We start from the raw sequence: 56274 nt of genomic DNA, 5'->3' as shown, positions 1-56274 counted from the left end.
GGCGTCAGCGCAGCGGTGGGTGACGTTGGCGTGGTCAAGTACTACATCAAACAGCACCCGGAAAAACAGTTCAAACTGGTACCGGACGCCAAATTTGAGCGCCAGTATTTTGGTATCGCGGTGGCGAAAGGGAACACCGAACTGCAGGCGAAAATCAACGACGGTCTGAAGAAAATCGTCGCCGATGGTACCTACGCTAAAATCTATAAAACCTGGTTTGACGATAACGTACCGACACTGCCGGCTGAGTAAGTTTTTGCTTTTTCTTCGTGCGGCTGTCGCAGGTGATGCGCCAGCCGCTTTTTACAGGGAAATTTTATGACGGGATTCCGTTGGGAAATCATTCAGGAATATGCGCCGCTGTTTATGGAAGGCGCCTGGATGACCATCAAATGTACCATCATCTGCGTGATCCTCGGGACGTTGTGGGGGTTAACCCTCGGCCTCGGGCGGATGGCGAAAGCCGAACACGGGCCGTGGAAGTATATCCTGCGCTATCTGGTGCAGTTCCCGGTGCGTTTTTACGTCAGCGCTTTTCGTGGTACGCCGCTGTTCGTACAGATCATGGTGGTGCACTTTGCACTGGTGCCGCTGTTTATTAATCCGCGCGACGGCCTGCTGGTCACCAGCGGCATCATGAGCGCCGATCTGGCGCGTGAGCTGCGCTCCAGCTATGGCGCTTTCCTGTCATGTATTGTGGCAATCACCCTCAACGCGGGGGCATACGTTTCTGAAATCTTCCGCGCCGGGATCCAGTCGATCGACAAAGGTCAGATGGAAGCCTCGCGCGCGCTGGGGATGCCGTGGTGGAAGACCATGCGCAAAGTGATCCTGCCGCAGGCGTTTCGCCGCATTCTGCCGCCACTGGGTAATAACGCGATTGCCATTGTTAAGGATTCGTCTCTCGCGTCGGCCATCGGTCTTGCGGATCTGGCCTACGCGGCGCGCACCGTGTCGGGTGCGTACGCGACCTACTGGGAACCCTACCTGACCATCTCGCTGGTCTACTGGGTGATCACCTTCCTGCTGGCGCAGCTGGTTAACCGTCTGGAAATGAGGTTTGGCAAAAGTGATTAATATTAAGAATCTGCATAAACACTTTGGCGACGCCCACGTTCTGCGCGGGATCGACTGCGAGATCAAACCGCAGGAAGTGGTCTGTATTATCGGCCCGTCAGGCTCCGGGAAAAGTACCTTTCTGCGTTGCATGAATGCGCTGGAATCGGTAACGGAAGGCGAGGTGATGGTGAACGGTTTTGCCGTACACGATCGCAAAACCGATCTCAACAAAATGCGGGAAAGCGTCGGCATGGTCTTTCAGCGCTTTAACTTGTTCCCGCACATGACCGTACTGGAAAACCTGATCATGGCACCGGTGATGCTGCAGGGTATGACGCGTGCAGCAGCGGTCGGGCGCGCCGAAGCGCTACTGCAAAAAGTCGGGCTGAGCGAGAAGCGTGACGCCTGGCCTTCCAGCCTGTCCGGCGGGCAGCAACAGCGGGTGGCGATTGCCCGCGCGCTGGCGATGGAGCCGTCCATCATGCTGTTTGATGAACCGACTTCCGCGCTGGATCCCGAACTGGTCGGTGACGTACTGGAAGTCATGAAAAACCTCGCCAACGATGGCATGACGATGGTGATCGTGACGCATGAAATGGGCTTTGCCCGGGAAGTGGCCGATCGGGTGATTTTCATCGATAACGGTATTATTCAGGAGCAGGGCACGCCTGAACACATCTTTACTTCACCATCGAACCCTCGCACTGCCAGTTTCCTCAGTAAAGTGCTGTAGCCGTAAGATCCCAACGGGTGATGAAAATATCACCCGTTGGGGTGCAAAAGCTGAGCAACGCCGTCGTTACTGCACAAAAACGGCGGTTAATTCTTTTGGCGTCCTCCTTTTTTATGTAATGTTTTAGTGCGTCGTAAGAATTGCCTTAGATGAAAAGACGCGCCAGGGGCGGCTACCGCCATGAACGGGAGCCGCAGACGTTTCTCACAGGATGTGGGGTCAACAATGACAAAATTACGCATGTTTGCTGCGGCGCTGGCCGCTCTCTCTCTTTCCACCGCTGTTGTTGCGGCGGGCAACGGCCTGTCAGGGGTCATCCATTTCCGCGGAAAAATTGTTGAAGGTGCCTGCAGCGTGGCGCGTGATGGCGCAGTACAGGCGACGTTTTCCTGTCTGCGGGCAGGTGTCAATCATGTCCGGGCGGTGGATCTCAGTCAGGACGACGTCACGCATTTGCCGAAGGCAATTGCCACGGTGCAGTCGCTCCCGGTGAACAAACACCCGGAATTGCAGTTGCTGGTGGTTTCGTATCGCTGACGAGGAATTAAGGGAGGCGATGAATCGGGTGATGTGCTATTAACAATGTCATGAATTACAGACCGTTTATCTGGCGGTGCCTAGTAATCTGGCTGGTGGGATGTCTGCTCGGTTGTGCCTTGTTGTACGCTGAGCAGATCCGCCGCCAGTACTGGCGCCTTGACAGGGATTTCAGCACGTTGTTTTCCGGTATCAGCGCCGCATTGACGCAGAACGAGTCAGTGATCCCGCTGCTGAACGGCGATGAATCTCTCAGCGAATTGCAGAAGAAATTTCCGCAGATCCGCCTGCTTGAAACCACGCAGCACCGCGCGCTGGACGCCGCCCGCGTCGAGCCGGTAAGTGCGTTTCGTTACTGGCTGTACAACCCGTACCGGCAAATTCGGGTGATGGTTGATCTCGAGCCTTACTTTGGCCCGGTATCGCGATTCACCCGGCTTTATCTGCGACTGAGCCCGGCGGAGACACCGGTGAAAATCGACGCTTTCTGGCACTGGCAGCGTACCTTCCCGCAACATTTTCAACCATTTTCGCTGGAGGCTGAGGCGCGTCCGGCGTGGCTGCAGGTACCGCTCCTGCCGTTTGTCGCGCTGTCTGTGGGCTGGGCGCTGCTGGTGGCGGCAGGCGGTTTGCTGGTATGGCAGAGGCGACAGCAACGCAATGCGGTGCAGCGTGCCGATTATTATCAGCATGCCCGGCTGAATACGCTTGGTGAGATCACCGCGGGTATTGTCCATGAGATCAATCAGCCGCTGACCGCCGTTCAGACGTGGATCCAGGGCGCGGAGCGGCAGCTTAAAAATCAGCAGCCCGATGCGGCGATGCAGGCGTTAAGCGCTGCACGGGTGCAGACTCAACGCATCAGCGATCTGTTAACCCGCTTCCGCGCCCATGTGGTGCAGGAGCCGGTGACGCTGACAACGGTTGATCTCGCGCAGAGCTGGCAGCGGGTCGGGAATTTGCTCGAACATGAGCACACGGCAGAGCATGTCGTCATCACCAGTCGCTTTGCCGACGATGCCCGCACGGTGCTGGCCGATAAACTGTGGCTGGAGCAGGTGCTGCATAATCTGCTCAGCAACGCTATTCAGGCGCAACAGGAGCGGCAGAACGCCTGGGTGCATATTCACAGCCATGCCGTCGGAGAAACCGTTGAGGTGGTGATCACCGACGGCGGGCCAGGATTCACGGCGGAGGCGCTGCAACAGGCACTAATGCCGTTTTACAGCGGCAGAGCTGGCGGCATTGGTCTCGGCATGACGCTGACGGAATCGCTGATGCTGCGCATGAATGGCAGCATCACACTGCATAACGCGCCCACAGGCGGGGCGGAAATCTGTCTGACACTGGCAAACGGGAGAACGACACGCCATGGATAACCGCATTTATCTGATTGATGACGATGAATCCATCCGGGAGTCGTTGACGTTTCTGTTTTCGACCCTGAACTGGCCAGTGGAGCCCTTCGCCAGCATTGAGGCGTTCACTCAACAGTATGACCGCGAGACCGCGCTGACCGGCTGTCTGCTGCTCGACATGCGGATGCCAGGAAAAGGGGGCCTGAGCTGGCTGGAAGAGGGCGTCTGGCCGTGGCCACTGTTGCCGGTGGTGATGATGACCGGACACGGCACTATCGACGCCTGTCGCCGGGCGTTTCATCATGGCGTGTTTGAGTTTTTCACCAAGCCGCTGGATGCCGATCGGCTGATTGAAACCGTGCAAAACGCCTTTGCGGAAAGTGAAACGCGCGCGGCGGGCTGGCTGGAGTTTGTTCGCGTCAGAACCTTGTTCAGCACGCTTTCTGTTCGGGAAACCGAAGTCTTACACGAACTGATGGCCGGGCTCAGCAACAAAGAGGTGGCGCAGCGGCTGAACCTGTCGCCGCGGACGGTAGAAGCACACCGGGCGGCGATTTTCAGCAAACTCGGCGTGACCAGCCTGGTGCAGGCCATTCGCGAACACGACAAACTGCAATACGTATAATTACCAGGTCAGTTGCGTAATGCACCGAATAACGTTTTCTCGCGCCGCCGGTTAGCATCATAACGTCAACAACGAAACGAGGACGTGCGATGAAAAAATTACTGGTATTAACGGCGCTGCTGGCAGGTACTGGCATGGCGCAGGCGGCGACGCTGACACAGAAAAACATCTCCCTGGAGCAGGCAAATCAGCTTGCCAGCGCCGCCGTGCAGGCCTGTATGGCGAAAAACTACCAGGTCAGCGTGACCGTTGTCGATCGTGCCGGGGTGGTGAAAGCGCTGCAGCGTACCGATAACGCCGGTCCGCATACGGTTAAAGCCAGCGAAATGAAAGCCTTCACCGCACTCAGCACCAAAAATGCCTCCGGCAAAGTAATGGACGCGGCGCAAAACAATGCCGGTGCGCAGAACATGCGTGATGTCCCGGGCTTCCTGCTGCTGGCGGGTGGTCTGCCGCTGAAAGCGGGTGATGAGGTCATCGGTGCGATTGGTATCGGCGGTGCGCCGGGCGGTAATCTGGACGAAGCCTGTGCGCAGCAGGCGATTGATAGCGTCAAACTGTAACCCGATTCCAGGTGCCTCTGCTGAGGCACCATATTGAAGAATATATCCTTTTCGTAAACTGGCAGAATAATCAATCGTGTCTGATAGTTATCATGCGTAATCATGCTAACAAGTTGAGGCACGAATGAAATTGAATAAGATAGTCTACGCATTTTTGTGTGCTGGATTATTCACCAGCATCTCTTTTCAATCACTCGCGCAAACGGAACCGAAAGACGCGACCTCTGCCACCAAAACGGCAAATGATGCTTTACTCAATCAACTGCCTTTCAATGACAATACCGATTTCACTAACGCCCATAAGGGATTTATTGCCGCACTGCCGCCGGACGTGATTCACGATGCGCAGGGCAAACTGGTCTGGGATCCGCAAAGATATGCTTTCATTAAAGAGGGCGAAAAAGCGCCGGACTCGGTTAACCCCAGTCTCTGGCGTCAGGCGCAGCTGATCAACATCAGCGGTCTGTTTGAAATTACCGACGGTGTTTACCAGATCCGCAACCTCGACCTGTCGAATATGACGATTATTGAGGGGAAAGAAGGCGTGACGGTGGTCGATCCGCTGGTGTCGGCGGAAACCGCCAAAGTCGGGATGGATCTTTATTTCAAACATCGGGGTAAAAAACCGGTCGTAGCGGTGATTTATACCCACAGCCATGTGGATCACTATGGCGGCGTACGCGGCGTAGTTGATGAAGCCGAGGTGAAAGCCGGGAAAGTAAAAATTTACGCGCCTGCCGGATTTATGGAAGAGGCGGTGTCCGAGAATATTATGGCGGGCAATGTGATGAGCCGTCGCGCCAGCTATATGTATGGCAACCTGCTGAAACCGGATGTTAAAGGGCAGGTCGGTGCCGGGCTGGGGACCACTACCTCCGCAGGGACCGTCACGCTGATTGCGCCGACCGACTACATCACCAGAACCGGGCAGAAAGAGACCATCGATGGTCTGACCTACGATTTCCTGATGGCGCCAGGCTCTGAAGCACCATCGGAAATGCTCTGGTACGTCGAAGAGAAGAAGATGATCGAAGCGTCCGAGGATGTGACGCATACGCTGCATAACACTTACTCGTTGCGCGGCGCGAAGATCCGTGATCCGCTGGCGTGGTCGAAATACATTAACGAAGCCGTACAGCGCTGGGGCGATAAAGCCGAGATTATTATGGCGCAGCACCACTGGCCCACCTGGGGCAACGATAATGTGGTTAAGCTGATGAAGAGCCAGCGCGATCTCTATCGTTATATCAACGATCAGACGCTGCGGATGGCGAATCAGGGGCAGACGCGTGATGAAATCGCCGCTGACTTCAAACTGCCGCCGACGCTGGCGAACACCTGGGCTAACCGCGGCTATTACGGCTCTGTGAGCCACGACGTGAAAGCGACTTACGTACTTTATCTCGGCTGGTTTGATGGTAACCCGGCCACGCTCGACGAGCTGCCGCCGGTGGAAGCCGCGAAGAAATATGTCGATTACATGGGTGGCGCGGATGCCATCATGACGAAGGCCAAAGAGGATTTCGCGCAAGGGAACTACCGCTGGGTGGCGCAGGTGGTGAGCAAAGTGGTCTTTGCCAACCCGGACAACAAAGCGGCAAGGGAGCTGGAAGCTGATGCGCTGGAACAGCTGGGTTATCAGGCGGAATCCGGGCCGTGGCGTAACTTCTACCTGACCGGTGCGCAGGAACTACGCAATGGCGTACAGAAGTTGCCAACACCAAACACCGCCAGCGGCGATACCGTGCGGGCGATGTCGCCGGAAATGTTCTTCGACTATCTCGCCGTGCATATCAACGGCGAAAAAGCGGCTGAGGCGAAAGCGGTCTTTAATGTCGATTTAGGCAACGATGGCGGGAAGTATCTGCTGGAACTGGAAAACGGTGTGCTAAATCACACAGCGAATGCGGAGGCGAAAAATGCTGATGCGACGATCACACTCAATCGTGCGACGCTGAATAAGATTATCCTGGGAGAAGAGACGCTGAAACAGGCGGAAGAGAAGGGCGAGGTGAAAATCACAGGCAATAGCGCGAAACTGAACGAAATGCTGAGCTATATGGACACGTTCGGGTTCTGGTTTAACATCGTCACGCCGTAATACGGCTAAAAACAACAAACCGGCATGGCAGCCGGTTTGTTGTTTCATCAGATTTTGCAGGCATCGCCACAGTCGTCGTCAGCGATGATCTCCTGAGCCTTTTTATCGGCATCTTCCAGTCGTTCAGCGTTACGTTCTTCGGCTTCTTCCAGCCCGCTAAATACCAGTTTATCGAGATCAATTTCCATCATTCACCCATTGTAGTTCAGAGTTGCGTTGCATCAGTATAGGGCAAAACAGCGGCTGGAGGTATTACCCGTCTGTGCTAGCGTTACTGTTATCCCTCGCTTTCAGAAGGAGTCACAATGACTATTTTGTGTAAAACCTGCGGCACCTCGTATGACGACAGCGACGAGATCATCGCACGCTGCAAAATCTGTGAAGACGAGCGGCAGTTCGTGCCCGCCAGCGGGCAGGCGTGGATAACCCCTGAGGCGGTCACTGCCACGCACAGCAATAAATGGCAACAGCATGAAGAAAATCTGTTAAGCATCAAAACGGTACCTGCGTTTGCTATCAACCAGCGGGCGTTTTTGCTGCGAACGCCACACGGCAACGTATTGTGGGACTGCATTGCCAGCCTTGATGCAGCTACAGAGTTGCTGATTAACGCCCTGGGCGGTCTTCGCGCCATCGCGATTTCGCATCCTCATTATTACACCACCATGCAGGACTGGGCGGAGACCTTCAGCGCACCCGTCTGGCTGCATGCCAGCGACAGGGAATGGATTATGCGCGACAGCACGGCGATTCGGTTGTGGGAGGGCGACAGTATGGAACTGCTGCCGTCGGTCCGGCTGTTACGACTGGGCGGTCATTTTGCCGGGGGGACGGTACTGCACTGGACGGAAGGCGACGGCGTGCTTCTCGCCGGAGATATTTTACAGGTTACCCCTGGGAAAGATGCGGTCTCGTTTATGTGGAGCTACCCGAACATGTTGCCGCTTCCGGCAGCGACGGTTGAAAACATTCTGCACCGACTGGCTGACGTCAATTTTGAACGACTGTACGGCGCGTTTGAAGGACAGAATATGACAAAACAGGCTCACGACGCGGTAATGCGATCAGGGCGAAAATATGTCGATTGTCTGAAACAGGAACGAGCGTGAGACGAAGAAGGGCACCATATCTCATTGAGAATATGGTGCGTCCGAGTGGACTCGAACCACCGACCCCCACCATGTCAAGGTGGTGCTCTAACCAACTGAGCTACGGACGCAGAATGGTGCGTTTAATTGGACTCGAACCAACGACCCCCACCATGTCAAGGTGGTGCTCTAACCAACTGAGCTATAAACGCAGAATGGTGCGTTCAATTGGACTCGAACCAACGACCCCCACCATGTCAAGGTGGTGCTCTAACCAACTGAGCTATGAACGCACAACGGGGACGAATATTAGCGGCAGGGATGGGCGGTTGCAAGAAGAAAGTCGCACATTTCGTTCTGTTATCACGCGATTGCGGAACAACTGTGCAAAATGGAGAGAAAGCAACCGCCTGCTGGCGGTTGCTTCGTCGTTACCGCGCGGCGCGGTGCAAAATCACACTCGACGGCTGGTGCTGCAGGAACCGCATACGCAGCATGATCATGATGGCCGCTGACGTCAGGCCGATGATAAAACCCCACCAGAATCCTGCTGGCCCCATGCGCGGCACCACCAGGTCGGTCAGCCCGAGAATATAGCCGCCCGGCAGCCCAAGCACCCAGTAAGCGGTAAAAGTAATAAAGAAAATGGAACGGGTGTCTTTATAACCACGCAGAATACCGCTGCCGATAACCTGAATAGAATCGGAAATCTGATACAGCGCCGCCAGCATCATCAATTGCGAGGCGAGCAGGACGACCGCCGGGTTATCGTTATAGAGCAGAGCGATGTGCGTGCGCAGGGTGACGGTAAAAATCGCCGTCAGCACCGCCATACACACCCCGACGCCGAGGCCCGTCCACGCCGAGACCTGCGCATCGAGCGTTGAGCCCTGGCCGAGACGAAAACCGACGCGAATGGTCACTGCCGCCGCGAGCGACATCGGCAATACGAACATCAGCGAACTGAAATTCAGGGCGATCTGGTGCCCGGCGACGTCAACAATCCCCAACGGCGAGACCAGCAGCGCCACCACGGCAAACAGCGTCACTTCGAAGAACAGCGCCAGCGCAATCGGCAGACCCAGTTGAATCAGGCGTTTCAGGACTTCGCTGTCCGGTTTCGCACTACCTTCCACAAGACGGATATCGCGCAGGGAACGGGCATTTCTGACAAAGGTCAGCATACAGAAGAACATGACCCAGTACACCGCCGCCGTCGCGACGCCACAGCCCACGCCGCCCAGTTCCGGCATGCCGAAATGACCATAAATAAAGATGTAGTTGACCGGAATGTTGACCAGCAAGCCGATAAACCCCATCACCATGCCGGGTTTGGTTTTTGCCAGCCCTTCGCACTGATTACGCGCCACCTGAAAACACAAATAACCCGGCGCACCCCACAGCAGGGCACGCAGATAACCGACGGCTTTGTCCGCCAGCGCCGGATCGATGTTATGCATGGAACGAATGATATAACCCGCATTCCACAACACGATCATAATCAAAATGGATACACCGCCCGCCAGCCAGAACCCCTGACGAACCTGATGCGCAATGCGATCACGGCGGCCAGAGCCGTTGAGCTGCGCGATAACCGGCGTCAGTGCCAGCAGCAACCCGTGGCCGAACAGAATGGCCGGTAACCAGATGGAGGTGCCGATGGCGACGGCGGCCATGTCGGTTGCGCTGTATCCACCGGCCATCACGGTATCAACAAACCCCATCGCGGTCTGGGCGATCTGCGCAAGGATTACGGGTATTGCCAGTGCTAATAACTGACGCGCTTCACTAACATACTTCTGCACGTGAACACCTATATATTGTTGTTATTTGAGGAACTAAAAAAAGCCGCCTTAACTGGCAGCAAGAAGAAATACTGGGGAAATAGTCAGTCTATTGTAGCGGGGAATCGCTATTAAGCCAGTCAAAATATAGCAGGGAGCACGTCGGGAGTGGCAACCTGTTTTTTCAACTGTTATTGTGCGTAGTATATCGCGCGGAAACCGAAGCGCCACGATGTAATACAGGAGCTTACTGCATGTTTACTGGTATTGTGCAGGGCACGGCGAAAGTTGTGTCTGTTGATGAAAAACCGAATTTTCGTACCCACGTTATTGAAATGCCTGAGTATATGCTTGAGGGTCTCGAAACCGGGGCATCCGTCGCGCACAACGGCTGCTGCCTGACCGTCACCGACATCGACGGTAATCGCATCAGTTTTGATTTAATGAAAGAGACGCTGCGCATCACCAACCTGGGACAGGTGAAAGAGGGCGATGTGGTGAACGTCGAGCGCGCCGCAAAATTCAGCGACGAAATTGGCGGTCATTTGATGTCCGGCCATATTATGACCACCGCTGATATCACCAAAATCCTCACCTCGGAAAATAACCGCCAGATTTGGTTTAAGCCGCAGGATCCGTCGCTGATGAAATATATCCTGTACAAAGGATTTATCGGCATTGACGGTATCAGCCTGACGGTAGGTGAAGTGACTGCCACGCGTTTTTGCGTGCATTTAATCCCGGAAACGCTGCAGCGCACCACGCTTGGCAAGAAAAAGATCGGCGGGCAGGTCAATATTGAGATAGATCCGCAGACGCAGGCGGTGGTGGATACCGTTGAACGCGTCCTCGCCGCCAAAGAGGCGGCGCTACAGATAGCGGCAGACGAATAAAAAAATCCCCGGCTTGCCGGGGATTTTTCTTTTAGCGGGCGACGCGCAGACCGTGGTCGATACCGCGTGAGAAAACCACCTGCCAGAGGTGAATATCACGGGCGCGGAACGCACCGGCGCAGGCATTCAGATAATAACTGAACATCCGCTTGAAGCGATCAGAGTAGTTATCGGCAATTTCTGGCCAGCTGGCAAGGAAACGCTCGTGCCAGGCCATCAGCGTGGTGTCGTAGTCGGCGCCAAAATTGTGCCAGTCTTCCATAATGAAATGCCGCTCGCTGGCGTCAGCAATCTGGCGGACGGAGGGCAGGCAACCGTTAGGGAAGATGTATTTGTTGATCCACGGGTCAACGTTATGATCCGTTTTCTTCGAGCCAATCGTGTGCAGCAGGAAAATACCGTCAGGCTTGAGGTTGCGGTCAGCCACCTCGAAGTAGGTGTCATAGTTTTTCGGACCGACGTGCTCAAACATGCCGACGGAAACAATGCGGTCAAACTGATCGTTCAGGTCGCGATAATCCTGCAGACGAATATCAACATCCAGCCCTTCGCAGCGCTGTTGTGCCAGTTTTTGCTGTTCCGCGGAGATCGTCACACCCACGACGCTGACGCCATAATTCTTCGCCATGTAATACGCCAGACCACCCCAGCCACAGCCGATATCCAGCACGCGCATGCCCGGTTTCAGTTGCAGTTTCTGGCAGATCAAATCGAGTTTGTCCTGCTGGGCTTCTTCCAGGGTGGTGGCTTTTTTCCAGTATGCACACGAGTACTGCATCAGCGGGTCGAGCATCCGGCTGAACAGATCGTTACCGAGATCGTAATGTTCTTTGCCGACTATCCAGGCTCTTTTTTTACTTTGCAGATTGAACAGGCGGGCGCTGGCGATACGCAGCGTATCTTTGAAATGGTGGGGGAGCTGGTTTTCCAGCCCGGCACGCAGCACTTTCTGGAAGAAAATATCCAGACGCTCGCAATCCCACCAGCCGTCCATATAACTCTCGCCTAATCCGAGCGAACCTTCCTGTAGAACGCGCTTAAAGAAGAGCGGGTTTTTGACCTGCACATCGGAGGGGGCAGACCCGTTAACTTCAATGCCAGCACGGCTTAACAACTCACTGGCGATGCGATACCACTCATCATTGGGTACGCTAACTTCTTCTATACACGATGAACTCATAGCTTCTCCATCACGCGCATGTGACCAGAACCTTAAAACAGCGTAGTCGCTTTTTTGGGTTTGTGAGAAATCTCACGGAACATTCCGTGAGCCTGCTATCCGACGTAGAAAAAGAGGAAGGGAGGTAACCCTTGCCGAAAGGCCTTCCGTGGTGAAACGGGCAACGTCCTGCGCCCGTTACTGCATAATATTAATCGTAATTATGTGATGCCTGACTCAGTATAGGCCGCTAAATCAGGTGATTCAATAAAAAGATGTTAGCAGGCTAATTACTGTTCTGTTACATAATTCTCCACGGTATTACGCGTGGCGTGGCTGCCCTGAAACTGCATGAAATAGCCAATAGCAGCAAGCACGACTGTCGCCAGCATCACGCTGGTGGTCGCCTGCAGCGGGGAGGCGATAAACGTCGATACCACCAGGCTTGCAAGAAAACACAGCCCCAGTTGCAGCGTGTTCTGCATGGCGGCGGCACGACCAGTCGCTTGCGGGAACGGACGCAGTGCCTGTGCCACGACGATCGGGTAAATCATGCCGTTAGCCATCGCCATAATGCAAAACGGAATCAGCAGCGCCGTCAGTGTGGCACTGGCAAACAGGCCCACTGCCCAGGTGGCAATCGTGCTCAGCGCGAAAACGATCATCGCCCACGGCAGCAACTGTTTTCCTTCCCACTTTTGCAGCGCGGCACGGCAACCATAGCCACCAATCAGAAAAGCGATAGTCTGCGGCACATAGCTCAGGCCGATGGCGCCGGGGCCATAACCCATCTCATGCAGCAGGAACGGCGAACCGGTTAACCAGGCGAAGAAACAGGCGGAGCAGGCGGCATACACCAGCACGTTACCGCAGTAAATGCGCGAACGCAGCAGAGTCAAAAAGGTCAGCGGTTTACCACGTTGTTGCTGCGGTTTTGGCGCCGGTTTCAGGCGCAGCGCCGGGATCATCAGCACCAGCGTGATAGCAAACAGCACGGCGAAAATCGCCTGCCATTCCAGATGCACCAGGATCCAGCTGCCGAGCAGCGGCGCCAGTGCCGGAGAGAGCGCCACCAGCGGCATAATGGTGGCAAAAATACGGTTGGTGCGATGTGTCGGATAGTAGTCCGTCACCATCGCCTGCCAGGTGACGGTCGCCGCACAAACGCCGACAGCCTGCACAAAACGCAGTACCAGTAACAGCATGCCGTCGCGCACCCACAACATCCCAAGGCAGCCCAGGGCAAAAATCGCCAGACCGCTAAGCAGGACGCCCTTACGGCCGTAGCGATCGGAAAGCGGACCCCACAGCAGTTGCGCCACGGCGAAGCCTGCCAGAAACAGGCTCAGGCTGGCGCTGACGGTGGACGCCGGGGTTTGCAGATCACTCTGAATGGCCGCGAAAGCGGGCAAATACATGTCGGTTGCCAGAAAGCCGAGCACGCTCAGTCCGGCCAGCCAGGCAAGAAATAATTTTCCAGGTTGCATATCTCTTTCTCTTTATGAGTGCAGGTGTACGACAGGCGCAAAGTGTAGGGAGTGCAAAGCCGCTTGTGAAACGCTAATATTTGTCGGGTGAATTCAAAATTTTTGCAGGCAGAAGATGTGGTCGGAATATTCTCTCGAAGTTGTTGATGCGGTGGCAAGAAATGGCAGCTTCAGCGCGGCGGCGCAGGAGCTGCACCGGGTGCCGTCAGCAGTGAGCTATACGGTGCGTCAGCTGGAAGAGTGGCTGGCGGTTCCGCTGTTCGAGCGCCGTCATCGTGACGTCGAACTGACCCCCGCAGGCGTCTGGTTTCTTAAAGAAGGGCGGTCTGTTATCAAAAAAATGCAGATCACCCGCCAGCAGTGTCAGCAAATCGCCAATGGCTGGCGCGGGCAACTGTCGATTGCCGTCGATATTATTGTCAGGCCGGAACGAACCCGAAAACTGATCGTCGATTTTTACCGCCATTTCCCGGACGTCGAGTTGATTGTCTTTGAAGAGGTGTTCAACGGTGTCTGGGATGCGCTCGCCGATGGTCGTGTTGAACTGGCTATTGGCGCCACGCGGGCGATCCCGGTCGGCGGACGTTACGCCTTTCGCGATATGGGGATGCTGAGCTGGCAATGTGTGGTGGCGGCAAATCATCCGCTGGCGACAATGCCGGGACCGCTCAGCGACGACACGTTGCGCAACTGGCCGTCGCTGGTGCGCGAAGATACCTCACGCTCACTCCCCAAACGCACCACCTGGCTGCTGGATAACCAGAAACGCGTAGTGGTACCGGACTGGGAATCATCTGCCACCTGTCTCTCTGCGGGGCTGTGTGTCGGCATGGTTCCGGCGCATTTTGCGCGTCCGTGGACAGACCGTGGCGACTGGGTGGCACTGGAACTGGAAAATCCGTTTCCGGACGCGGCCTGCTGCCTGACATGGCAACAGCAGGATGTGTCACCGGCGCTGGCGTGGTTACTGGAGTATCTGGGCGACAGCGAAACGCTGAATCGGGAATGGCTGCGGGTGCCGGAAACACCGGCACCCGGAAGAGATTAACGACGGTAGTCGCGGAACGGACCGTCAGCGACGGAGCGGCGCTCGATAAGGCGCGGATGCACTTCAATCGACTGCGATTCTTCGCGTTTGTTAACGATGCGATCGAGCAACATATTGAACGCCGTCTCGCCCAGCGAATCCTTCGGCTGGTGAATGGTCGTCAGCGCCGGAGAGAAGAAGCGGGCGTTGCGCACGTTGTCGTAACCGATAATGGAAATGTCCTGCGGGACGCGCAACCCCATCTCATCGGCGGCGCAAATCGCGCCCATCGCCATGATGTCGCCGCCGCAGAAAATCGCCGTCGGGCGAGGAGACTGGGAGAGGATCTGCTGCATGGCACGATAACCGGATTCCGGTTCGAAATCCCCCTGTACAACCCAGTTTTCCGGGACGTGGACCTGCGCTTCCTGCATCGCTTTCATAAAGCCCGCCAGACGACCAGCGCCGGTGTTGCGCTCCAGCGGTCCTGGGATCACGCCAATCTCGCGATGACCACGATCCAGCAGATAACGTCCCGCCATATAGCCGCCCTGGAAGGCGTTATCAACTACAGCATCGGTAAAGTCGGCACGCGCTTCGCCCCAGTCCATCACCACCATTGGAATATGGCGATACTCTTCCAGCATCGAGATCAGGGAGTCCGGGTATTCAGAGCACATCACCAGCAGGCCGTCGACGCGCTTTTGCGCCATCATCGACAGATAAGCCTGCTGCTTCTCGAGGCTGTTCCAGGCGTTACCCAGAATCAGGGTATAACCTTTCTGGAAGCAGTTTTTCTCAACCGCTTCAATAATTTCCGCAAAGTAGGCGGCTTCGCTGCTGGTGGCCAGCAGACCAATGGATTTGGTGTGGTTGACCTTCAGGCTGCGAGCCACGGCGCTGGGCGAGTAGTGCAGCTCTTTGATTGCTGCCCAAACGGCATTGCGCGTTTCTTCAGCGACGAAACGGGTCTTGTTAATTACGTGTGATACGGTTGTAGTGGAAACGTTTGCGCGTTTCGCTACATCTTTAATCGTTGCCATAACTCTCACTCCAGACCATATTCTGTACTCCTGAATAACAGGCACGTAAACGTTTGCCTTAAAACACCCTGTCGCAATCAATATTGATTGCAGTACGCCGGGAAAACGACACAGGACGTCAGGAGGGGGTCAGTGGCCGGTACGCTTTTAATTTAGCGTGGGATTTTGTCCTATCCGCGCGAAAAGGGGAAGAGAAAATTCAATAACGCGACAAAAGCGTGAAGATTTTCGCGTAATTATGTGTAAAATGATCAAGCTCACTATCGGTGTGGGAATAACAAGGAGAGAAAATTGATGAGTGCCGAATTAAAGCTTTCGTTATCCACAACAGTTGTTACCCTGGGCCTGATTGTTATTACTGGTCTGATCGCCGTTCTGAACTAAGTTTGTCGGGGGAGAGTCTTCTCCCTCGCGTCCTCCTCCCCGCATTATTATCATTTCCGCAATAATCTTTTGTCTTTTTTATGACTTCTGTTTTTTGTGATTGCTGTCATACTTTCTGCATCTTACAGGGTACCGCGCTGACGTCGCGGCCAACCGGAGCTGCAAAATGAAAGTTAATTATCCGTTAATTGCCCTCGCCGTAGGGGCATTTGGTATCGGGACCACCGAATTCTCACCGATGGGCCTGCTGCCTGTCATCGCGGAAGGGGTGGATGTCTCCATTCCTGCCGCCGGTATGCTGATCAGCGCCTATGCGGTCGGCGTAATGATTGGCGCACCGCTGATGACGCTGCTGCTGTCACACCGCGCACGCCGTAGCGCACTGATTTTTCTGATGGCGATTTTTACCCTCGGCAACGTGCTGTCCGCCATCGCCCCGGATTACACCACGCTGATGCTGTCCCGCATCATTACCAGCCTTAACCATGGCGCGTTCTTTGGTCTGGGGTCGGTGGTGGCGGCAAGTGTCGTGCCGAAACATAAACAGGCCAGCGCCGTGGCTACCATGTTTATGGGGCTGACTATCGCCAATATCGGCGGGGTACCGGCGGCAACCTGGCTTGGTGAAACCATCGGCTGGCGTATGTCGTTCCTCGCGACCGCAGGGCTTGGCGTGATCGCCATGCTGGGTCTGTGGTTCTCGCTGCCAAAAGGAAGTGCCGGTGAACGTCCTGACGTGAAGCGCGAGCTGTCGGTACTGGTTCGCCCGCAGGTGTTGTCCGCGCTGCTGACGACGGTGCTGGGCGCAGGGGCGATGTTTACGCTTTACACCTACATCGCACCGGTGCTGCACAGCATCACCCACGCCACACCGCTGTTCGTGACCGCGATGCTGGTGCTGATTGGTGTTGGCTTCTCCATCGGCAACTACCTCGGCGGTAAGTTCGCTGACCGTTCGGTAAGTGCGACGCTGAAAGGCTTCCTGTTGTTGCTGATGGCAATCATGCTGGCGATCCCGTTCCTTGCGCAGAGCCAGATCGGTGCGGCAATCAGTATGGTGGTCTGGGGTGCGGCAACGTTCGCCGTCGTACCACCGCTGCAGATGCGTGTGATGCGTGTCGCCAGTGAAGCGCCGGGTCTGTCTTCATCAGTGAACATCGGTGCGTTTAACCTGGGGAATGCCCTGGGGGCGGCAGCGGGTGGTGCGGTGATTTCCGGTGGCCTGGGTTACAGCTTCGTCCCGGTGATGGGTGCCATCATTGCTGCGCTGGCGCTGTTTGTGGTGCTGTTTAGCGGAACCCGCCAGACTGAAGAAGTGTGTGCCAGTAACTGATTGAATAAAATACGCAGAAGGGATTGCCCCTTCTGCGTTCTGGTTTATGCTGCCAGATTCTTAGCAACAAATCCCCAGTTTACCAGCGCCCAGAAGTGCTCGAGATAGTTCGGGCGGGCGTTACGGTAGTCAATATAATACGCATGTTCCCACACATCGACGGTCAGCAACGGCGTTGCGTCTGTCGTCAGTGGCGTACCGGCGTTAGAAGTGGAAACAATCGCCAGGCTGCCATCGGCATTTTTAACAAGCCAGGTCCAGCCAGAGCCAAAGTTTTTCACTGCGGCGTCGGTAAACTTCGCTTTAAACTCGGCGAAGCTACCAAAGGCCTTGTTGATGGCGGCTGCAACATCACCGGTCGGTTCGCCGCCCGCGTTCGGCGCCAGGCAGTGCCAGTAGAACGTGTGGTTCCAGACCTGAGCGGCGTTGTTGAACACGCCACCTTCAGAAGAACGTACAATCTCTTCCAGCGTTTTACCTTCAAACGCCGTCCCTTTGATCAGGTTGTTGAGATTAGTGACGTAGGTCTGGTGGTGTTTTCCGTAATGATATTCCAGCGTTTCTGCGGAAATATGCGGCGCCAGGGCGTCTTTTGCATACGGTAATGCAGGTAATTCGAACGACATTGCTACTCTCCTTTTTATAGTTAATTGTCCCAACAGACAGGAATAACCCTGTAGTGGGTAAGGGTAGGGTAACAAATTGAAAGGGGTGACAAAAGAGGAACTTACCCTGACACGTTTGCGTCAGGGCAAGGATCAGCGGATCGTCTTAGGTGTCATCACGCGGCGGGCGCCGACGTAGTGGCGGGTCCAGTAATCTTCACTCAGCGAGGTGACCTGGATGTCACGGCCGGAGCGCGGTGACTGGATAAACTTGCCATTACCGACATACACGCCGACGTGATCAGCAGTACCGCGACCGCGAGTGCGGAAAAACACCAGATCGCCGCTTTCCAGCTCGCTACGGTTTACCGGGCGGGCGTCGCGCAGGTGGTACATTTCATTCGCCGTGCGAGGAATGCGGATATTGACCAGATCTTTATACGCGTAGTAAATCAAACCGCTGCAATCAAAACCGGTACGCGGGGAGGTGCCGCCCCAGCGATACGGCTTGCCAATCTGGCCCATCAGTTTGTTCATTGCCGTTTTTTGCGCTTTCTGCACGCGGGCTTTATGCACATCCGCCAGCTTCATCGGCTTTTTATCACTCATGCTGACGCATTTCTTTTTCTTGTTGCGGGTGGTGGTACATTTCTGCGTCACTTTCGCCGCAGTACGTTTATCTGCGGAAGCGGTGGTTTTACGTGAAACAGTGGCGGATGCGGCGTTTTTCTTCTTGCTCTTGCTGGTTGATGCGATGGTTTTTTTGCTGGTTTTTTTGGCGGTGGTTTTGCTTTTGTTTTTCTGGCTGGTGGTTTTTTTCTTAGGTTCGGTGGTTTTCGCCAGTTGCGTTTTTTGTGTCGCCGAGGCGCGCGCCTGCTGAGACGCATGCGACAATGGTGTAAATGAGAGCGATGTAAACAGTAAAGCACAGAGCGTGATCGAGATTTTATTTATCCGCGCCACTGAGCAGTCCTCTGATTATGGCAGGCAGCAATCATGCCTGCGTATGATTTTCAAAACGCCTCGATTCTAATGCATAAAATCACAAAATGTTAATAGCCTTTTTGCATCTAAAATAACGTTTCGTAAGCGAGTGCAAAAAAAATCATCAGCGCAGTGACATCTGGAAACATAACGCTCAACTTTTCGTCACAGATGCCGATAAAGGGATATTTTTAAGGCAACTTATCGCGACAGACGATAAAATAATGAAGAGTGAACAAAATGTTATTTTCTGTCGCAAGCCAGAGACGATACAATGTCTGACTACGGCCGTAAAAGAAGTTAAAGGAAGCAAAGACAATGAGCACTACTGTTGAAAAAATCCAACGCCAGATCGCTGAAAACCCGATCCTTCTCTACATGAAAGGCTCGCCGAAACTGCCAAGCTGCGGTTTTTCTGCCCAGGCTGTACAGGCGCTCTCTGCCTGTGGCGAACGTTTTGCCTACGTTGACATCCTGCAGAACCCGGATATCCGCGCGGAACTGCCGAAGTACGCAAACTGGCCGACCTTCCCGCAACTGTGGGTTGACGGCGAACTGGTTGGCGGCTGCGATATCGTGATTGAAATGTATCAGCGCGGCGAACTGCAGCAGCTGATCAAAGAGACCGCGGCGAAGTACAAAGAAGACGAGCCGAAAGCGGAGTAAGCTTTCCGGCAATAAAAAAGCGAACTGAAACGTTCGCTTTTTTATTGCCTGTTATTCAGCAGGCGCCGCCAGAGGCCAGCCGCCCAGACGCTTCCAGCGGTTAACGATTTCGCAAAACAGGATGGCGGTCTGTTCGGTATCATACAGGGCAGAGTGCGCCTGCGCGCTGTCAAATTCCATTCCGGCGGCGGTACAGGCTTTTGACAGAACGGTCTGCCCGAGCGCCAGCCCGCTCAGCGCGGCGGTATCAAAGGTGACAAACGGGTGGAACGGGTTACGCTTGAGCGATGCGCGACCTGCGGCAGCCATCATAAAGCTGTGGTCGAAAGTCGCATTGTGCGCCACCATGATCGCCCGGTTACAGCCGCTCTCTTTGATGCCCTTGCGCACCGCTTTGAAAATCGCATGCAACGCATCATGTTCGCTCACCGCGCCACGCAGCGGGTTGCTCGGGTCAATGCCGTTGAACGCCAGCGCTTCCGGCTGAAGGTTGGCGCCTTCGAACGGCTCGACGTGGAAATGCAGTGTATTGTCCGGCATCAGCCAACCATGCTCATCCATTTTTAACGTCACGGCGGCGATTTCAAGCAGCGCATCCGTACTGGCGTTAAAACCGGCCGTTTCCACATCAATCACGACGGGATAAAAACCACGGAAACGGTCGCACAGACCATTAAGTTGAGCGTTGTCGGACATCAGAATCTCTTAGACGTAAAAAAAGTAGCGCGCATTATGGCAAATTTTGCCTGATCTTTGTAGCGGGGGATAAAAGAGCGGGCGCCGCAGCGCCCGTGGAGACGAGGGATCAATTGCCGAGGCCTTTGCCGGCATCTTTCTCTTCGATCAGCTCAATTTTATAGCCATCCGGATCTTCAACAAAAGCGATCACGGTGGTGCCGCCTTTTACCGGGCCCGCTTCGCGTGTGACGTTGCCGCCGTTGCTGCGGATACGTTCGCAGGCTTCCGCCGCGTTCTCAACGCTCAGGGCAATATGACCAAACGCAGTGCCCATGTCGTAGCTGTCAACACCCCAGTTGTAGGTCAGTTCAATGACGGCTTCATCGCTTTCCGCGCCGTAGCCGACGAAGGCGAGAGAATATTTATATTCCGGGTTTTCGCTGGTACGCAGCAATTGCATGCCGAGGACGTTCGTGTAGAACTCGATGGAACGCTGCAGGTCGCCTACACGGAGCATGGTGTGAAGTAAGCGCATAAAATCCCCTTATCATTGATATCAATACATTCAGAACAATGCAGTAGTATAGCGGCGGATGACCGCCGCTATCAATGAAGGGATCACAGCGTAGGGTAATCAGTGTAGCCTTCGGCGCCGCCGCCATAGAAACTTTCCGGGCGCTGCGGGTTCAGTTCCGCTTTGCGCTGCAGGCGGGCCACCAGATCCGGGTTGGCGATCCAGTCGCGACCAAACGCCACGGCATCAATCAGCCCTTTGTTGAGCAGATCGTCGGCTTTTTCCATCGTGTACGCACCCGCACCCACAATCGGGCCGTGGAAACGTTCGCGCACGCTGCGGCGGAATGCTTCACTGTAAGGCTGACCACCGGCCCAGTCAGGCTCAGACATGTGCAGATAAGCAATTCCGCGTTTGCCGAGCTGTTCAATCAGATACAGCGCATCGGCTTCTTCGTTCGGACCGTTATCGAGGTTCTGGAACGAGCCCACGGGGGAGACGCGGATCCCGATACGATCGGCACCCCATTCTTTAATCCCCGCATCCACCACTTCCAGCACCAGACGGGCGCGGTTTTCGATGCTGCCGCCGTATTGATCGGTACGATGGTTGGAGGTCGGCGACAGGAACTGGTGCAATAAATAGCCGTGGGCGGAGTGCAGTTCAACCATATCAAACCCGGCTTCGCGGGCGTTGGCGATCGCCTGACGGAAATCGTTCACAATCCCCGGGATCTCGTCCAGTTCCAGTGCGCGCGGCATTGAGGTATCAACGCGAATTGCGCTGCCGTTTTCGTCACGCAGCGAGGTACGCGTACCGCCACTGATGGCAGAAGGCGCTACCGGCGCTTTCCCGCCCGGCTGAATGCTGGCGTGCGAAATACGGCCGGTGTGCCACAGCTGAACAGCCATGTGACCGTTTTCTGCATGCACGCCGTCGGTGATTTTTTTCCATGCCGCGATCTGTTCCGGGCTGTGCAGCCCCGGTGCGCCCGCATAGCCTTTCGCCTGGGCGGAGATCTGCGTGGCTTCGGAGATGATTAACCCGGCGCTGGCGCGCTGGCGATAATATTCGCCCATCAGCGGCGTCGGAATATCACCCGGCTCAATGCTGCGCAGACGCGTTAACGGCGCCATAAACACACGGTTCGGAACGGTTATCGCGCCCACTTTCAGCGGGGTAAACACTTTTTGTTGTGACATGGTGACTCCTGAGTAGACCGGTCGTCTGGTGATGTTGTAAATTTAAGCACCTGTTAAAGGGCAGGTGCGGTAATCAGAGTTCTTACGTGAGCCAGCGCGCTTTCCAGCGCTGAGGCACTACGGGACATCTTGGCCTGCAAATTGGCACCCAGCCACAGCGAGTAAAGCACCTGTGCCAGTTCAGCGGCCTCGCCGTTAAACGCCAGGCTGCCATCGTCACGGCCTTTTTCCAGCGCCTGTGCGAGCAGGGCGGTGATCCTCTGCGCACCTCTGTTCATTTCGGCACGCATCACTTCTGACAGGTCGCACACTTCGGCGCTCAGTTTGACTGTCAGGCAGCCGCCGATCACCCCTTGCTCGATAAACTGCGTCAGGGTGTGCTGATAATACGCCAGCAGACGATCGCGATAATTGCCTTCGCCCTGGGTAAAATGCACCGTCAGGCGTCGGTAATAATCCTCAAAATAGCGCTCCAGCATGGCAACGCCAAAGGCTTCTTTTGAGCGAAAATAATGGTAGAACGATCCCTTCGGGACTTCGGCGGTTTTCAGCAGCTCGCTGAGCCCCATCCCGGTAAAACCCCGGTGCATGCAAAGCTGCTCACCGATGGTAAGGATGTGTTCACGCGTATCACAATCAGTATGTCTGTTCATGGAGGCTAATGTAGTAGACCGATCGGTCTAATGCAAGCTGAATTTGCCCACGCTTTTTTGGAATAAAGGTTGCGCAAGGCGGATGAAGCGTCTTCAATGAGAAGAATGATCAACCAACTGAGGGCGGGATGTGGCTGAACAGCTGGAATTCTTTCCGGTACAAAGTCCGTGCCGGGGAATTTGTCAGTCAGACGAGCGCGGTTACTGCCGTGGTTGCATGCGCAGCCGCGATGAGCGTTTCCACTGGCAAACACTGAGCGATGCCCAAAAGCAGGAGGTGATCCGCCTCTGCCGTCAGCGTTTGCTGCGCAAATTACGCGCAGCCAAAGCAGTTCCTCCTGAAGATCCTGAGCAGCCCTCACTGTTTTAGCGATAATTTTGCGTATACTCTCCCCAGGTCTTTATTGAGGAAGCTGTTATGGTTCAGCGAATTACCCTGGCACCGCAAGGGCCGGAATTTACCCGTTTCGTGATGGGATACTGGCGGCTGATGGACTGGAACATGTCCCCACGCCAGTTGGTCAGTTTTATTGAGGAACATCTCGATCTCGGTATTACCACGGTCGATCACGCCGATATCTACGGCGGCTACCAGTGCGAAGCGGCCTTTGGTGAGGCGCTGAAGCTGGCGCCACATCTGCGTCAGCGGATGGAAATTGTCAGCAAATGCGGTATCGCCACCACGGCGCGGGCGGAAAACGTCATTGGCCATTACATTACCGATCGCGACCATATCGTGCGCAGTGCCGAGCAGTCGCTGAAGAATCTGGCAACCGATGCGCTTGATCTGCTGCTGATCCACCGCCCTGATCCTCTCATGGATGCCGACGAGGTCGCCGAAGCTTTCCTGACGCTGCATCAGAGCGGCAAAGTGCGCCATTTCGGCGTGTCAAACTTTACCCCGGCGCAGTTCGCGCTGTTGCAGTCCCGCCTGCCGTTTACGCTGGCGACTAACCAGGTGGAGATTTCCCCGGTTCACCAGCCGCTGCTGCTCGACGGTACGCTGGATCAACTGCAACAGTTGCGTATCCGCCCGATGGCGTGGTCCTGCCTCGGTGGCGGCCGTCTGTTTAACGATGCGGCTTTCCAGCCGTTGCGTGATGAACTGACGACGATCGCTCAGGAGCTGAATGCGGGAAGTATCGAACAGGTGGTTTATGCCTGGGTAATGCGTCTGCCGTCGCAGCCGCTGCCGATTATCGGCTCCGGCAAGATTGAGCGTGTGCGCTCGGCGATTGTCGCTGCCGACCTGAAGATGACCCGCCAGCAATGGTTCCGCATCCGTAAGGCCGCGTTAGGCTACGACGTTCCGTAATCGCGTTACCGTGCGGAGTGAGCGTATTTCACTCCGCAATGGCCCCATCCGGCGGTGCCTGTTCGAGCTGTGAAAGAGAGCAGTACAGCCGCCAGATCAGCGACGCCAGTTCCCGCGCCGCTGGCTGGTGATGTTTCGCCAGCGTATCGCAAATCCGTTGCAATTCCTGTAACGATGACGCCAGTGGCCGGTGCTGGACACCGCGCTCGCTCATCACATCCCGCAACAGCGAAATACAGAGGTCACGCACCTGTGACAGCGGGTCTGACCGCGCTTCCCATTCGCGTAACTGCCAGACCACATGCGAGCAGTTGAGCAACACCACACCCCAGCGCAGCAGCCAGCGGCGCGCCAGCGCGTCTTTACTGTTACTCAACTGGCTGATGTGATGATAAACCAGCGATTCAAATTCATGTTCTGAATGGGCGGGGCGGCGACTGAGTTGGTCAACAAAGTGACGCCGTAACGCATGAATATGGCGACGACTTTTCCGTGCATCCGAGCCAGGGCGCAGAATCGCAAAGGCCGTCCATGCCAGCCCCACACCAAGAATTTTGGCCAGATTGTCATTGAGGAAATCGCCAAAATCATACACTGGTGGGTTAGTCACCGCGATGAACGAACCCATAAAGACAATCAGTTGCCCCCATAAGCCCGCCAGTTTTGGCATCTGCAGTTTGAGTAGTTGCATGGTAGTGAGCAGCGGAAACAGAAACAGCAGAAACTGCCACAGCTCGGTGATCTGCACCATCAGGCCAAATTTGACGATAAAGCTGAACAGCGACAGCAGGATAAGCGTGCGCATCAGCAGAGTCAGCGAATTGAACGGTGACGGCGAGGCGGAATAGAGCACGCAACAGATAGACGCCAGCGTCAGGGCGGAAGCGCCGGAATCCCATTGCGTCGTGATGCTCCAGGCGCCAACGGCCACCAGTGCGCAAAAGGTGCGGACCCCGTTCCACAGCGCTTCGGCATGATCGGTATGCCGCGCCAGCGCGGGTGCCTGTGGTACGTCAAACTCGGTGATGGCAGTGGCGTTTCCCAGCCGGTTAAGCCAGTCGCTGTTTTTCAGATACAGGCGGCAGAAATAACGCAACCGGTGCCAGAATGCATGATGGCGGTAATCCTGTGGGCTGGTCGGCGCCAGCGGCGCGATGATGCGGGAAACGCTGTAAAAATCGCTTCCGGGCCGGGCAAGTTCCAGCAATAACGCGTCGATCACCGGACGGACATTGTCCGGCGGCGTCGGCCAGTTCAGCAGCAGCCGTCGCAGGCTGGAAATGACGCTGATCAGCCGCAGTTGCTGGTGCAGCAGGTAGTTGAGCAGACTGTTCTGGCGGCGGAAACGGTAATGACTCCAGAACGCCTGAATGCGCAGCAGGTTGGTGGTCAGGATCTGGCTGATAATGCTTTGATGAGCGATACGGATGGCGTCGGTGGTGTCGGGCTGCCACAGCAGACTGGCATGCTCCAGCAGCCGGGTGTGCATATTTTTTAGCGCGGTCAGCAGTGCGGTGCCGTCGGAGGTGCTGGGCATGATCATCATCATCGTGCCACCACACAGGATCCCGACAATCACTTCGCAGACACGTGCCTGGGCGATGTCCCACAGTTCGGTCGGGTCCACCACGTTGATCACCGGGAAGGCGATAATCGCGCAGGTGTAACCGGCCAGCTGGAAGGCGTAGGCGACGTTGTTGGTGAACATCGCGCAGGCCCAGGTGCAGAGCGCAATCCACGCCGACATGCTGAAAAGAAAAAACCAGGGATCAGTCAGTGTATGACCGGCAATGATCAGTGCGGCTGTCGCGCCGAACAGACTCCCGGCGATACGGCCAAAACTTTTGCTGATCACCCCGCCGACCGTGGGAAAACTGACGACCGCCGCCGAGGTCATCGCCCAGTACGGCTCGTCGAGGTTCAGGTAATAAGCAATGCTGAGCGCAAGACACATGGCGATGCCGTTACGCAGAGCGTATCGCCATTGCGGCCGCGAGGCTTTAATCCACGGCAGTGAGTGACACGTCAGGGCAGGAAAGGTCATTCGTTCCTGCCGACCGCAACGGTACAGGTGGTGCCTGAGACCAGGGTGATATCTGGCGGCAGTTTTTCAAATTCAATGCGTACCGGGACGCGCTGCGCCAGCCGTACCCAGGGAATGTTGGGTTTGATGTCGGCCACCAGGCCGCTGTCGCTCTCTACGCTCTGATCATAAATGGCGCGCCCGATGCTGGAAACGTGACCGTGTAACGTTTGATTGTTGCTGTACAGGATAATATCAGCGCGGTCGCCCGCGCGGATATGCCGCAGTTTTGTCTCTTCAAAATAGCCAATGACATAAAACGAGTGGCTGTCGACCAGTGCAAAAACCGGTTGGCCTTCAGTGGCATAGCTGCCGACGCGGGTGGAGAGGTTCGTCACCCAGCCGTCGACCGGCGCTTTGACGACCGTCTGCGCCAGTTGCCAGCGGGCGTGTTCCAGTGAAGCCTGCGCCGCATCGACAGAGGCTTTCGCCGCTTTCACCGTGACGTTTGCCGTATCGAGATCTTCAGCGGAAATGTAGTTTTGTGGCAGGTTGCGACGGCGGGTGGCCTCGTGGTTGGCTTTCACCAGATCGGTCTGCGCCTTTGCCAGCTCCGCCTGGGCATTCAGCACCGCAATGTTGTATGGCGTATCGTCAATGCGAAACAGCACGTCGCCGGCTTTCACCAGCTGGTTATCTTTTACATTTATCGCCTGAATACTTCCTGAAACCTGCGGCGTGATGCTGACCTGTTCGGCACGCACTTTGCCGTCGCGCGTCCAGGGCGATTGCATGTAGTAATTCCACACCAGCCAGACAATCACCAGGGCGATGGCGGCGATGAGTAAGGTCGAGAAATATTTGAGTTTTTTTATCATCAGGCATCACCACGACACAATAAGTACCAGCGCCAGACATACGGACAGCGCGAATAAAGAGAGATCCATCAGCATGGGATGCCAGATATCGCCCGCGTACATCCAGTCGCGTAACTGGCGGTGGGCGACAAGCCAGATCAGAAAGCCCAACAGGACAGCTTTGAACAATGGGGGAAAGTAGATTGATGCGCCAAGCACCAGATCCTGAAGGGGCAATCCTGACGCAGTGAATGTTAACATCACGAGCAGAAATCCTTTGCCTGGACGAAGTAAGAGGCCAATTGTGGGATCCACATCGGCAAAACGCATTTATAACTATTGAGAGTATAAATCATTGCTTTGGTTTGCGTTAAGAAGGCAATACATTGTTTTGGTATGTTAAATGCTGCACACTATCTTAAAATCAGTATAATAACTTAGCAAGCTAATTATAAGGAGATGAAATTGGAATCGCCATTAGGTTCTGATCTGGCTCGGTTAGTGCGCATCTGGCGTGCTCTGATTGACCATCGCCTGAAACCTCTGGAATTGACGCAAACGCATTGGGTGACGCTGCACAATATTCATCAGCTTCCCCCGGAGCAGTCGCAAATTCAACTGGCTAAAGCGATTGGCATCGAGCAACCGTCACTGGTGAGAACGCTTGACCAACTGGAGGAGAAAGGACTCATCTCTCGCCAGACATGTGCAAGCGATCGTCGTGCTAAGCGCATTAAGCTCACTGAGAAAGCTGAGCCGCTGATTGAAGAGATGGAGGCGGTGATCAGGAAAACGCGCGGTGAAATTCTGTCTGGAATTACCGCGGATGAACTGAACATGCTGCTCAATCTGATTTCACGTATTGAGCAAAACATTCTCGAGCTGCAGGCAAGAGACTGAGCAACGCCGTACCCGGAATAACTAAAAGGCCTTGCACTCGCAGGGCCTTTCTTTTTCTGCTTTACTGCCAGACCACCACACGATTGCGTCCCGCCTCTTTGGCGGCGTACATCGCCTGATCGGCGCGCTGCACGCACTCTTCGGCGGATAAATCATATTCCGTCGCGGTAAAGACCCCCATGCTGATGGTGACCGGCTCCGGAAGCTGGCCGCCGCTGTTTTGCGGATCCTGCTGGCAAATGGTCTGGCGGATGCGTTCGGCGACATTCAGCGCTTCATCGGCGGAGGTATTGGTCAGCAGCAGGGCAAATTCCTCGCCGCCGATCCTCGCGGCAACGTCCTCTTCGCGCACGGCGTTCTGCAACACGCCAGAGACAAACTGGATCACCTTATCACCCTGTAAATGCCCGTACTGGTCGTTAATGCGTTTAAAGCGGTCAAGATCGCTGACGATGACCGACAGTTGACGGGCAGGGGTTGTGCCAGGCAGTTGTTGCGTCAACGTATCGTAAAAGTAGCTGCGGTTGTAGAGTCGGGTCAGCGGCTCGCGAATCGAATTTTGATAGGAATCGAGGTATTTATCGTGAGATTCGCGGTAGAGATTGAACACATCGCACAGCAGGACAAAAATCAGGAATAGCGTGGTGACGGTTTCAATAAAACGCGCCTGATACCAGGTATAACCCGCGCTGTGATCGGATGACAGTAACACCGTGAGCGTGACGATAAAACAGACGCAAAAGAAACCGCCGCTGTACCAGAATATATTTCGCAGCCGTGAAATATGGACCAATATTACGAGGGTGACGCACCACATCGCCACCAGACACCAGCCAATAATATCTCTCCACAACGGCGTGAAGGTATAGGTTAAATTATCAATGAAATTCACGCTGACTAATGAGGATTTACTGGAGTAAAACCAGGAGAGCAAAATCATTGATGCGGTGAATATGATAGTGGCAAATAATATGCATGCATGAATGTGTCGTGCATGCATATTATGCTTACGAAATCTGAATAATATGGCCGCGGCGACAAACAATGTTGCCATCATAATGTTACGGAAAAAGTAAAAAATAATCGCATCATTGTAATTAATTGAGCGCCCCGCGGTGCAAAGATACCACTGTGGATAGCTGCTGAGTGTGCCCAGCATCAGCAGGGCGGAGCCAGCGAAGGCGCAGGCGATGGGCATCAGATACAGTCGCTGCTTTTCACAGATATACTTCATAAGCATGAAGCCTGCGACCATTGTATGAAACACTAACAGAAATATCGTCATCGTCGGAAATACGACAGTGCTGATACCAGGCGTATGTCTTAGGGTTAACATTGACAGGTAAAAGAAGATAAAAACAGCGGCAATACAAATAGTAATGAATAAAAAGACGTGGCGTAAACAATGTCGCGTGGTGTTAAGCATAATAGACATTCTCAATGTAAGCGGACTGCAATATACAGCCCAAATTGTGCAGGTATCCTTCCCGCGTCAAAGAGAGTTTATCTTTTTATTTATCAGAAAATATTGCGCCTGAACAAATAAAGCATTCGCGAAAATTCCGAACGCCATTTTTAGAGTAATCATTTGTTTGTAAGATTAAGCAACAATAAAAAATTGTCAGGGCAGGTAAAACCGGGAAAGCGTGGCGCAGGGCGCGCCACGCGGGAAGAGATTAACGCGGGGAAACAGTTACCTGGCTGCCATTGCTGGCCATGGCGACGCGCTGCCCGGCAGAGAAGCGGGTATCACCCTGTTTCTGGACCACCATAATGGTATTGCCGTCATCTTTGCGGATTTCCAGTTCAACGCCCTGGGTTTTGTTCATGGCACCCTGAACGCCCTGGCCTGCAACGCCACCCGCCACGGCACCGGCCGCTGTCGCCAGCGATCGACCTGTACCACCGCCGATAGTATTGCCCAGGAAACCACCCAGAACAGCACCGCCAATGGCACCGATGGCGTTGGTGTCATTACCACCCTGAATCTGGACCGGACGCACGTGGACAATGGTTCCGTAGGTCACGTTCTGAACCTGTTTGGCCTCGGATGCGGTATACACATCTCCGGACAGGCCACTGCTACTGACACAGCCAGCCAGTGATAAACCCACCATAGAAACGGCTAAAATACGTAACATCATTCATGAATCTCCTGTTCACATGTAACGCTCGGTCGAGCATCCATCATCATGCAATTATATGGTATTTGCTCGCAGCAGGGCATCTGATCTGTCTGCAAATCAAAAAATAATAGCGAAAGCACATTTAACCAAAGATAAACGAGCGTGGATATTACCCCGGTGTAAAAATTGACTACAACGCATTCGTGTTTTCCGCGAGGGATTGTTAAAAACTATTATTGCATCGTAGCAATGCGAAACGCTTTATGGTGGAGTGTTAATTCTCAAAACCTTACTAAGGAAGGCATATGAAATCGGGTCGCTATATTGGCGTAATGTCAGGCACCAGCCTTGATGGAGTGGATGTCGTACTTGCCGCCATTGATGAAACGATGGTCGCACAACAGGCCAGTCTGACTTATCCGATCCCCGCGCCGCTGAAAGAAGCCGTGTTGGGCATTTGCCAGGGACAGCAACTGACGCTTTCGCAACTGGGGCGTCTCGACGTACAACTGGGGCGCCTGTTTGCGGATGCCGTGCTGGCGCTGATGAGCCAGGAGCGGTTGCTGGCAGAAGATATCGTCGCCATTGGCTGCCACGGGCAGACGGTCTGGCACGAGCCGGTCGGCCCCGCCGCGCATACCATGCAAATTGGCGATAACAACCAGATTGTAGCGCGCACCGGCGTCACCGTCGTGGGGGATTTTCGCCGTCGCGATATGGCACTTGGCGGACAGGGCGCGCCGCTGGTTCCGGCGTTCCATAACGCGCTGCTGGCCCATCCGGTGGAACGACGCATGGTGCTGAATATCGGTGGTATCGCCAACCTGTCTTTACTCATTCCTGGTCAGCCGGTGCGCGGCTATGACACCGGGCCGGGGAATATGCTGATGGACGCGTGGATCTGGCGTCAGCGCGGCAAACCTTACGATAAAGACGCGGAATGGGCGGGAAGCGGGAAAGTGATCCTGTCGCTGTTACAGGACATGCTGAGCGATCCGTTCTTTGCCTTACCCGCGCCAAAAAGCACGGGCCGCGAGTATTTCAATCTGAGCTGGCTCGAGCGGCATCTGATGCGACATCCGGGTCTGCAACCGCAGGATGTACAGGCGACGCTGGCGGAGCTGACGGCAATTACCATCAGCGAACAGGTACTGCTGAGCGGTGGTTGCGAGCGGTTGTTAGTGTGTGGCGGCGGCAGCCGTAACCCGCTGTTGATGGCGCGGCTGGCAGGCATGCTGCCGGGCACGGAAGTCACCACCACCGACGACGCGGGTATCAGCGGCGATGACATGGAAGCGCTGGCGTTCGCCTGGCTTGCGTGGCGCACGATCGCCGGACTGCCGGGCAATCTGCCGTCGGTCACCGGTGCGGCGGAGGCGTCCGTGCTGGGGGCGATTTACCCGGCGAACCCGCGCAAGAATCAGAGTTAACTGAAATCCTGATGATAATGCTGTGGTTAAAATGGAATTATTCACGGAGGGCATTGCCCTCCAGGACCAGGAAAGTCATCAGGATCGACCATGAAAAAACTACTGATTGCCGTTATTCCCTTCATGCTTGCGGGCTGTAGCTACTATAACCAGTTTGTCGAGCGCATGCAGACAGACAAACTGGAATACCAGTGCGACGAAAAACCGCTCACCGTCAAACTCAATAACACCCGTGAAGAAGTTAGTTTCATTTATGACAACCAGCTGCGTACCCTGAAACAGGGGCTTTCCGCTTCCGGCGCCCGTTACACCGACGGCGTATATGTTTTCTGGTCGAAAGGGGACTCGGCAACCGTCTACAAACGTGACCGCATTGTCCTGAATAACTGCCAGTTACAAAATCCGCAACGTTGAGATTTTCAGGCAGGGAGGGCACAATAATACCTCCCAACGATGATGATTTCGAACGCCATGCCTGATAATGACGAACTGCAACAAATCGCGCATCTGCGCAGAGAATACACCCGTGGCGGCCTTCGTCGCCGCGATCTTCCCGAAGAACCGTTAACCCTTTTCGAACGCTGGTTACGCCAGGCCTGCGACGCAAAACTCGCCGATCCGACGGCAATGGTAGTGGCGACCGTTGATGAACACGGTCAGCCTTATCAGCGTATTGTGTTACTCAAACACTATGATGAAAAAGGGCTGGTGTTCTACACCAACCTCGGCAGCCGCAAAGCGCATCAGATTGAACAGAATCCGCGGATCAGCCTGCTGTTTCCCTGGCATATGCTGGAACGTCAGGTGATGGTCATCGGCAAAGCCGAAAAACTCTCCACGCTGGAAGTGGTGAAATACTTCCACAGCCGTCCGCGCGACAGCCAGATTGGCGCCTGGGTATCCAAACAGTCGAGCCGCATTTCCGCGCGCGGGATCCTTGAAAGCAAATTCCTCGAACTGAAGCAAAAGTTTCAGCAGGGTGAAATCCCGTTGCCGAGTTTCTGGGGCGGTTTCCGCGTCAGCATCGAGCAAATGGAATTCTGGCAGGGAGGTGAACACCGCCTGCACGACCGTTTTTTATATCAGCGAGATAGCGACGCCTGGAAAATCGATCGCCTTGCGCCATAAACCCTAAAAATGTTGCGTTAAGCGCTGGTACAAGAAGGGCTGGCGCTTTATTCTATGGAACTTTCGTATCTGACGAAAAGTCGTGTACCGGCAGAGGTGCAGTCCGTTTATAGATGGAGAATTTGATGGCAAGCAGTAACTTGATTAAACAATTGCAAGAGCGGGGCCTGGTGGCTCAGGTGACGGACGAGGAAGCGTTAGCAGAGCGACTGGCGCAAGGCCCGATCGCGCTCTATTGCGGCTTCGATCCTACCGCTGACAGCTTGCATTTGGGGCATCTTGTTCCTTTGTTATGCCTGAAACGCTTCCAGCTGGCGGGTCACAAGCCGGTTGCGCTGGTGGGCGGCGCGACGGGGCTGATTGGCGATCCAAGCTTCAAAGCGACCGAGCGCAAGCTGAATACCGAAGAGACCGTGCAGGAGTGGGTGGATAAAATCCGCAAGCAGGTGTCGCCGTTCCTCGATTTCGATTGCGGCAGCAACTCCGCTATCGCGGCGAACAACTATGACTGGTTCGGCAACATGAACGTGCTGACCTTCCTGCGTGATATCGGTAAGCACTTCTCTGTTAACCAGATGATCAACAAAGAAGCGGTGAAACAGCGTCTGAATCGCGACGATGTCGGGATTTCTTTCACCGAATTCTCCTACAACCTGCTGCAGGGTTATGACTTTGCCTGCCTGAACAAGCTGCATGGTGTCGTGCTGCAAATTGGCGGTTCCGACCAGTGGGGCAACATCACGTCGGGCATCGATCTGACCCGTCGTCTGCATCAGAACCAGGCATTCGGTCTGACCGTACCGCTGATCACCAAAGCGGATGGCACCAAATTTGGTAAAACCGAAGGTGGCGCGGTGTGGCTGGATCCGAAGAAAACCAGTCCGTACAAGTTCTATCAGTTCTGGATCAACACCGCGGATGCCGACGTTTATCGCTTCCTTAAATTCTTCACCTTTATGGACATTGAAGCGATCAATGCTCTGGAAGAAGAAGATAAAAACAGCGGTAAAGCGCCGCGCGCGCAGTACGTGCTGGCGGATGAAGTCACCCGTCTGGTGCATGGTGAAGAAGGTCTGGCGGCGGCGAAACGCATCACCGAAAGCCTGTTCAACGGTACACTGAGTGATCTCAGCGAAGCGGATTTCGAACAACTGGCGCAGGACGGCGTGCCGATGATTGAAATGACCAAAGACGCCGATCTGCTGCAGGCGCTGGTGGATTCTGAGTTGCAACCGTCACGCGGTCAGGCACGTAAAACAGTGGCTTCCAATGCCGTCACCATCAACGGTGAAAAACAGGCTGATCCGGAATACACCTTTACCGACAATGATCGTCTGTTCGGGCGCTACACGTTATTGCGCCGCGGTAAAAAGAATTACTGTCTGATCAGCTGGAAGTAATCGGTTTTTTTAAATCAGGCCGGGTGACGCTGCGCTTACCCGGCATGCAAAACGTGCAGGCCAGTGCAAGCGCAGCGCCGTCAGGCTAATTGTTAGTTCAACCCTTCCGCTTTCATGGCCGCCGTTACCGCAGGGCGTGCCGCAACACGTTCCATATACGAAGCCACATGGCTTAATCCTTCCATATTCAGCTTCACCCCACGCGCCCAGCGCAGCACGGTAAACAGATAGGCATCGGCGATGGAGAAACGCGGGCCGCAAATCCACTGCTCATCTTTCAGCGATTCGTTAATGTACTGCAGCTTTTTCTCCAGCAGCGCGCGGACGGTCGGTTTGTACTCTTCCGGCGTGTCCGGGCGAAACAGCGGGGTAAAACTTTTATGCAGCTCGGTGGCGACGTAATTCAGCCATTCCAGCGTTTTGTAACGTTTAAGGGTGTCGGTTGCCGCCAGTAGCTGGCGATCGGGCACACGGTCGGCAATGTACTGCATAATCGCCACGCCTTCCGTCAGGAGCGTCTCATCATCAAGCAGCAGAGCCGGTACCTGGCCCTTGGGATTTACCTTCAGATAATCATCGCCGTTTTCCAGCCGTTTTTTCGCCAGATCCACACCTTCCAGCGTGAAGTCCAGACCACTCTCACGCAATACGATGTGTGATGCGAGCGAGCACGCACCGGGTTTATAAAACAACTTCATGGGTAACTCCTTTTGGCTGCGGTTTGCATTATGTTAGTGCCCATTGAGGTAAAAAAAAAGCCGCCAACAAGAGGTTAGCGGCTTAATTTTATTCGTTTCCCGATGACATTACGCAGTCGCAGTTTCGCTCGCTTCTGCTGATTTGTCATTATCCTGCGTCATGCGATTAAGCTTCGGCGCGGTGAGCATCATCAGCACAGTAATGACGGCGGTCGCAATACCAATCTGCAGGAAGACGCGGCCATACACTTCCAGCGACATCAGCGGATCAGTCACGTTTTCCGGTACGGCCATCAGGTTGGCGATTTTACCCGCGATAATCGCGGCACCAGCAGTGGTCAGGAACCAGCTACCCATAATGAAGCCCATCAGACGCTGCGGCACCAGCTGTGCCACCATCGCCAGACCCAGACCGGAGATCATCAGTTCACCGATGGACTGCAGCGCGTAGCTCAGGATCAGCCAATTTACGGAAACAATACCGGCATCAGTCGCGAATTTGGCACCCAGCGGCAGCACCAGGAACGCACCAGAACACAGCATCATGCCGATCGCAAATTTGTGCGGCATCGGCAGACGGTCACCCATCTTGTTATAGATTGCCGCGAGGATCGGGCTACCAATCATGATCCAGAACGGGTTCAGCGCCTGATACTGTTCCGGCTCGAACGCGATACCCAGGATAGAGTGCTCAACGTTACGAATCGCGAAGAAGTTCAGTGAGGTCGGCATCTGGCTGTACAGAACGAAGAAGACAACCGCTTCAAGCATCAGGATGAAGGCAACGATCATCTTACGACGCGCCGCACCCTGCATGGCGAATGCTTCTTTCGCGAAGATGCACACGATACCCAGCGCAATCACGCCCAGCGCGATACGTGCGATACCCTGATTGTGCAGCAGCCAGGTTGCAATCGCCACCAGAACCACAACACCCGCGATTGTTGCCAGCAGTTTGCCCATATTAACTGGCGCAAAGTCTGGTTTAGAACCGTACTGTTTCACCCATTTCTGGCAGAACGCAAAGTTCACTACGGTGATCAGCATACCGACTACGCTCAGTGCGAACGCGACGCTCCAGCCGAATTTTACCGCCAGCCACGGAGTTGCCAGCATAGAGAAGAAAGAACCGATGTTCACGGACATGTAGTACATGGTGAATGCACCGTCCAGACGCGGGTCATTTTTCTCGTAGCAGGTAGAAAGCAGGGAAGACGGGTTGGCTTTGAACAGGCCGTTACCGACGGCGATGGTCGCCATCCCCATATAGACGATCGCGGCGTTGTGACCCGACCACGCGACCAGCGCATAACCAATGGCCAGGACGATAGCGCCCAGCATGATAACGCGTTTTGTACCCAGAACTTTATCGCCCAGCCAGCCGCCGATCGCTACAAGACCGTAAACCAGTGCGCTAAAGGAAGAGAACAATGTAATTGAATCCGCTTCAGACATACCCAGTTGTTTAACCAGGTAAACGGCCATGATCCCTTGCAGGCCGTAGTAACCAAAACGTTCCCATAATTCGATAGAAAAGATGAGATAGAACGCTTTCGGTTGCTTGAAAGCATTCAGACTAACGCTTTCTGCTGGTTTATTGTTTGCAGTTGACACATATACCTCTTTTTTTACGTCCCATATTAAATGGGGAATTCCGGGCGTGATACCGAAAAACGTACCCGCCTTATAGTTATATTTGGAGGAGAAACGCGGGGTAATGTTCACTATCCTGTCCCGCCAGGCAAGTGCTTTGTAATACTCTGTTACACATAAGCGGGGTGGTATAATCGTCCGGTCATCCAAATGTTATTTAGCGTTAAATTTCATTGTTTATGATTTGGTGGTTTTTTCCACTGCGAAAAGCCGCTCACATTGGGGTTGTGGCGATATGTTCTGCTATAAAGGCGAAAAGTTAGTGATATGGGCTGGATTCATAAAAAATGCTGGTGAATTGTCCGGCGGTGAAATGAAAACCAGTTGTTAAGCCAGCCATTTCGCGGCTTTCACGCAACATAAAATTAACACTGTGTTGCACAGGTGATCGACTTCACACTTATATAGAAATTTTTACTTAGAAAAAAACGATTAACCTGACTGCACGTTTAACAGGCAGAGAATGCGTCGGTGTTTTTCGGAAAACCTGGCAGGAAAAGAGGGGATAAGAGGAATAAGCAACGCGGGTGCAGCAGACGCTGCACCATAGGATGCATCGTCAGAGATCAACTTTCTCTTTGTATTCACACAGATCTTCAATAATGCAGGAGCCACAGCGGGGTTTCCGGGCGATACAGGTGTAGCGTCCGTGGAGGATCAACCAGTGATGGCAATCCACCTTATATTCTGCCGGCACCACTTTCAGCAGCTTTTCTTCGACCTGCTCCACGTTTTTACCTGGCGCAAACTGCGTGCGGTTACAGACGCGAAAAATATGCGTATCCACGGCGATGGTGGGCCAGCCGAAGGCCGTGTTCAGCACCACATTGGCGGTTTTGCGGCCGACACCGGGCAGCGCTTCCAGCGCCGCTCTGTCTTCCGGCACCTGACCACCATGCTGCTCAAGCAGAATACGGCTGGTTTTAATCACGTTTTCGGCTTTACTGTTAAACAGACCGATAGTTTTGATGTATGACTTCACGCCCTCGACGCCAAGCTCAAGCATCGCCTGCGGGGTGTTCGCCACCGGGTAGAGCTTTGCCGTCGCTTTATTGACACTGACGTCGGTGGCCTGTGCGGAAAGCAGCACTGCGATCAGCAACTCAAACGGTGAGCCGAAATTCAGTTCAGTGGTCGGGTGAGGGTTGTTTTCCCGCAGCCGGGTGAGGATCTCAAGTCGTTTTGCTTTGTTCATCCGATCTTCCCTGTGGCATCTGTTGAAGGTGCTGTAACAATTGCGTCACGTTTCGCTTTACGCTGCTTCGCACGTTCATCAATCAGGTATTTCAGTGCCAGCAACATGCCGAGCCCGATAAATGCGCCAGGGGGGAGCATCGCCAGCAGGAACGGCGAATCGGTATGGAAGACTTCAATGCGCAACACTTTTGCCCAGTTGCCCAGCAAACCATCGGCACCGTCAAACAGCGTTCCGTTACCAATAATTTCACGCAGCGAGCCGAGAACGAACATGGCGCAGGTCGCGCCCATCCCGATAGAAAACCCATCCAGGGCAGAAAGCGCCGGGCCTTTTTTGGCGGCAAACGCTTCGGCGCGACCGACCACAATACAGTTGGTCACGATCAACGGGATGAAAATCCCCAGCGACTGGTACAGACCGAAAGCGTACGCGTTGATCAGCATCTGCACCGCGCTCACCACCGAGGCGATAATCATCACGTAGATGGGGATGCGGATCTCCGGCGGCGTCCAGTGGCGTAGCAAAGAAATAAACAGGTTGGTCAGGGTCAATACCAGCGTTGTGGCGAGACCTAACCCCAGCGCGTTAGTGGCCGTTGAGGTGACCGCCAGCAGGGGACACAGACCCAGCAACTGCACCAGGGAGGAGTTGTTTTTCCACAGCCCCTGGACGATAACATCTTTTATTTCGCTCATGGTCTTACTCTCCACAGGCGCGCAGTTCAGGAAGTTGCGCAGGCAGCGTCTGCGCATACAAACCGGCTCGTTTCACGGCATTCACCACCGCGCGAGGGGTGATGGTCGCCCCGGTAAACTGGTCGAAATCACCACCATCTTTCTTCACCGCCCAGTGACTGTCATCCGCACCATGAATGACTTTGCCAGAGAAACGGGTGATCCAGTCGGACAGGCGCAGTTCTATCTTGTCGCCGAGGCCCGGTGTTTCATGGTGTTCCGTTACGCGGGTACCCAATACGGTACCTTTGAAATCCGCGCCGACCAGTAACTGGATCGCGCCGGAATAGCCATCCGGCGCTGTCGCTTCAATCACTGCCGCGACCGGGCGATCATCCTTACGGGCAATATAAAGATGATGCACACCTTTGCCCAGTTCCGGCGCCGTCACCTGATAGCAGCTTTTTTGTAAATCGTTGTCATACCATTCTGCAGGGAGCACCTGATCAAACAGCTGCTTTTGCTGCAACGCGGCCTGCTCGTCGATGGTTCCTTTCGTCAACTGGTTGATAGCCGCCGTCAGACCCGTCGAGCCTGCGGCAAACAGCGCCAGAATAAGACCGTGTTTTTGCATTGTCTTAAGCATCAGGGTTCCTCAACGGTGTCCGTAAACACGCGGACGCGTGTAGTAATCAATCAGCGGAACAGTAATGTTCGCCAGCAGCGTGGCGAAGGCAACACCATCAGGATAGCCGCCAAAGCTGCGGATCAGCCACACCAGCAGACCAGCCAGCGCACCGAAAATCAGACGACCGCGATCGGTGGTGGAGGCGGTAACCGGATCGGTCAGAATAAAGAACGCGCCGAGCATGGTCGCGCCGGAAAGCAGGTGCATCTGCGGCGAGGCGAGCGTTTCCGGGGAGAACAGCCAGCCCAGCGTCGAACAGATGGCGAGGCTCAGCAGAAAACTGACCGGAATGTGCCAGCGGATGGTTTTCTTCCACAGCAACAGCAGCCCCCCCGCCAGATACGCGAGGTTCACCCACTGCCAGCCAATGCCCGCCAGGGCGCCGCCGTAAATCGGCATCTGCAGAACCTGCTCAACACTGTGTCCGGCACGCAGAGAGGTTTTAAAGTTGTCGAGCGGTGTGGCCTGGCTGATCCCGTCGATGCCCATCCGCAGACTGTTCATGTCATGCCCGGACGACGTATGGCCGGTGAAAATAATCTGCACCGCGTCCAGCAGATCCGGTGTTGTGGCGGCAATGCTGTGTGGCGGCAGCCATGACGTCATCTGTACCGGGAAGGAAATCAGCAACACCACATAACCAATCATCGCCGGGTTAAACGGGTTATGACCCAGCCCGCCATACAGTTGTTTGGCGATGATGATGGCAAACGCGGTTCCCAGCACGACCATCCACCACGGGGCGAATGGCGGAATACTGATGGCCAGCAGCACGCCGGTCAGCAGGGCGGCGTTATCGGAGAGCGTCGCGCCAATCTGTTGTTTACGTAAACGTAATACCGCCGCTTCAGCAACCAGCGCCGTCACAACAGCGATGAGGAGTTGTATCAGTGTCCCCCAGCCGAAAAACCAGCTCTGTACAGCAATACCAGGAACCGTCGCCAGCAGCACCAGCATCATGATGTGTGAGGTCTGACGCTGGTTATGGGTATACGGGGAGCTTGCGATTCTGAATACCATTTATTCCTCTGTCGCGACTTTCTGAGCAGCTTTCTTTGCCTGCGCGCGCGCAATGGCTGCGGCGATAGCGGCTTTGCGTGGATCTTCACTTTCCGCGGGGGCGGCTGGTGCGTCTTGTTGTTCCGCTTTGCGCGCTTTGGCGCGGGCGATAGCCGCTTCAACCGCGGCTTTGCGTGGATCTACTGGTGCTGACGGGGCGCCGTCACTCTGCACTTTTTCCGCCTGGCGTGCGCGGGCCTGCGCTTTACGCGCTTCGCGGGCAGCAATGACGTCGCTGTTGTCCGGCTGCGTTCCTGCTTTGATCACCAGCGTTTCGGTTGCCTGCTGTTTTTTCTCGCGCACCCGCGCCAGCGCCGCCGCAATGGCGGCCTGATCGGTTTTCGCTGGCTGTGCAGCGGATTCTTTATGCCGTGCCTGACGCGCCAGTTTTTCACGTTCGAGACGCGCCTGACGTGCTTCGAAGCGTGCTTTAGCTTCTGCCGCGCGTTTTTCTTCGTCTGCAATGGCGCGGATTTCCGCTTTTTCCTGACGGAAGTACTGCACCAATGGAATGTTGCTCGGGCACACCCACGCACAGGCACCGCATTCGATACAGTCAGAAAGATGATGCGCGGTGGCTTTATCATGCTGCTGGCCTTTACTGAACCAGTACAGCTGTTGCGGCAGCAGATCCGCCGGGCAGGCGTCCGCGCAGGCGCTGCAGCGGATGCAGCTTTTCTCTTCCTGTGGCTCGCCCATTTCCGTTGCCGACGGGGCCAGCAGACAGTTGGTGATTTTCACCACCGGCACATCGAGCCACGGCAGGGTAAAGCCCATCAGCGGCCCGCCCATGATCACCAGTTGTTCACTGCCAGCGCAAAAACCGGCGTTATCCAGCAGATGACGAACGGGCGTACCGAGACGCGCCCAGACGTTGCCCGGGCGGGAGACCGCTTCACCAGTGAGGGTGACAACGCGTTCTGTCAGTGGTTCGCCGTCAATAATGGCGCGTTTAACAGCATAGGCCGTCCCGACGTTTTGCATCAGCACGCCAATGTCGGAGGAACGACCGCCATGCGGGACCTGTTTACCGGTCAGAATTTGCGTCAGCTGTTTGGCGCCGCCGGACGGGTATTTGGTCGGAACCACGCGCAGACTGATGTCGTGTGAACCTGCCAGCACCGCCCGCATCATCGAAATGGCCTGCGGTTTGTTGTCCTCAATGCCAATCAGGATTTCACGCGGTTGCAGGATATGCGCAAGGATACGCACGCCGTCGATGATTTGCGCTGCGCAATCCTGCATCAGGCGGTCATCGGCGGTGATATAGGGTTCACATTCCGCCGCGTTAATGATCAGCGTTTCGATTTTATCGCCACCGCCCTGCAGTTTATTGCCGGTCGGGAAACCTGCGCCGCCTAACCCGGCGACGCCGAACTGATGAATACGCGTGATCAACTCGCTGCGGGATTTGTTCTGATAGTCACTCCAGCCGTCGCGCTCGATCCAGCGGTCTTCGCCGTCGGCGTCAATGATCACGCTCAGTTCAGCCAGCGCTGACGGGTGCGCGGTTGAGTGCGGGGCAATCGCTGTGACAGTGCCGGAGGTCGGCGCGTGTACCGGCAGCATACGGCCCCGGCCGCGGGTAAGGGGCTGACCGCGCAGAACGTAATCGCCCACGCTGACGCACAGTTCACCTTCAGCGCCGATATGTTGTTTCAGGGGAATGACAAAACGCTGCGCCAGTGGAACCTGTCGCAGTGGCGTCCCGTTGGACTGGGTTTTCATTTCCGGGGGATGAATACCGCCGTTGAAATCCCAGATTCGCTCTTTTCGGAAAGCGGAAAATAACTTAAGCATGTTGTTCCACTGGAATAATCTGTACCGGAATGGTCTGCAGGTTCCATTTCCAGCTCTCCGTGGTGGTCTCGACAGGACGCAGCTCGATGCAGCGCGTCGGGCAGGGATCGACACAGAGATTGCAGCCAGTACAAAGGGAGCTCACCACGGTATGCATGGCTCGCGTCGCGCCAATGATGGCGTCAACCGGGCAAGCCTGAATGCATTTGGTGCACCCGATACAATTGTTTTCATCAATCACCGCCAGCATGCGGACAGGCTCAAGGGCCTGTTCATCGCCATCAATTGGCTGCGGTTCAACGTTCAGCAGGGTAGCGATTTTCAGCATCACCGCTTCGCCACCAGGCGCACAGCGGTTGATTTTCTCTCCCTGAATCCCTACGGCTTCGGCGTAGGGGCGGCATCCCGGGTATCCGCACTGGCCACACTGACTTTGTGGCAAAATTTCTTCAATTTTTTCCACAACAGGATCGTCCTCTACCGCAAAGCGACGCGAGGCATATCCCAGAATGACGCCGAAAATCAGCCCTAACAGGCTAATTGCAGCGACGGCTATCCAGACAGCATTCATTACAACTTCACCAGACCACTAAAGCCCATAAAGGCCAGAGACATTAATCCTGCGGTAATCAGCGCAATGGCGTTACCGCGAAACGGGGCAGGCACGTCCGCGGCGACGAGGCGCTCGCGAATGGCGGCAAACAGCACCATCACCAGCGAAAAGCCGACGGCGGCTGAAAAGCCATACAGCGCGGACTGCAGGAAATTATGCCCAAGGTTGATATTCAGCAGCGCCACACCCAGTACAGCGCAGTTGGTGGTAATCAGCGGCAGGAAAATCCCCAGCAGACGGTACAGTGCCGGGCTGGTCTTGCGCACCACCATTTCCGTGAATTGTACCACCACGGCGATGACCAGAATAAAGGCCAGCGTCCGCAAATAGACAAGATTCAGTGGGATCAGGATCCAGGTATCGATAAGCCAGGCGCACACGGACGCCAGCGTCATCACAAAAGTGGTCGCCAGTCCCATCCCCATGGCCGTTTCCAGTTTTTTAGAAACGCCCATGAATGGACACAGCCCGAGAAACTTCACCAGTACGAAGTTATTTACCAGGACTGTGCCTATAAAAAGCAGCAGATAGTCAGCCATTATTCGACCTGAAAAATACAAAGCCGCCTATTATCCGCTAAACGGCAACAGGCGACAACAGGGAAACTGTACGGTTATTACGGATTAACAAAGGTGCGTTTTACCCGTATGGAGCGCTTAAAATAGGGCACCATCAGGGCAGCCGCCAGTAGCGGGAACAGCAGCTGGCGCAGCGCCAGTGTGTCTGAAACGGGGGAAAACGCAAACGCTTTAACGGCCAGCAGGACCGAAATCAACAACCAGATAATATAATGTTTCGGCACAATCCGACGACGCTTAAAAAAGGCTATCGCCAGCCAGAGGGTGTAATACCACATTCCTGCCGCAAAAGCGCAGGACAGCACCCACAGCCCCAGATTGAGCGAACTTTGTTGTCGCAACACAGTAAACGTCTGCGGAGACAGCAGCGCATTGGCATACAGGACCACCGCCAGCGACGCGCTCAGCAGCGCCAGCAATAGCCAGGCCAGTGGGGCCAGCAGCCATCCACCAATACGTTCAGCATTTTTTTCGGACATGACCTCTCCTGAAAATCAGCGCCAGTTGCCTGCAACAAAGCAGGGGCAGAAGTATAAAGCAACTGGCACCCGGGAGGACAGAGTTTATTGCACGTAACGCCAAACGGATTTCGGCACTTCGCCAATATTATACAGGCGGCCGCCAGAGACCAGTTCCGCGCGACGATGGTCGGCGGCGCGATACATGCTGATGATCTCGTGGTTATCATCCAGAGAATAATTCAGATGATCAAAAAGTTTTTCCAGACTTTCAAGTGAGTTGATTTTACGGAATTTGAGCAAATAATCCTGGACGGTCATAATTTAAAGTATCCCTTTTATAATGCGTTTATTTGCCACAAATAAGTCCGGTCATAACAGACAATATCAGTGGCATCCCTGACGGGGTAACACTCGTTCTGATGATGTTCAATTATTATTTAGGGTACAAAACCCAAAGACAAGCGGCTTAACTGACGGACCTGTCATTACTGGATTTTTAAGATTTTTCTTGAGCGATGATCGGACGCCGGACGGCGCCCTCTCAGGAAGATTAACGCTCTTCACCACGACTGGCAATAACGTTCTGATACCAGAAGAAGCTCTTTTTGCGTTTTCTCACCAGGTCTTGACTATGATCGACATAAACGAAGCCATATTGTTTCTTATAGCCGTTTAACCAACTCAGTAAATCAATAAATGACCATGGAAAATAACCCCGCACATCGGCGCCAAGATCAATCGCTTTTTCCAGCGCGTTAATATGCATTCGCAGATAGTCTATTCGTGGATCATCGACAATATCGCCATTAATAATCGGGTCTTTTGCGCCTAACCCGTTTTCGGTGATATAGATGGGAATATCACCGTACCTTTCTTTGATCAGCATTATGCCGTCGGTTAATCCTTGCGGCCAGATTTCCCAGTCCCAGTCGGTATAAACCCCGCCCGGGTTGCGTACAAACTTAAACAGCCCCTTGAAACCAAACTCGCCGCCGCTACCAGGCTCGCCACTGTTATTACTTTGTTGCCGCGTTTCCTCTTCATTCGCGACCACCGTTTCCCGGCGGTAATAATTGAGCCCGATAAAATCGCAACGGTTCTCACGCAACAGCGCATCGTCACCCGGCGCAAAGCGGGGGACGCCCCACAGCGCCTGAGTCTGCGCCAGCAGTCCGGCAGGATAGGTGCCGAGCAACACCGGATCGTACAGCCAGTGCGTATGAATGGCGTCGGCGAGCGCGGACGCGTCACGATCAGCTTGTTTATCGGTCAGCGGGGTATGCGGCTGTAGCACATTTACAAAACCAATCTCGCCATCAATCGCCATCTCACGGAATGCTTTCACCGCCAGCGCATGGGCAATAAAAACGTGGTGACAGGCCTGAATGGCGCGGGCAGGGTCTTTTACTGACGGGGGATGGTTGCCGGTGATATAGCCGTGACCAATGAAAACAATCGTTTCATTAAAGGTGGCCCAGAGTTTCACCCGTGAGCCAAACCGCGCGTAGCACAGACGGGCATACTCCTCAAACGCGTCGGCGGTGGCACGGGCTTCCCAGCCACCTTCGTCCTGCAACGCCTGCGGGAGATCCCAGTGGTATAGCGTAATCATCGGCACAATGTTGTGGGCCAGCAGGGCGTCGATCAGATCGCTGTAAAACTTAACACCCGCTTCATTCACTTCACCCCGACCCGCAGGCAGCAGGCGCGGCCAGGAGATGGAAAAGCGATAACTTTGCAGCCCCATTTCCGCCATCAGCGCGACATCTTCCCGAAAACGATGATAGTGATCGACCGCAACATCGCCGTTCGTGTTCTGGTAGGTCATTCCCGGAATATGGGAAAAGCGGTCCCAGATGGAAGGGCCTTTACCGTCGGCGTCGTGCGCGCCTTCCACCTGATACGCGGCGGTCGCGGCGCCCCACAGGAAATGTTTGGGAAATGCTGACATGATTTACTCCTTATCGATGAGATAAGGGCAGTGTAGGAAGGATAGTGTTATGAGTGCAACCGGTTTCAGAAACCGGTTACATCCTTGCGATCGCGCTCACGGTCCGCAAGGGTAATCATTTATTTTGCAGCGCGACCGTGGGTTCCGGCGTCTGATAGTTATCGATATGGTGAGCAATAAGGAGCAACAAAACGCAAACCCCCACCGTGATCCAGCCCATGAGTTCTACAATACGAGATAATACTGACGACATGATTTCTAAGGAAAAAGTGAATACAGGCGGCAAATCTTACTCACCCGCGGTAATGATGCAAGCCCTGAAAATATTTCCGTGCGAATTATTCGGTTGTGAGGCAAAGGCAGATGTTGTGAAATAGATCGACGTTATCGATGAGAGGCTGCAACATGAGTGACAACATCCGTGTCGGATTAATAGGTTATGGCTACGCCAGTAAGACATTCCATGCGCCGCTGATCAGCGGAACACCTGGAATGGAACTGGCAGCCGTCTCCAGCAGTGATGAGGCCAAAGTGAAAGCTGACTGGCCTGACGTAAAGGTCGTTGCTGAGCCGAAGCATTTGTTTAACGATCCTGCTATCGATTTGATCGTCATCCCCACGCCGAACGACACCCATTTCCCGCTGGCGAAAGCCGCGCTGGAAGCGGGCAAACATGTGGTTGTTGACAAACCCTTCACCGTGACACTGTCACAGGCGCGTGAGCTAGATGCGCTGGCACGCAGTGTCGGACGTCTGTTGTCAGTGTTTCACAACCGCCGCTGGGACAGCGATTTCCTTACCGTGAAGGCGCTGATTGCCGACGGCTCTCTGGGGGAAGTGGCGTACTTTGAATCGCACTTTGACCGCTATCGTCCGCAGGTACGTAATCGCTGGCGCGAAATGGGCGGCCCGGGTAGCGGCATCTGGTATGACTTAGGCCCGCATCTGCTCGATCAGGCGATTAACCTGTTTGGTCTGCCGGTCAGCCTGACGGTCGATCTGGCGCAACTCCGCCCTGGCGCGCAGTCTACTGACTATTTCCACGCCATTCTGACCTATCCACAGCGCCGCATTGTGCTGCACGGCACCTTGCTGGCGGCGGCCGAAACCGCGCGTTATATCATCCACGGCTCGCGGGCAAGCTATGTAAAATATGGTCTTGATCCGCAGGAAGATCGGCTGAAAAACGGCGAACGTCCGCCGCTGGACGACTGGGGGCATGATACGCGCGATGGCGTACTGACCCGTGTTGACGGTGAGGAACGCATCGAAACAACGTGGTTAACGCAGCCGGGGAATTATCCGGCGTACTATGCGGCAATTCGCGATGCGCTGAACGGCACCGGGGAAAATCCGGTTCCGGCGAGCCAGGCTATCCAGATTATGGAGCTTATCGAGCTGGGAATTGAGTCCGCGAAGCACCGCTCCACGCTGTGTCTGACCTGATAACGCAAAAGCCGCTCAACAGAGCGGCTTTTTTGTCTTAGCGGTTTTTCACCCGATCCCGCAACGCCTGTTTTTCCTGCGCGGACAGGAACGCGCTCTCCAGTCCGTTAATCTGCGCCTGGCGGATTTGCGCCTGACTCAGTCCGGCCGCCGGGGCAGCAACATTATATTCATGAATGATATCGATGCCCTGAACCGCCGGATCGTCGGTGTTAATGCTCGCCAGAATGCCGTGTTCGAGGAAGGTTTTCAGCGGATGACGGGCCAGTGATGGCACCGTGCTGGTCTGAATGTTTGAGGTCAGGCAGGACTCAATGCCAATACGCTGTTCGGCGAGGAAATCCATCAGCGCCGGATCTTCCACCGCTTTCACGCCATGCCCGATGCGCTCGGCACCGAGTTCACGGATCGCCTGCCAGATACTTTCCGGGCCAGCCGCTTCACCGGCATGCACGGTGATCCGCCAGCCAGCATCGCGGGCACGGTTAAAATGACTGAGGAACAGGCTGCCAGGGAAACCTAACTCATCGCCCGCCAGATCCAGCGCTGTAATGCCGTCACGGTGCGCCAGCAGCGCGTCCAGTTCCTGCAGACAGGCAGTTTCGCCAAACGTCCGGCTCATGATGCCAATCAGACGCGCGTCAACGCCGAAATCACGACTGCCTTCACGTACCCCGGCGATCACCGCTTCAACAACCCCGGCGACCGGTAACTGGTGGGTCATCGCCATATAACCAGGTGAAAAGCGCAGCTCAACGTAATGCAGCCCGTTGCGCGCGGCGTCTTCCACGTTTTCATACGCGACGCGGCGGCAGGCTTCCAGTGAGGCGAGGACTTTTACGCCCCAGTCGAGTTTGGACAGGAAACTGACCAGATCGGGCTCGTTGCTGGTGACCTGAACGTGCGGACGCAGCGCGTCCAGCGTATCGGCAGGCAGAGCAATATTATGCTGGCGACCAAGATCAAGAATGGTTTGCGCGCGGATGTTGCCATCAAGGTGGCGATGAATGTCGGTCAGGGGAAGGTTAGTATCAATCATGGTCGCACCGTTTTAGTTAAAGTGCGGACTATTATAAAAATAAATGCGGCGAGAAAGCTATTTTGCGCAACAAAAAGTTTTGTTGCGCACATTATCAGCGGAAGGATTGCAGGGCGGCGATGAGGCGTTGCACGCCTTGTTCCAGCTTCACGCGCGGGCACCCGGCGTTGAGGCGGATAAAACCGTTGCCTTCCTCGCCGTAGGTGTAGCCAGGCATGATCGCCACTTTTTGCGTTTCGATAAGTTGCTTCTGTAATGCCCGGTCATCAATATTCAGCGGGCGCAGATCGATCCACGCCAGATAGGTGGATTCCGGCGGCTGCCAGCGAAGTTCCGGGAATGCCTGATTCAGCTCGCGGGCGATATAGCGCATGTTGTCCTGCAGGTATGGGCGCAGGGCGTCGAGCCAGGGTGCGCCATCACGGTAGGCGGCAATGTGCGCGACAATCGCCGGCACAGAAGGCGAAGAGAGCCCGTCGCGACCTTTCAGCGCCAGCAGATACGCATCGCGCGAGGTCGCATCGCCAATCAGCCCGTATGCGCCGGTAAACGCCGGAATGTTGAAGCTCTTTGAGCCGGAGGTAAACAGCGCCCACGGCCCGCGGGCCACGTCACACCAGGGAATGTGCGGATGACTGCTCCACACCATATCCATATGGATTTCATCGCTGATAACGCGAACGTTGTGTTTTTCGCACAGCGTCGCGATGGTATCAAGTTCCTCGCGAGTCCACACTTTGCCGGTCGGGTTATGCGGGCTGCACAATAACAGCAGCGTGTTCTGCGGCTGCGACAGTACCTGCTCCAGTTGATCCATATCGCAGAGCCAGTCGTTGCCGTTTTTTATTAACGGCACGGCGGCCACGCGACGCTGGTTTCCCTCAATCGCTTTATAAAACGCATCGTATGCCGGGGTGTTCACCACCACGCCATCGCCCGGCGCGGACCACTGGCGGATCATCTCGGACACCATATAGATAACCGACGGCCCGTAAACGACGGACTCACGGTCAATCTGGCTGTGAAAACGACTGGCATACCAGTGGGCGATAGCGCCGAGAAATTCGTCGTTCTTCCAGCGGCTGTAGCCGAAAACGCCGTGAGCGAGACGCTGACTGACGGCGTCAATAATGCACGGCGCGGTGGCGAAATCCATGTCGGAAATGGTGAAGGGAAGCAAATCGGCGGCACCGAAGCGGTCGGCGACGTAATCCCATTGCGTGCACCAGGTACCGTGCCTGTCGACGGGAGTGGAGAAATCAAACATCAGAGCGTCCTTAATCGTTGTGCAGATGCGTCAGTTTCCCCCTCCTTGCCGAAGGGGGAAAGGGCGTTTTATGCCTGCACGGTATTCATCAGCATGGCCATTTCATCTTTCACTGACTGCACCTGCGGGCCAATCACCACTTGCAGATTGTGCTGGTTAAGCTGAACCACGCCAATTGCGCGGTTGGCTTTCAGCGCCGCCGCATCCACTTTTGACATGTCGTTGACCGACAGACGCAGGCGGGTAATGCAGTTGTCCAGCGTGACGATGTTTTCCGCACCGCCCAGCGCCGCCAGGATGGCCGGTACATTGTAGCCCGATTTGCCCGTCACGCCCGCAACCGCTTTTTCCACCGGGCTGGTGTCGATGTCGCGACCTGGCGTTTTCAGATTAAAACGGGTGATGGCAAAACGGAAGATACCGTAGTACACCGCAAACCAGACAGCCGCCACTACAGGTACCAGATACCACTTGGTCGACAGCCCATGCAGGATGCCGAAGACCACGAAATCGATCACGTTGCCGTCGGTATTACCGATGGTCACGCCGAGGATCGCCATCATGGTGAAGCCCAGACCGGTCAACAGCGCGTGGATGATATACAGCACCGGCGCCACAAACAGGAACAGGAATTCCAGCGGTTCGGTAGTACCGCCGACGACGCAGGCGATCACGCCAGAAATCAGCAGGCCTTTAATTTTATGGCGATTTTCAGGACGGGCACAGTGGTACATTGCCAGCGCCGCGCCCGGCAGACCGCCGAGGAATGCCGGCATTTTACCCTGAGAGAGGAAGCGAGTGGCGCTTTCCGCAAAACCATGGGTTTCCGGGCAGCTCAGTTGCGCCTGGAAAATCGTCAGCGCGCCGTTAACTGTGTGACCGCACACGTCCATGGTACCGCCCGCTTCGGTAAAGCGGATCAGCGCCACCAGAATATGGTGCAGGCCAAACGGCAGCAGCAGACGCTCGCCGGTACCGAAAATCATCGGGCCAAAATCACCTGCGCTGTTGATCACGTGACCGAGCGCGTTGATGCCCATCGCGAAGACCGGCCAGACCAGCGGGATCACCAGACCGACCAGGCCCATCACCACCGTAGTGACGATCGGAACAAAGCGGGTGCCGCCGAAGAAAGCCAGCGCATCCGGCAGGCGAATGGTGTGAAAACGCTCGTGCAGCATCCAGACCACGATCCCGGCGATAACCGCACCGAGGATGCCGGTGTCGATGGACTGGATCCCCAGTACGTTCTGAATATTGTTGGCTTTCAGAATGGCGGCGTCGGTGGTCGGCAGAATGCCTTTCGCTGTCAGCCAGAAGTTCACCGCAAGGTTCATCACCGCATAACCGACAAATCCGGCAAACGCGGCAACGCCTTTGTTTTCACGTGCCAGCCCAAGCGGGATAGCGATACAGAACATCACCGGCAGAAAGCTGAAGGCAAAAGAGCCGACTTTGCTCATCCAGATGAAAATGGCCTGTAACAATGGCGTGTCCAGCCAGGGTAGCAGGGTGGTGACGTCGTGGCTGCTCAATGAGCTGCCAATCCCTAACATGATGCCGCAGAAGGAGAGCAGCGCCACAGGCAACATGAACGTTTTGCCAAGCTGCTGAAAAAACTCCCACAGAGTGATTTTTGGTGCTGCTTTTGCCGTCATAAAACGACTCCTTGTTATAAAAATAAGCTGTGTGGTGTAACGAAGCGGCAAGATAAAACGTTTTATCAAATTTTAGTGCGAGAGAAATCACATAATCAGTGGATAATAACGTTTATAAAGACCTTCAATAGATAAAACGTTTTATCGCTGCGGCAAAGGGAGTCAGACGCAATACATGGCTATCGCAAAAAAGATCACCATTAACGATGTTGCGCTGGCGGCAGGGGTGTCTGTCAGCACGGTATCGCTGGTATTGAGCGGGAAAGGGCGAATTTCGTCGGCGACCGGGGAACGCGTTAACCAGGCTATCGAACAACTGGGGTTTGTGCGCAACCGTCAGGCGGCGTCGCTGCGCGGCGGGCAGACGGGGGTGATTGGCCTGATTGTTGGTGATCTCTCGGCACCGTTTTATGCGGAGCTGACGGCGGGGCTAACCGAAGCGCTGGAAGCGCAGGGGAAGATGGTGTTCCTCACCCAGAGCGGGCCTGATGGCGAAAATATGCTGCGGCGTTTTGAAACCCTGGTATCGCAGGGCGTCGACGGGGTGATCATCGCCGGTTCTGTCGATCGCGGTGCGGAACTGCGCGATCGCGCCGAAGAAGCAGGTGTGCCGCTGGTGTTTGCTTCCCGCGCCAGTTATCTCGATGAGGTTGATCTTATCCGCCCTGACAACATGCAGGCCGCTCAACTCATCACTGAGCATCTGATTCGTCGCGGCCATCAGCGTATCGCCTGGCTCGGCGGGCAGAGTTCTTCTCTGACCCGCGCCGAACGCGTCGGAGGCTACTGTGCTACGTTGCTGAAATACGGTTTACCGTTCCACAGTGACTGGGTGCTGGAGTGTGAGTCAAGCCAGAAACAGGCCTCCGAGGTGATGACCGGGTTATTGCGCCAGTATCCGACGATCACCGCTGTGCTGTGTTACAACAGCGTGATCGCGATGGGCGCCTGGTTTGGTTTAATGCGGGCGGGGAAACAGAGCGGCGAGGACAGCGTGGAAAGCTACTTTGAGCAGCGCGTCACGCTGGCGGCATTTGCCGAAGTGCCGGATGCCGCGCTGGACGATCTGCCGTTGACCTGGGTGACTATCCCGGCGCGAGAGATGGGGCAGAGTCTTGCGGAACGCATCCTGCAACGCATCGAGACCGGGCAGGTTACGCTGCGCAATCACATCATGCCGCCGCGACTGGTAACCCGAAAATAAAAAGCCCCTCAAGTGAGGGGCCTGGGCATTACTCTTGCGGCGCATCCGGTGCCTGCAAATTCAGCACCCCGCCAAACATGCCGACAAACTCTTCCAGCGACATTTTCTGACCGTTCAGCGTTACCTGTCCCGCCGTGTATTGCAGGCTGGAGGTGATGCTGTTGTTTTCTTCAGTAGTCAGATGGAACATCTGGCCCATCGCCGACAGGCCTTTCACCTGCTGCTGTGCCAGTTTTGCCGCATCTTCCGGTTTATAGCCTTCGAGGCCCGCAGACTGCGTCATGAACTCGGTCGCCATGTCCATCGGGATCACCAGTTTGGTATCGAGATTTTTCACGACCGTATCCACCTGACCGGCCAGCGTTTGCGGCGGCTGAGTGGTTTTCGCCGGATCCCTCAGGAACAGCGACAGATTAAAGGTGGCTTCACCCTTGCTGTTTTTCCAGCTCAACGGGGCGACGGTGATCACCGGCTCGGCTTTCAGCAGGATCGGCAACGAGCTGAGCAGCGCTTCTGCCGCCTGTTGCTGGTACGCTTCCGGATTATTCGCAAGATCTGCCTCCTGCAACACTTTCTGGGCTTTCGCGTTATAGGTCTGGTTAAATTCGTGCCAGATAGCCCCGTCGATATTGCCCACTTTCAGTGTCAGCTTACCGCTACCCATATCCTGATTTTTCAGCTTCAGGCTGTTAAGCGTGTAATCAATCTGGCTGTTTACGGTTTTCCCGTCAGCGGCCAGATCGGCGCGGCCTTCTACCGTCAGACCTTCCAGTTGCCCGAGGTCAACGCCTTCCATCGAGATCGCCAGCTTATCAAGGGCGATTTTCTGGTTACCCACGTACTCGTCGAAACTGGCTACCTTGCTGGCGCCTTCGGTGGTGAGGTTATCCAGCGTCAGCTTAACCCGCATACCGTTTTCGTTAACGGTCTCGATCAAGGCGCTTGGCACAGAGCCGGACAGCGCAAACGCGGTGCCGTCACGATCCGCATCAAACGTAAATTCACCGCCGCTCAGCGACAGTTTTTCCTGACCTGCTTCGCGATTCAGTGGCTTCAGGGAGATCAGGGAACGGGTGTCGCCGTTGTAGCTGATGCGGGTATCTGACTCAACGAAAGACTGACCGTTCGCCAGATCAAACAGCGGTTTGGTCACCGCGTTATTCACCAGCACCGTTTTCACAGAGGCCATCATCGGCATCAGGTTAAACGATTTCAGTGCCGCCAGCGGGAAAGGACCATGATCAATGCTCTCTTTCATGACGATTGTCTGGCCGGGCTTCAGCCAGCCTTGCGTCGCGCCGTCGACAGGTTTGATCACCAGATCGAGCTGGCTTGAAAAGAGACCGCGGTGGTAATTCTGATGAACCAGTTCCAGACCTGCTGCGGACGACGTGCGTTTAATTTGCGCGTTTGCTTTCGCCAGCATGTCGGTCATATGGGTTTCGAGCTGCTTACCGGTATACCAGGCGCCGCCTGTCCATACCACTCCCAAAGCGACAATGACACCTGCCGCGATCAGACTTTTTTTCATAATGAATGTCCATAAGATATGAAAACAGGCGGAACCGTCCGCCTGTGTGAATGAGCTATCTTCAGCAGCTTAGCAATACTGCCACTAAATTTCAGTATTTAGTTTTGCTTGTTAAATACCCGCGCCAGACGCCCGGTACCGCTGATGGCGACCGGCGATTCGGCGGCACTGACAAACGCAGATTCACCGGGTCTCAGTACCAGACGCTGTGAGCCTTTGCTCAGCACGGCTTCGCCTTCAACGCAGAAAAGAATAGCGGCACTTGGCTGGGTTAGCGAGGTTTCCTGCGCGGACAGGTCATGCAGCGAGAAAGCAAAGTCGTCGACCGGGATCGGGAAGTCCAGCTCCGGCCCTTGTTTCTGCGGCTGCGTCAGCAACTCCGTCGCAGGCTTCGCCACGAATTTCACATTCGCGACCAGCTCCGGAATATCAATGTACTTCGGCGTTAACCCGGCACGCAGGACATTATCTGAGTTTGCCATCACCTCCAGCGCCACGCCTTGCAGATAGGCATGCGGTGTTTCGGCAAACAGGAACATGGCGTCGCCCGGATTCAGCTTCACCACATTCAGCAGCAGAGGCGAGAAGAGACCGCTGTCGTCAGGGTAAAACTCTGCGATCAGGCGAATGGTCTGCCAGGGTTCGCCCTGCTGGCTGTTGACTGCCGCTTTCAGCACCGCCAGCGCGCGTGCTTTTTCGTCACCCTGCATTTCCAGCAGACGGGCGAATAACTGACGCAGCCCGTCAGCGTCCGGGGATTGCAGGAAGTGGGCGATCGCCGGATGGGCGCCGGATACCGGCTGCAACAGGGAGACTATCTCAGAAAACTCGCGGAATGCGTTCATGGCGAGGAACGGCGTCAGCGCGAACACCAGCTCCGGCTTATGATTGGGATCTTTATAATTACGCTCGGCGGCGTCGAGGGGGATCCCGGCGGCGTTCTCTTTCGCAAAGCCCAGTTCAGAGGCTTTTTTGTTCGGGTGAACCTGAATCGAGAGGGGCTGTGCGGCGCACAGCACTTTAAACAGGAAAGGCAGTTCACCAAAGCGGGCGGCGACTTTTTCACCGAGCAATCCGGCTTTATCACCATCAATAATCTCACGCAGCGAATGCAATTTACCGTCCGCGCCTTCCACCTGCGAGCTGCTCTTCGGGTGCGCCCCCATCCATAACTCCGCCATCGGCAGGTTATTCGGGTTGGCGATGCCGTAGAGTTCCGTTAACGCAGTTTTACTTCCCCAGGCATAGTTCTGCACTGAGTTGACGAGTTTTTGCATTATCAAGCCCTGTTTTCATATGGTTAATCTGCTTCTATTAAAGCAATAAACCCGGCAGAAGTAACCAGCGTCGACAAAAAGTCGTATTAGTCTCAGTTTTTGTTAAAAAATTGTGTAAAGTATTGGGGCTCGCTTTTTTACAGGGCAAATGGACGATTTGCCTGAATCATAAATAGCCACGGTAGTCAGTGAGAGAACAATGTCGAACAAACCCTTTCATTATCAGGATCCTTTCCCCCTGGCAAAGGATGACACCGAATACTATCTCCTCAGCCCCGATTATGTCTCTGTCGCAGAATTTGAAGGGCAGGAGATCCTCAAAGTAGACCCGCAGGCGCTGACGCTCCTCGCGCAACACGCTTTCCACGATGCCTCTTTTATGTTGCGTCCGGCGCATCAGCAGCAGGTCGCCGATATCCTGAACGACCCGGATGCCAGCGAGAACGACAAATACGTCGCGCTGCAGTTCCTGCGTAACTCGGAAATCGCCGCGAAGGGCATTCTGCCGACCTGTCAGGACACCGGCACCGCCATCATCACCGGTAAAAAAGGCCAGCGCGTCTGGACCGGCGGCGGCGATGAAGCGGCGCTGGCCCGCGGGGTGTACAACACCTATATCGAAGACAATCTGCGTTACTCGCAGAACGCCGCGCTGGACATGTATAAAGAGGTTAACACCGGCACCAACCTGCCGGCGCAGATTGACCTCTACAGCGTGGACGGCGACGAGTACAAATTCCTCTGCATCGCCAAAGGTGGTGGCTCGGCCAACAAAACCTATCTGTATCAGGAAACCAAAGCGCTGCTGACGCCGGGTAAACTGAAAAACTATCTGGTTGAGAAGATGCGCACGCTGGGGACCGCGGCCTGCCCGCCGTACCATATTGCGTTTGTCATTGGCGGCACCTCGGCGGAAGCCACGCTGAAAACCGTCAAACTCGCCTCGACCAAATACTATGACGGTCTGCCGCTGGAAGGTAACGAGCACGGCCAGGCGTTCCGCGACGTACAACTGGAAAAAGAGTTGCTGGAAGAGGCGCAGAACCTCGGCCTCGGCGCGCAGTTTGGCGGTAAATATTTCGCGCATGATATCCGCGTGATCCGTCTGCCGCGCCACGGCGCCTCCTGCCCGGTCGGCATGGGCGTTTCCTGTTCGGCGGACCGCAACATCAAGGCGAAGATTAACCGTCACGGTATCTGGCTGGAAAAACTGGAAGACAATCCGGGCAAATACATCCCGGAAGCGCTGCGTAAGGCGGGCGAGGGTGAAGCAGTACGTGTGGATCTGAACCGCCCGATGAATGAAATCCTCAAACAACTGTCGCAGTACCCGGTATCCACGCGCCTGTCGCTGACCGGCACCATTATCGTCGGGCGCGATATCGCCCACGCGAAGCTGAAAGAGCGGATGGATAAAGGCGAAGGGCTGCCGCAGTACATCAAGGATCACCCTATCTACTACGCCGGTCCGGCCAAAACCCCGGCAGGGTATGCTTCCGGCTCGCTGGGGCCAACCACCGCAGGGCGGATGGATTCCTACGTGAATCAGCTTCAGTCGGAAGGCGGCAGCATGATCATGCTGGCGAAAGGCAACCGCAGCCAGCAGGTGACCGACGCGTGCCATAAGCACGGCGGTTTCTATCTTGGCAGCATCGGTGGTCCGGCAGCGGTACTGGCGCAGGGCAGCATTAAGAGCCTGGAGTGTGTGGAGTACCCGGAACTGGGGATGGAAGCTATCTGGAAAATCGAGGTGGAAGATTTCCCGGCGTTCATCCTGGTGGATGATAAAGGCAACGACTTCTTCCAGCAGATCCAGTCATCGCA

At 55.1% G+C, this 56274-nt stretch carries 58 protein-coding genes and 3 tRNA genes (1 of these 61 only partly in view); 24 read left to right on the top strand and 37 right to left on the bottom strand.

The window, feature by feature from the left end:
- The 8 genes from AOY23_RS18700 to AOY23_RS18665 all read left to right on the top strand — a co-directional run.
- Positions 1 to 252 carry the 3' portion of a basic amino acid ABC transporter substrate-binding protein gene (locus tag AOY23_RS18700; protein WP_054180796.1) on the top strand. It extends 516 nt beyond the left edge of the window, so 252 of the gene's 768 nt are visible here — the last part of the coding sequence; the start codon falls outside the window, past its left edge; its stop codon occupies positions 250 to 252.
- Between the two features lie 66 nt (positions 253 to 318).
- Complete coding sequence (locus AOY23_RS18695; RefSeq protein ID WP_054180795.1) at positions 319 to 1077, top strand: amino acid ABC transporter permease; 759 nt, start codon at positions 319 to 321, stop codon at positions 1075 to 1077.
- Positions 1070 to 1792: an amino acid ABC transporter ATP-binding protein gene (locus tag AOY23_RS18690; RefSeq protein ID WP_054180893.1), complete on the top strand. Its 723-nt coding sequence runs from the start codon at positions 1070 to 1072 to the stop codon at positions 1790 to 1792. Before AOY23_RS18695 ends, AOY23_RS18690 begins: the two co-directional genes overlap by 8 nt.
- Before the next feature lie 225 nt (positions 1793 to 2017).
- Entirely contained in the window at positions 2018 to 2329 is a 312-nt protein-coding gene (locus AOY23_RS18685; protein ID WP_054180794.1) for a hypothetical protein, read from the top strand.
- A 50-nt stretch (positions 2330 to 2379) separates the two neighbouring features.
- Positions 2380 to 3708 carry a sensor histidine kinase gene (locus AOY23_RS18680; RefSeq protein ID WP_054180793.1) on the top strand — a complete coding sequence of 443 codons (1329 nt, stop codon included), beginning with the start codon at positions 2380 to 2382 and terminating at the stop codon, positions 3706 to 3708.
- Positions 3701 to 4312 (top strand): response regulator transcription factor, encoded by a 612-nt coding sequence (locus tag AOY23_RS18675; RefSeq protein ID WP_054180792.1) that lies wholly within the window; start codon positions 3701 to 3703, stop codon positions 4310 to 4312. The genes AOY23_RS18680 and AOY23_RS18675 overlap by 8 nt, the downstream gene beginning before the upstream one ends.
- Before the next feature lie 89 nt (positions 4313 to 4401).
- Positions 4402 to 4875, top strand: a complete 474-nt coding sequence (locus AOY23_RS18670; RefSeq protein WP_054180791.1) for a GlcG/HbpS family heme-binding protein — start codon at positions 4402 to 4404, stop codon at positions 4873 to 4875.
- A gap of 124 nt (positions 4876 to 4999) precedes the next feature.
- Positions 5000 to 6976 (top strand): alkyl/aryl-sulfatase, encoded by a 1977-nt coding sequence (locus AOY23_RS18665; RefSeq protein ID WP_054180790.1) that lies wholly within the window; start codon positions 5000 to 5002, stop codon positions 6974 to 6976.
- A gap of 47 nt (positions 6977 to 7023) precedes the next feature.
- Here AOY23_RS18665 and AOY23_RS22715 read toward each other — a convergent pair whose 3' ends face one another.
- Complete coding sequence (locus AOY23_RS22715; RefSeq protein ID WP_152958639.1) at positions 7024 to 7164, bottom strand: hypothetical protein; 141 nt, start codon at positions 7162 to 7164, stop codon at positions 7024 to 7026.
- Between the two features lie 117 nt (positions 7165 to 7281).
- Between AOY23_RS22715 and AOY23_RS18660 the strand changes: the two genes are divergently transcribed.
- Positions 7282 to 8085: an MBL fold metallo-hydrolase gene (locus tag AOY23_RS18660; RefSeq protein WP_054180789.1), complete on the top strand. Its 804-nt coding sequence runs from the start codon at positions 7282 to 7284 to the stop codon at positions 8083 to 8085.
- Positions 8086 to 8118: 33 nt separating this feature from the next.
- Here the strand turns inward: AOY23_RS18660 and AOY23_RS18655 are convergent.
- From AOY23_RS18655 to mdtK, 4 genes are all read right to left on the bottom strand, one after another.
- A tRNA-Val gene (locus AOY23_RS18655) sits at positions 8119 to 8195 on the bottom strand.
- Between the two features lie 4 nt (positions 8196 to 8199).
- Positions 8200 to 8276: transfer RNA gene (locus AOY23_RS18650), tRNA-Val, on the bottom strand.
- 4 nt (positions 8277 to 8280) lie between these two features.
- Positions 8281 to 8357, bottom strand: a tRNA-Val gene (locus tag AOY23_RS18645).
- 138 nt (positions 8358 to 8495) lie between these two features.
- On the bottom strand, positions 8496 to 9869 hold the full coding sequence (gene mdtK, locus AOY23_RS18640; RefSeq protein WP_054180788.1) for an MdtK family multidrug efflux MATE transporter: 1374 nt from the start codon (positions 9867 to 9869) through the stop codon (positions 8496 to 8498).
- Between the two features lie 233 nt (positions 9870 to 10102).
- On the opposite strand from mdtK, the gene AOY23_RS18635 reads away from it, so the two are divergent.
- Positions 10103 to 10741 (top strand): riboflavin synthase, encoded by a 639-nt coding sequence (locus AOY23_RS18635; protein ID WP_054180787.1) that lies wholly within the window; start codon positions 10103 to 10105, stop codon positions 10739 to 10741.
- Positions 10742 to 10772: 31 nt separating this feature from the next.
- On the opposite strand, the gene cfa is transcribed toward AOY23_RS18635, so the two are convergent.
- Both cfa and punC read right to left on the bottom strand, forming a co-directional pair.
- Positions 10773 to 11921, bottom strand: a complete 1149-nt coding sequence (cfa, locus tag AOY23_RS18630; RefSeq protein ID WP_054180786.1) for a cyclopropane fatty acyl phospholipid synthase — start codon at positions 11919 to 11921, stop codon at positions 10773 to 10775.
- Positions 11922 to 12190: 269 nt separating this feature from the next.
- Complete coding sequence (gene punC, locus AOY23_RS18625) at positions 12191 to 13387, bottom strand: purine nucleoside transporter PunC (RefSeq protein WP_054180785.1); 1197 nt, start codon at positions 13385 to 13387, stop codon at positions 12191 to 12193.
- 115 nt (positions 13388 to 13502) lie between these two features.
- Here punC and punR point away from each other — a divergent pair, with 115 nt between their 5' ends.
- A complete protein-coding gene (punR, locus tag AOY23_RS18620) occupies positions 13503 to 14435 on the top strand; it encodes a DNA-binding transcriptional activator PunR (protein WP_054180784.1) in 933 nt (310 codons plus the stop codon).
- Here the strand turns inward: punR and purR are convergent.
- A complete protein-coding gene (gene purR, locus AOY23_RS18615) occupies positions 14432 to 15457 on the bottom strand; it encodes an HTH-type transcriptional repressor PurR (protein WP_054180783.1) in 1026 nt (341 codons plus the stop codon). The genes punR and purR overlap by 4 nt on opposite strands.
- 294 nt (positions 15458 to 15751) lie before the next feature.
- Between purR and cydH the strand changes: the two genes are divergently transcribed.
- Both cydH and AOY23_RS18610 read left to right on the top strand, forming a co-directional pair.
- Entirely contained in the window at positions 15752 to 15841 is a 90-nt protein-coding gene (gene cydH, locus AOY23_RS23275; protein WP_152958626.1) for a cytochrome bd-I oxidase subunit CydH, read from the top strand.
- 166 nt (positions 15842 to 16007) lie between these two features.
- Positions 16008 to 17174: an MFS transporter gene (locus tag AOY23_RS18610; RefSeq protein WP_054180782.1), complete on the top strand. Its 1167-nt coding sequence runs from the start codon at positions 16008 to 16010 to the stop codon at positions 17172 to 17174.
- A gap of 44 nt (positions 17175 to 17218) precedes the next feature.
- Here AOY23_RS18610 and sodB read toward each other — a convergent pair whose 3' ends face one another.
- Both sodB and AOY23_RS18600 read right to left on the bottom strand, forming a co-directional pair.
- Entirely contained in the window at positions 17219 to 17800 is a 582-nt protein-coding gene (sodB, locus tag AOY23_RS18605) for a superoxide dismutase [Fe] (RefSeq protein WP_054180781.1), read from the bottom strand.
- Between the two features lie 132 nt (positions 17801 to 17932).
- Complete coding sequence (locus tag AOY23_RS18600; RefSeq protein WP_054180780.1) at positions 17933 to 18742, bottom strand: C40 family peptidase; 810 nt, start codon at positions 18740 to 18742, stop codon at positions 17933 to 17935.
- 339 nt (positions 18743 to 19081) lie between these two features.
- Here AOY23_RS18600 and grxD point away from each other — a divergent pair, with 339 nt between their 5' ends.
- Positions 19082 to 19429, top strand: a complete 348-nt coding sequence (grxD, locus tag AOY23_RS18595) for a monothiol glutaredoxin 4 (protein ID WP_038153964.1) — start codon at positions 19082 to 19084, stop codon at positions 19427 to 19429.
- Between the two features lie 51 nt (positions 19430 to 19480).
- On the opposite strand, the gene rnt is transcribed toward grxD, so the two are convergent.
- The 4 genes from rnt to AOY23_RS18575 form a co-directional block, all read right to left on the bottom strand.
- Entirely contained in the window at positions 19481 to 20125 is a 645-nt protein-coding gene (gene rnt, locus AOY23_RS18590; protein WP_054180779.1) for a ribonuclease T, read from the bottom strand.
- Between the two features lie 109 nt (positions 20126 to 20234).
- Positions 20235 to 20642 carry a lactoylglutathione lyase gene (gloA, locus tag AOY23_RS18585; RefSeq protein ID WP_054180778.1) on the bottom strand — a complete coding sequence of 136 codons (408 nt, stop codon included), beginning with the start codon at positions 20640 to 20642 and terminating at the stop codon, positions 20235 to 20237.
- Between the two features lie 83 nt (positions 20643 to 20725).
- A complete protein-coding gene (nemA, locus tag AOY23_RS18580; protein ID WP_054180777.1) occupies positions 20726 to 21823 on the bottom strand; it encodes an alkene reductase in 1098 nt (365 codons plus the stop codon).
- A gap of 53 nt (positions 21824 to 21876) precedes the next feature.
- Positions 21877 to 22476, bottom strand: coding sequence for a TetR/AcrR family transcriptional regulator (locus AOY23_RS18575; protein ID WP_054180776.1), 600 nt, complete (start codon positions 22474 to 22476; stop codon positions 21877 to 21879).
- Between the two features lie 130 nt (positions 22477 to 22606).
- Here AOY23_RS18575 and AOY23_RS18570 point away from each other — a divergent pair, with 130 nt between their 5' ends.
- Together AOY23_RS18570 and AOY23_RS18565 are read left to right on the top strand one after the other, a co-directional pair.
- Complete coding sequence (locus tag AOY23_RS18570; protein ID WP_054180775.1) at positions 22607 to 22846, top strand: DUF1289 domain-containing protein; 240 nt, start codon at positions 22607 to 22609, stop codon at positions 22844 to 22846.
- A 48-nt stretch (positions 22847 to 22894) separates the two neighbouring features.
- Positions 22895 to 23791, top strand: a complete 897-nt coding sequence (locus AOY23_RS18565; RefSeq protein ID WP_054180774.1) for an aldo/keto reductase — start codon at positions 22895 to 22897, stop codon at positions 23789 to 23791.
- A 28-nt stretch (positions 23792 to 23819) separates the two neighbouring features.
- On the opposite strand, the gene AOY23_RS18560 is transcribed toward AOY23_RS18565, so the two are convergent.
- The 3 genes from AOY23_RS18560 to AOY23_RS18550 are packed head-to-tail and all read right to left on the bottom strand — an operon-like array spanning position 23820 to position 26932.
- Positions 23820 to 25835: an FUSC family protein gene (locus tag AOY23_RS18560; protein WP_054180773.1), complete on the bottom strand. Its 2016-nt coding sequence runs from the start codon at positions 25833 to 25835 to the stop codon at positions 23820 to 23822.
- The gene (locus AOY23_RS18555; protein WP_407830035.1) at positions 25832 to 26692 is read right to left on the bottom strand and encodes an efflux RND transporter periplasmic adaptor subunit; all 861 of its coding nucleotides are present in this window, start codon (positions 26690 to 26692) and stop codon (positions 25832 to 25834) included. The genes AOY23_RS18560 and AOY23_RS18555 overlap by 4 nt, the downstream gene beginning before the upstream one ends.
- A 6-nt stretch (positions 26693 to 26698) precedes the next feature.
- On the bottom strand, positions 26699 to 26932 hold the full coding sequence (locus tag AOY23_RS18550) for a DUF1656 domain-containing protein (protein WP_152958624.1): 234 nt from the start codon (positions 26930 to 26932) through the stop codon (positions 26699 to 26701).
- A 198-nt stretch (positions 26933 to 27130) separates the two neighbouring features.
- On the opposite strand from AOY23_RS18550, the gene slyA reads away from it, so the two are divergent.
- Complete coding sequence (slyA, locus tag AOY23_RS18545) at positions 27131 to 27571, top strand: transcriptional regulator SlyA (protein WP_054180771.1); 441 nt, start codon at positions 27131 to 27133, stop codon at positions 27569 to 27571.
- 61 nt (positions 27572 to 27632) lie between these two features.
- On the opposite strand, the gene AOY23_RS18540 is transcribed toward slyA, so the two are convergent.
- Positions 27633 to 28997: a sensor domain-containing diguanylate cyclase gene (locus AOY23_RS18540; RefSeq protein WP_054180770.1), complete on the bottom strand. Its 1365-nt coding sequence runs from the start codon at positions 28995 to 28997 to the stop codon at positions 27633 to 27635.
- Between the two features lie 250 nt (positions 28998 to 29247).
- Positions 29248 to 29715, bottom strand: a complete 468-nt coding sequence (gene slyB, locus AOY23_RS18535) for an outer membrane lipoprotein SlyB (RefSeq protein WP_038153976.1) — start codon at positions 29713 to 29715, stop codon at positions 29248 to 29250.
- A gap of 287 nt (positions 29716 to 30002) precedes the next feature.
- On the opposite strand from slyB, the gene anmK reads away from it, so the two are divergent.
- From anmK to tyrS, 4 genes are all read left to right on the top strand, one after another.
- The gene (gene anmK / locus AOY23_RS18530) at positions 30003 to 31127 is read left to right on the top strand and encodes an anhydro-N-acetylmuramic acid kinase (RefSeq protein ID WP_054180769.1); all 1125 of its coding nucleotides are present in this window, start codon (positions 30003 to 30005) and stop codon (positions 31125 to 31127) included.
- A 90-nt stretch (positions 31128 to 31217) separates the two neighbouring features.
- Positions 31218 to 31541: a C-type lysozyme inhibitor gene (gene mliC, locus AOY23_RS18525; protein WP_054180768.1), complete on the top strand. Its 324-nt coding sequence runs from the start codon at positions 31218 to 31220 to the stop codon at positions 31539 to 31541.
- 57 nt (positions 31542 to 31598) lie between these two features.
- Positions 31599 to 32255: a pyridoxamine 5'-phosphate oxidase gene (gene pdxH / locus AOY23_RS18520; protein WP_054180891.1), complete on the top strand. Its 657-nt coding sequence runs from the start codon at positions 31599 to 31601 to the stop codon at positions 32253 to 32255.
- Between the two features lie 125 nt (positions 32256 to 32380).
- A complete protein-coding gene (tyrS, locus tag AOY23_RS18515; RefSeq protein WP_054180767.1) occupies positions 32381 to 33655 on the top strand; it encodes a tyrosine--tRNA ligase in 1275 nt (424 codons plus the stop codon).
- Positions 33656 to 33747: 92 nt separating this feature from the next.
- Here the strand turns inward: tyrS and gstA are convergent, their stop codons facing one another.
- The 13 genes from gstA to blr form a co-directional block, all read right to left on the bottom strand.
- Positions 33748 to 34353, bottom strand: coding sequence for a glutathione transferase GstA (gene gstA, locus AOY23_RS18510; protein ID WP_054180766.1), 606 nt, complete (start codon positions 34351 to 34353; stop codon positions 33748 to 33750).
- A gap of 108 nt (positions 34354 to 34461) precedes the next feature.
- Complete coding sequence (gene dtpA / locus AOY23_RS18505; protein WP_054180890.1) at positions 34462 to 35967, bottom strand: dipeptide/tripeptide permease DtpA; 1506 nt, start codon at positions 35965 to 35967, stop codon at positions 34462 to 34464.
- Between the two features lie 598 nt (positions 35968 to 36565).
- On the bottom strand, positions 36566 to 37201 hold the full coding sequence (gene nth, locus AOY23_RS18500; RefSeq protein ID WP_054180765.1) for an endonuclease III: 636 nt from the start codon (positions 37199 to 37201) through the stop codon (positions 36566 to 36568).
- Positions 37198 to 37899: an electron transport complex subunit E gene (locus AOY23_RS18495; RefSeq protein WP_054180764.1), complete on the bottom strand. Its 702-nt coding sequence runs from the start codon at positions 37897 to 37899 to the stop codon at positions 37198 to 37200. Before AOY23_RS18495 ends, nth begins: the two co-directional genes overlap by 4 nt.
- A 4-nt stretch (positions 37900 to 37903) precedes the next feature.
- On the bottom strand, positions 37904 to 38524 hold the full coding sequence (gene rsxG / locus AOY23_RS18490) for an electron transport complex subunit RsxG (RefSeq protein ID WP_054180763.1): 621 nt from the start codon (positions 38522 to 38524) through the stop codon (positions 37904 to 37906).
- 9 nt (positions 38525 to 38533) lie between these two features.
- On the bottom strand, positions 38534 to 39586 hold the full coding sequence (gene rsxD, locus AOY23_RS18485) for an electron transport complex subunit RsxD (protein WP_054180762.1): 1053 nt from the start codon (positions 39584 to 39586) through the stop codon (positions 38534 to 38536).
- The gene (gene rsxC, locus AOY23_RS18480; RefSeq protein ID WP_054180761.1) at positions 39587 to 41425 is read right to left on the bottom strand and encodes an electron transport complex subunit RsxC; all 1839 of its coding nucleotides are present in this window, start codon (positions 41423 to 41425) and stop codon (positions 39587 to 39589) included.
- Positions 41418 to 41996, bottom strand: coding sequence for an electron transport complex subunit RsxB (gene rsxB / locus AOY23_RS18475; RefSeq protein WP_054180760.1), 579 nt, complete (start codon positions 41994 to 41996; stop codon positions 41418 to 41420). Before rsxB ends, rsxC begins: the two co-directional genes overlap by 8 nt.
- Positions 41996 to 42577: an electron transport complex subunit RsxA gene (gene rsxA / locus AOY23_RS18470; protein ID WP_054180759.1), complete on the bottom strand. Its 582-nt coding sequence runs from the start codon at positions 42575 to 42577 to the stop codon at positions 41996 to 41998. Before rsxA ends, rsxB begins: the two co-directional genes overlap by 1 nt.
- A gap of 77 nt (positions 42578 to 42654) precedes the next feature.
- Positions 42655 to 43095 (bottom strand): DUF2569 domain-containing protein, encoded by a 441-nt coding sequence (locus AOY23_RS18465; protein WP_054180758.1) that lies wholly within the window; start codon positions 43093 to 43095, stop codon positions 42655 to 42657.
- Positions 43096 to 43179: 84 nt separating this feature from the next.
- Positions 43180 to 43395 carry a transcription modulator YdgT gene (gene ydgT / locus AOY23_RS18460; protein ID WP_049850128.1) on the bottom strand — a complete coding sequence of 72 codons (216 nt, stop codon included), beginning with the start codon at positions 43393 to 43395 and terminating at the stop codon, positions 43180 to 43182.
- A 232-nt stretch (positions 43396 to 43627) separates the two neighbouring features.
- On the bottom strand, positions 43628 to 45028 hold the full coding sequence (locus tag AOY23_RS18455) for a GH1 family beta-glucosidase (protein WP_054180757.1): 1401 nt from the start codon (positions 45026 to 45028) through the stop codon (positions 43628 to 43630).
- Positions 45029 to 45143: 115 nt separating this feature from the next.
- On the bottom strand, positions 45144 to 45281 hold the full coding sequence (blr, locus tag AOY23_RS22080) for a division septum protein Blr (RefSeq protein WP_072171055.1): 138 nt from the start codon (positions 45279 to 45281) through the stop codon (positions 45144 to 45146).
- 152 nt (positions 45282 to 45433) lie between these two features.
- Between blr and AOY23_RS18450 the strand changes: the two genes are divergently transcribed.
- Complete coding sequence (locus AOY23_RS18450; RefSeq protein WP_054180756.1) at positions 45434 to 46474, top strand: oxidoreductase; 1041 nt, start codon at positions 45434 to 45436, stop codon at positions 46472 to 46474.
- Positions 46475 to 46511: 37 nt separating this feature from the next.
- Here the strand turns inward: AOY23_RS18450 and add are convergent, their stop codons facing one another.
- From add to malX, 3 genes are all read right to left on the bottom strand, one after another.
- The gene (gene add, locus AOY23_RS18445) at positions 46512 to 47513 is read right to left on the bottom strand and encodes an adenosine deaminase (protein ID WP_054180755.1); all 1002 of its coding nucleotides are present in this window, start codon (positions 47511 to 47513) and stop codon (positions 46512 to 46514) included.
- A 94-nt stretch (positions 47514 to 47607) separates the two neighbouring features.
- Positions 47608 to 48780: a MalY/PatB family protein gene (locus AOY23_RS18440; protein ID WP_054180754.1), complete on the bottom strand. Its 1173-nt coding sequence runs from the start codon at positions 48778 to 48780 to the stop codon at positions 47608 to 47610.
- Between the two features lie 68 nt (positions 48781 to 48848).
- Entirely contained in the window at positions 48849 to 50438 is a 1590-nt protein-coding gene (gene malX / locus AOY23_RS18435) for a maltose/glucose-specific PTS transporter subunit IIBC (protein ID WP_054180753.1), read from the bottom strand.
- 175 nt (positions 50439 to 50613) lie between these two features.
- On the opposite strand from malX, the gene AOY23_RS18430 reads away from it, so the two are divergent.
- A complete protein-coding gene (locus AOY23_RS18430) occupies positions 50614 to 51642 on the top strand; it encodes a Mal regulon transcriptional regulator MalI (protein WP_054180752.1) in 1029 nt (342 codons plus the stop codon).
- A 28-nt stretch (positions 51643 to 51670) separates the two neighbouring features.
- Here the strand turns inward: AOY23_RS18430 and AOY23_RS18425 are convergent, their stop codons facing one another.
- Positions 51671 to 53173 carry a YdgA family protein gene (locus AOY23_RS18425; protein WP_054180751.1) on the bottom strand — a complete coding sequence of 501 codons (1503 nt, stop codon included), beginning with the start codon at positions 53171 to 53173 and terminating at the stop codon, positions 51671 to 51673.
- 98 nt (positions 53174 to 53271) lie between these two features.
- The gene (manA, locus tag AOY23_RS18420; protein ID WP_054180750.1) at positions 53272 to 54450 is read right to left on the bottom strand and encodes a mannose-6-phosphate isomerase; all 1179 of its coding nucleotides are present in this window, start codon (positions 54448 to 54450) and stop codon (positions 53272 to 53274) included.
- 199 nt (positions 54451 to 54649) lie between these two features.
- Between manA and fumA the strand changes: the two genes are divergently transcribed.
- The coding region (gene fumA / locus AOY23_RS18415; RefSeq protein WP_054181317.1) for a class I fumarate hydratase FumA at positions 54650 to 56274 on the top strand (1625 nt) is incomplete at its 3' end.

Origin of the sequence: Trabulsiella odontotermitis, from assembly GCF_001297775.1 — a bacterium.
GTDB classification, from domain to species: domain Bacteria; phylum Pseudomonadota; class Gammaproteobacteria; order Enterobacterales; family Enterobacteriaceae; genus Trabulsiella; species Trabulsiella odontotermitis.
Note: the sequence above shows the minus strand (reverse complement) of the source record. Positions and strands in the feature narration are given on the sequence as shown.

Coding starts and splice junctions, on each gene's coding strand:
- AOY23_RS18670 (WP_054180791.1), top strand. CDS start 4,402: ATGAAAAAATTACTGGTATTAACGGCGCTGCTGGCAGGTACTGGCATG.
- nemA (WP_054180777.1), bottom strand. CDS start 21,823: ATGTCACAACAAAAAGTGTTTACCCCGCTGAAAGTGGGCGCGATAACC.
- cfa (WP_054180786.1), bottom strand. CDS start 11,921: ATGAGTTCATCGTGTATAGAAGAAGTTAGCGTACCCAATGATGAGTGG.
- rsxC (WP_054180761.1), bottom strand. CDS start 41,425: ATGCTTAAGTTATTTTCCGCTTTCCGAAAAGAGCGAATCTGGGATTTC.
- AOY23_RS18450 (WP_054180756.1), top strand. CDS start 45,434: ATGAGTGACAACATCCGTGTCGGATTAATAGGTTATGGCTACGCCAGT.
- AOY23_RS18675 (WP_054180792.1), top strand. CDS start 3,701: ATGGATAACCGCATTTATCTGATTGATGACGATGAATCCATCCGGGAG.
- AOY23_RS18695 (WP_054180795.1), top strand. CDS start 319: ATGACGGGATTCCGTTGGGAAATCATTCAGGAATATGCGCCGCTGTTT.
- AOY23_RS18440 (WP_054180754.1), bottom strand. CDS start 48,780: ATGTTTGATTTCTCCACTCCCGTCGACAGGCACGGTACCTGGTGCACG.
- grxD (WP_038153964.1), top strand. CDS start 19,082: ATGAGCACTACTGTTGAAAAAATCCAACGCCAGATCGCTGAAAACCCG.
- AOY23_RS18550 (WP_152958624.1), bottom strand. CDS start 26,932: ATGTTAACATTCACTGCGTCAGGATTGCCCCTTCAGGATCTGGTGCTT.
- anmK (WP_054180769.1), top strand. CDS start 30,003: ATGAAATCGGGTCGCTATATTGGCGTAATGTCAGGCACCAGCCTTGAT.
- AOY23_RS18660 (WP_054180789.1), top strand. CDS start 7,282: ATGACTATTTTGTGTAAAACCTGCGGCACCTCGTATGACGACAGCGAC.
- rsxG (WP_054180763.1), bottom strand. CDS start 38,524: ATGCTTAAGACAATGCAAAAACACGGTCTTATTCTGGCGCTGTTTGCC.
- rnt (WP_054180779.1), bottom strand. CDS start 20,125: ATGTCCGACAACGCTCAACTTAATGGTCTGTGCGACCGTTTCCGTGGT.
- slyB (WP_038153976.1), bottom strand. CDS start 29,715: ATGATGTTACGTATTTTAGCCGTTTCTATGGTGGGTTTATCACTGGCT.
- punC (WP_054180785.1), bottom strand. CDS start 13,387: ATGCAACCTGGAAAATTATTTCTTGCCTGGCTGGCCGGACTGAGCGTG.
- gloA (WP_054180778.1), bottom strand. CDS start 20,642: ATGCGCTTACTTCACACCATGCTCCGTGTAGGCGACCTGCAGCGTTCC.
- AOY23_RS18425 (WP_054180751.1), bottom strand. CDS start 53,173: ATGAAAAAAAGTCTGATCGCGGCAGGTGTCATTGTCGCTTTGGGAGTG.
- AOY23_RS22715 (WP_152958639.1), bottom strand. CDS start 7,164: ATGGAAATTGATCTCGATAAACTGGTATTTAGCGGGCTGGAAGAAGCC.
- purR (WP_054180783.1), bottom strand. CDS start 15,457: ATGGCAACGATTAAAGATGTAGCGAAACGCGCAAACGTTTCCACTACA.
- pdxH (WP_054180891.1), top strand. CDS start 31,599: ATGCCTGATAATGACGAACTGCAACAAATCGCGCATCTGCGCAGAGAA.
- gstA (WP_054180766.1), bottom strand. CDS start 34,353: ATGAAGTTGTTTTATAAACCCGGTGCGTGCTCGCTCGCATCACACATC.
- rsxB (WP_054180760.1), bottom strand. CDS start 41,996: ATGAATGCTGTCTGGATAGCCGTCGCTGCAATTAGCCTGTTAGGGCTG.
- cydH (WP_152958626.1), top strand. CDS start 15,752: ATGAGTGCCGAATTAAAGCTTTCGTTATCCACAACAGTTGTTACCCTG.
- rsxD (WP_054180762.1), bottom strand. CDS start 39,586: ATGGTATTCAGAATCGCAAGCTCCCCGTATACCCATAACCAGCGTCAG.
- rsxA (WP_054180759.1), bottom strand. CDS start 42,577: ATGGCTGACTATCTGCTGCTTTTTATAGGCACAGTCCTGGTAAATAAC.
- AOY23_RS18665 (WP_054180790.1), top strand. CDS start 5,000: ATGAAATTGAATAAGATAGTCTACGCATTTTTGTGTGCTGGATTATTC.
- AOY23_RS18560 (WP_054180773.1), bottom strand. CDS start 25,835: ATGACCTTTCCTGCCCTGACGTGTCACTCACTGCCGTGGATTAAAGCC.
- manA (WP_054180750.1), bottom strand. CDS start 54,450: ATGCAAAAACTCGTCAACTCAGTGCAGAACTATGCCTGGGGAAGTAAA.
- AOY23_RS18430 (WP_054180752.1), top strand. CDS start 50,614: ATGGCTATCGCAAAAAAGATCACCATTAACGATGTTGCGCTGGCGGCA.
- slyA (WP_054180771.1), top strand. CDS start 27,131: ATGAAATTGGAATCGCCATTAGGTTCTGATCTGGCTCGGTTAGTGCGC.
- punR (WP_054180784.1), top strand. CDS start 13,503: ATGTGGTCGGAATATTCTCTCGAAGTTGTTGATGCGGTGGCAAGAAAT.
- AOY23_RS18685 (WP_054180794.1), top strand. CDS start 2,018: ATGACAAAATTACGCATGTTTGCTGCGGCGCTGGCCGCTCTCTCTCTT.
- AOY23_RS18540 (WP_054180770.1), bottom strand. CDS start 28,997: ATGCTTAACACCACGCGACATTGTTTACGCCACGTCTTTTTATTCATT.
- nth (WP_054180765.1), bottom strand. CDS start 37,201: ATGAACAAAGCAAAACGACTTGAGATCCTCACCCGGCTGCGGGAAAAC.
- AOY23_RS18680 (WP_054180793.1), top strand. CDS start 2,380: ATGAATTACAGACCGTTTATCTGGCGGTGCCTAGTAATCTGGCTGGTG.
- AOY23_RS18635 (WP_054180787.1), top strand. CDS start 10,103: ATGTTTACTGGTATTGTGCAGGGCACGGCGAAAGTTGTGTCTGTTGAT.
- AOY23_RS18565 (WP_054180774.1), top strand. CDS start 22,895: ATGGTTCAGCGAATTACCCTGGCACCGCAAGGGCCGGAATTTACCCGT.
- tyrS (WP_054180767.1), top strand. CDS start 32,381: ATGGCAAGCAGTAACTTGATTAAACAATTGCAAGAGCGGGGCCTGGTG.
- AOY23_RS18465 (WP_054180758.1), bottom strand. CDS start 43,095: ATGTCCGAAAAAAATGCTGAACGTATTGGTGGATGGCTGCTGGCCCCA.
- add (WP_054180755.1), bottom strand. CDS start 47,513: ATGATTGATACTAACCTTCCCCTGACCGACATTCATCGCCACCTTGAT.
- sodB (WP_054180781.1), bottom strand. CDS start 17,800: ATGTCGTTCGAATTACCTGCATTACCGTATGCAAAAGACGCCCTGGCG.
- malX (WP_054180753.1), bottom strand. CDS start 50,438: ATGACGGCAAAAGCAGCACCAAAAATCACTCTGTGGGAGTTTTTTCAG.
- blr (WP_072171055.1), bottom strand. CDS start 45,281: ATGTCGTCAGTATTATCTCGTATTGTAGAACTCATGGGCTGGATCACG.
- AOY23_RS18455 (WP_054180757.1), bottom strand. CDS start 45,028: ATGTCAGCATTTCCCAAACATTTCCTGTGGGGCGCCGCGACCGCCGCG.
- ydgT (WP_049850128.1), bottom strand. CDS start 43,395: ATGACCGTCCAGGATTATTTGCTCAAATTCCGTAAAATCAACTCACTT.
- AOY23_RS18555 (WP_407830035.1), bottom strand. CDS start 26,692: ATGATAAAAAAACTCAAATATTTCTCGACCTTACTCATCGCCGCCATC.
- AOY23_RS18575 (WP_054180776.1), bottom strand. CDS start 22,476: ATGAACAGACATACTGATTGTGATACGCGTGAACACATCCTTACCATC.
- mliC (WP_054180768.1), top strand. CDS start 31,218: ATGAAAAAACTACTGATTGCCGTTATTCCCTTCATGCTTGCGGGCTGT.
- AOY23_RS18495 (WP_054180764.1), bottom strand. CDS start 37,899: ATGAGCGAAATAAAAGATGTTATCGTCCAGGGGCTGTGGAAAAACAAC.
- AOY23_RS18610 (WP_054180782.1), top strand. CDS start 16,008: ATGAAAGTTAATTATCCGTTAATTGCCCTCGCCGTAGGGGCATTTGGT.